Source organism: Pseudomonas palmensis, from assembly GCF_049942755.1.
Classification (GTDB): Bacteria; Pseudomonadota; Gammaproteobacteria; order Pseudomonadales; family Pseudomonadaceae; genus Aquipseudomonas; species Aquipseudomonas palmensis.
In genome coordinates, this window is record NZ_CP187958.1 from 2,826,032 (window position 1) to 2,881,084 (window position 55,053).

The window sequence follows — 55,053 nt, forward strand, 5'->3', positions numbered from 1 at the left end:
ATGGCTACCGTCAAAGTAACGCTGATCAAAAGCACCGCCGGCCGTCTCCCTAACCACAAACTGTGTGTTAAGGGTCTGGGTCTGCGCCGCATCGGTCACACTGTAGAAGTCCTGGATACTCCCGAGAATCGCGGGATGATCAACAAGGCTTACTACATGCTGCGCGTCGAGGGTTAATCGATGAAACTCAATGATCTGAGTCCAGCGCCGGGTTCCCGTCGCGAGAAGCATCGTCCGGGTCGTGGTATCGGTAGTGGTTTGGGCAAGACCGGTGGCCGCGGCCACAAAGGTCAGACCTCCCGCTCCGGTGGCACCATCGCTCCAGGCTTTGAAGGCGGTCAACAGCCGCTGCACCGTCGTCTGCCGAAATTCGGCTTCGTTTCCCTGAAAGCCATGGACCGCGCAGAAGTGCGTCTGTCCGAGTTGGCCAAAGTGGAAGGCGACGTTGTCACCGTGCAATCCTTGAAGGATGCCAACGTGATTAACCAAAACGTACAGCGTGTGAAAATCATGCTGTCCGGCGAAGTTACTCGCGCGGTCACCATCAAGGGTATCGCAGCCACCAAAGGTGCGCGTGCGGCTATCGAAGCAGCTGGCGGCAAGTTCGAGGAATAAATGGCTAAGCAAGGTGCTCTCTCTTCGCTCGGTAAAGGCGGGATGTCTGAACTTTGGGCTCGTCTGCGTTTTCTGTTTCTGGCGATCATCGTCTATCGGATAGGCGCACACATCCCAGTTCCAGGCATCAACCCGGACCGGCTGGCGGAACTGTTTCGACAGAATGAGGGGACCATTCTTAGCTTGTTCAACATGTTTTCCGGCGGCGCGCTGGAACGGATGAGCATCTTTGCACTGGGGATCATGCCGTACATTTCGGCATCGATCATCATGCAGCTGATGACCGCCGTCAGCCCGCAGCTGGAGCAGTTGAAGAAGGAAGGTGAAGCTGGCCGTCGCAAGATCAGCCAGTACACCCGCTACGGCACCGTTATCCTGGCGCTGGTCCAGGCTGTTGGCATGTCCATCGGCCTGGCCGGTCAGGGTGTAGCGTTTTCTGCTGACTTTGGCTTCCATTTCGTCGCTGTCTCCACGTTTGTGGCGGGTGCGATGTTCATGATGTGGCTGGGTGAGCAAATCACGGAGCGCGGTGTAGGCAACGGTATCTCGATGTTGATTTTCGCAGGTATCGTCGCCGGTCTTCCGAGAGCAATCGGGCAGTCTTTCGAGTCTGCACGTACGGGCGATATCAACATTTTCGCTCTGGTCGCTATCGGTTTGCTGGCAGTAGCGATTATCGGTTTTGTGGTGTTCATTGAGCGTGGTCAGCGTCGAATCGCCGTTCACTACGCCAAGCGTCAGCAGGGCCGCAAGGTCTTCGCTGCGCAGACTAGCCACTTGCCGCTGAAGGTGAACATGGCCGGGGTCATCCCAGCCATTTTCGCAAGCAGCATTTTGCTGTTCCCGGCTTCGCTGGGTGCCTGGTTTGGTCAGTCTGAAGGTATGGGCTGGCTGCAGGACATCTCGCAGTCGATCGCTCCTGGTCAGCCGTTGAATATTCTGCTGTTTAGTGCAGGGATTATTTTCTTCTGCTTCTTCTATACGGCGTTGATGTTCAATCCGAAAGACGTAGCGGAAAACCTGAAGAAGTCCGGTGCCTTTATTCCGGGCATCCGTCCAGGCGAGCAGTCGGCGCGCTACATTGATGGCGTTCTGACCCGCTTGACCATGTTCGGTGCTCTTTATATGACGGCCGTGTGTCTGTTGCCCCAGTTCCTGGTGGTAGCGGCAAACGTTCCGTTCTACCTTGGCGGGACCTCGTTGCTGATTGTGGTAGTGGTTGTGATGGACTTCATGTCCCAAGTACAATCGCACCTCGTTTCGCACCAGTACGAATCCCTGATGAAGAAAGCCAACCTGAAAGGCTACGGTGGCAGCGGAATGCTGCGCTGAGAGACCCTTAAGGTTCGAGGAGTTGGTGATGAAAGTTCGTGCATCGGTGAAAAAGCTGTGCCGTAACTGCAAAATTATTCGCCGCGAAGGTGTTGTGCGAGTGATTTGCAGCGCGGAACCACGTCACAAGCAGCGCCAAGGCTGAGTGTGATCTGTGCTTCAAACCCAGCAGCTAGTGCGCTGCTGGGTTGATTATTTGTTTCTACAGCGATATTATCTCGCGCCCTATTTCTTGGCTTCCGGGGCGTAGGTAGCTGTCAATTGGAGTCCCACTGAATGGCCCGTATTGCAGGCGTTAACATTCCAGATAACAAGCACACTGTTATCTCGCTGACCTACATCTATGGTGTCGGTCGCACAACTGCACAGAAAATCTGTGCAGACACTGGGGTCAACCCAGCCGTGAAGATCAAAGATCTGAGCGACGAGCAGATTGAACAGCTGCGTAGCGAAGTTGCGAAGTTCACCACTGAAGGTGACCTGCGTCGCGACATCAACATGAAAATCAAGCGGTTGATGGACCTGGGTTGCTACCGCGGCCTGCGTCATCGTCGGGGTCTGCCAGTACGCGGTCAGCGTACCAAGACCAACGCGCGTACCCGTAAAGGTCCGCGTAAGCCGATCCGCAAGTAATCGCACCAGCGAATCGACAGGAATATAGACATGGCAAAACCTGCTGCTCGTCCTCGTAAAAAAGTTAAAAAGACAGTGGTTGATGGCATCGCCCACATCCATGCGTCCTTTAACAACACCATCGTGACCATTACCGATCGTCAAGGTAACGCCCTGTCCTGGGCTACCTCCGGCGGTTCGGGTTTCCGCGGTTCCCGCAAGTCCACCCCGTTCGCTGCTCAAGTAGCTGCTGAGCGTGCTGGTCAAGCTGCGCTGGAATATGGTCTGAAGAACCTCGACGTCAACGTCAAGGGTCCAGGTCCAGGTCGTGAGTCCGCTGTTCGTGCTCTGAACGGCTGTGGCTACAAGATCGCCAGCATCACCGACGTGACGCCAATCCCGCATAACGGGTGCCGTCCGCCGAAGAAGCGCCGCGTGTAATCAGGAGACAGATAAATGGCACGTTACATTGGTCCAAAATGCAAACTGTCTCGTCGTGAAGGCACCGATCTGTTCCTGAAGAGCGGCGTTCGCGCTCTGGAATCGAAGTGCAACATCGAAGCAGCCCCAGGTATTCACGGTCAGCGCCGCGGTCGTCAGTCCGACTACGGCACCCAGCTGCGTGAAAAGCAAAAAGTCCGTCGTATCTACGGCGTGCTCGAGCGTCAGTTCAGCGGTTACTACAAGCAAGCGGCCTCCTCGAAGGGCGCTACTGGTGAGAACCTGCTGCAACTGCTCGAATGCCGTCTGGATAACGTCGTTTATCGTATGGGCTTTGGCGCTACTCGTGCCGAATCCCGTCAGCTGGTTTCGCACAAAGCGATCAGCGTTAACGGCAAGACTGTAAACGTTCCGTCCTACCAAGTTCGTCCGGGTGACGTGGTCGCGGTTCGCGAGAAGTCGCTGAACCAGCTGCGCATTGTTCAAGCCCTTGAACTGTGCGCCCAGCGTGGCCGCGTTGAGTGGGTAGATGTAGACACCGCGAAGAAGTCGGGCGTTTTCAAGAACGTTCCTGCTCGCAGTGATCTGTCTGCCGACATCAACGAAAGCCTGATTGTCGAGCTCTACTCCAAGTAAGGGCTAGAAAATAGGTGCATCCATGCAGATTTCGGTAAATGAGTTCCTGACGCCCCGCCACATCGATGTGCAGGTCGTCAGTCCAACCCGCGCTAAAATCACTCTCGAGCCTCTCGAGCGTGGTTTTGGCCATACCCTGGGCAACGCGCTGCGCCGCATCCTGTTGTCCTCCATGCCTGGCTGTGCAGTAGTCGAGGCCGAGATCGACGGTGTACTCCACGAGTACTCCGCCATCGAAGGTGTTCAGGAAGACGTCATTGAAATCCTGTTGAACCTGAAAGGCCTGGCTATCAAACTGCACGGTCGTGACGAAGTTACGCTGACCTTGTCGAAGAAGGGTTCGGGGGTGGTTACCGCTGCCGATATTCAGCTGGATCATGATGTCGAGATCGTTAACCCCGATCACGTAATCGCTAACCTGGCGTCCAATGGCGCCTTGAACATGAAGCTCACCGTAGCTCGTGGTCGTGGTTATGAACCGGCCGATTCGCGTCAGAGCGATGAAGACGAAAGCCGCAGCATTGGTCGCTTGCAGCTCGACTCTTCGTTCAGCCCGGTTCGCCGTATCGCATACGTGGTGGAAAACGCCCGTGTCGAGCAGCGTACTAACCTGGACAAGCTGGTTATTGATCTGGAAACCAACGGTACTCTGGATCCTGAAGAGGCAATCCGTCGTGCTGCAACCATCCTGCAACAGCAGTTGGCTGCATTCGTCGACCTCAAGGGTGACAGCGAACCAGTGGTAGTCGAACAGGAAGACGAGATCGATCCGATCCTGCTTCGTCCGGTTGACGATCTGGAATTGACCGTGCGTTCGGCCAACTGCCTTAAGGCGGAGAACATTTACTACATCGGCGACCTGATTCAGCGTACCGAAGTAGAACTGTTGAAGACTCCGAACCTGGGCAAGAAATCCTTGACCGAAATCAAGGACGTTCTGGCCTCCCGTGGTCTGTCCCTCGGCATGCGCCTCGACAACTGGCCGCCTGCAAGTCTTAAGAAGGACGACAAGGCGACTGCCTGATCGTCGTAATCACCGAACGTAGTGTTTGGTAAGGAATGAACCCATGCGTCATCGTAAAAGTGGACGTCACCTGAGCCGTACCAGCTCTCACCGTAAGGCCATGTTCCAGAACATGGCGGTGTCGCTGTTCGAGCACGAGCTGATCAAAACTACTCTGCCAAAAGCCAAGGAACTGCGCCGCGTTGCCGAGCCGCTGATCACTCTGGCCAAGGAAGACAGCGTTGCTAACCGTCGTCTGGCTTTCGACCGTACCCGTTCGAAAGAAATCGTCGGTAAGCTGTTCAACGATCTGGGCAAGCGCTATGCCACCCGTCAGGGCGGCTACCTGCGTATCCTCAAGTGCGGTTTCCGCGCTGGCGATAACGCACCTATGGCGTACGTCGAGCTGGTTGATCGTCCTGTTGGTGGCTCGGTTGAAGCTGCTGAGTAAGGCGAACAGTCTGTAACAAGGAACCGGGCCCAGTGCCCGGTTTTTTGTTTCTGTATGAATTGAAATAATCTATTGATCTCAGTCATGTAATGAATTTGATGGTGTCATGTTCCTGGTCGATACTTCTGCCTACGCCGATTAGCCGGCCGCAAAAGTCTGATTAAGGAGAGAGTGCATGAGCCAGAACAAAACGCTGACCACCGCCAGTGGCGCGCCGGTCGCCGACAACCAGAACTCGCGTTCGGCAGGCCCGCGGGGTCCGTTGTTGCTGGAAGACTTCCACCTGATTGAAAAGCTTGCGCACTTCAACCGCGAGAACATCCCTGAGCGCCGTGTACACGCCAAGGGGTCGGGTGCCTATGGCACGTTTACCGTCAGCCGCGATATCACCCAGTACACCTGCGCCAAGCTGTTCAGCAGCGTCGGCAAGCAGACCGAGACCTTCCTGCGTTTCTCCACCGTGGGTGGCGAGCGGGGTTCGGCCGATACCGAGCGTGACCCTCGGGGTTTTGCACTCAAGTTCTACACCGAGGAAGGCAACTGGGACATCGTGGGCAACAACACGCCGGTGTTCTTCATCCGTGATCCGTTGAAGTTCCCGGACTTCATCCACACCCAGAAGCGCCTGCCTCAAAGCAACCTGAAAAGCCCGCAGATGATGTGGGACTTCTGGTCGCATTCGCCCGAATCGCTGCACCAGGTCACCATCCTGTTTTCCGACCGCGGCATCCCGGACGGTTACCGTCACATGCACGGTTTCGGCAGCCACACCTACAGCCTGATCAACGCACAGGGCCAGCGTACCTGGGTCAAGTGGCACTTCAAGACCAAGCAGGGCATCAAGAACCTGGCGCCTGCCGAGGCGGCCCGCCTGGCTGGTACCGACCCGGATTACGCCCAGCGCGACCTGTTCGAAGCGATCGAGCGCGGTGACTTCCCGAAATGGAGCGTGTGCATCCAGGTTATGAGCGAAGCCGAGGCCGCCAGCCGTGCCGAGAACCCGTTCGACGTGACCAAGACCTGGTCGCAGAAGGACTATCCGCTGATCGAGGTGGGCGAACTGGAGCTCAACCGCAACCCGCTCAACTACTTTGCCGAAGTCGAGCAGGCCGCGTTCGGCCCCAGCAACATGATCCCCGGTGTGGGGCTGTCGCCAGACCGCATGCTGCAGGGCCGCGTATTCGCCTACGCAGACGCTCACCGTTACCGTGTGGGTACCAACCACCAGCAACTGCCGGTAAACGCCCCACGCAGCCCGGTGAACAGCTACCAGCGCGATGGTTCGATGGCTTTTGGCAGCAACGGCGGTGCGGCGCCCAACTACGAGCCCAACAGCTACGCCGACGCACCCAAGCAGGCCCCGCAGTACGCTGAGCCTGCACTGGCCCTCGGTGGCGCAGCAGACCGTTACGATCATCGTGAAGACACCGACTACTACAGCCACGCCGGTGCGCTGTTCCGCCTGATGAACGATGAGCAGAAGGCGCTGCTGATCGCCAATATCGCCGGCACCATGGCCAGCGTCTCGCGCGATGTGGTGGAGCGTCAGCTGCAGCACTTCTTCAAGGCCGATCCGGCCTACGGAGGGGGAATCGCAAAGGCATTGGGTCTCAATCTGGCCTAAGTCGAAGTGATAAGAAGAACCGCCCTCATCTGGGCGGTTTTTCAATGCAATTGACTACTGTTTACCCACTTTTTTAGCGGTTTTAGCGCAATTTGCAGTGACCTTACAGTCATCCTGGTTCAAACTATGGCTTTCACACAGGGAGAGTCAGGGCAATGCAAGGTCACCCGGACGTAATCGATTATCTCAACACGTTGCTGACGGGCGAACTGGCGGCACGTGACCAATACTTCATCCACTCGCGCATGTACGAAGACTGGGGCTTCAGCAAGCTCTACGAGCGTATCAACCACGAGATGGAAGAAGAGGCACAACACGCCGACGCCCTGATGCGCCGCATTCTCATGCTCGAAGGCACCCCGCGCATGCGCCCGGACGACCTGGACATCGGTACCACCGTGCCCGAGATGATCGCCGCCGACCTGCGCCTTGAGTACAAGGTGCGCGCTGCGCTGTGCAAAGGCATCGAGCTGTGCGAGCTGCACAAGGACTACGTCAGCCGTGACATCCTGCGTGTGCAGTTGGCCGACACCGAAGAAGATCACACCTACTGGCTGGAGAAGCAGCAGGGTCTGATCAAGTCGCTGGGCCTGGAGAACTACCTGCAATCGCAGATGTAATCCACCGCGCAACGAACAAGGCCATCGGGGTGTACCCGATGGCCTTTTTTTGTGCCCGCATGCCGCTGTGCAGGAGCCGGCAAGGCCGGCTCCTGCAGTTCAGGCCCGGTCGCGCGCCAGCAGCGGCTTGAGGTAATACCCCGTGTGCGACTGCTTCATCTCGGCCAGCTCCTCCGGCGTGCCGCAGGCGATGATCTGTCCGCCCTTGGAGCCGCCTTCCGGCCCAAGGTCCACCAGCCAGTCGGCGGTCTTGATCACGTCCAGGTTGTGCTCGATCACCACCACGGTGTTGCCGTGGTCACGCAGGCGATGCAGCACGTCCAGCAGTTGCTGGATATCGGCAAAGTGCAGGCCAGTGGTCGGCTCATCGAGGATGTACAGCGTCTTGCCAGTATCGCGCTTGGACAGCTCGCGTGACAGCTTGACCCGCTGCGCCTCACCACCGGACAGCGTGGTCGCCGACTGGCCCAGCTTGATGTACGACAGGCCCACGTCCATCAGCGTCTGCAGCTTGCGCGCCAGTGCCGGCACCGCATCGAAGAACTCGCGGGCTTCCTCGATGGTCATTTCCAGCACCTCGTGGATGTTCTTGCCCTTGTACTTGATCTCCAGCGTTTCGCGGTTGTAGCGCTTGCTCTTGCACACGTCGCACGGCACGTAGATGTCGGGCAGGAAGTGCATCTCGACCTTGATCAGGCCATCGCCCTGGCACGCCTCGCAGCGCCCGCCCTTGACGTTGAACGAGAAACGCCCCGGCCCGTAGCCGCGCGAGCGCGACTCCGGCACGCCGCTGAACAGCTCGCGGATCGGCGTGAACAGCCCGGTGTAGGTCGCCGGGTTGGAGCGCGGTGTACGCCCGATCGGGCTCTGGTCGATATCCACCACCTTGTCCAGGTGCTGCAGGCCATCGCAGCTGTCGTGGGCCGCAGCTTCCAGCGTGCTGGCACCGTTGAGCGCGGTAGCCGCCAGCGGGAACAGGGTGTTGTTGATCAGCGTCGACTTGCCCGAACCGGACACGCCGGTCACGCAGGTCAGCAGGCCGATCGGGATCTCCAGGTCGACGTTCTGCAGGTTGTTGCCGCGTGCGCCCTTGAGCTTGAGCGACAGCTTCTTGTTGCGCGGGGTGCGCTTGGCCGGCACGGCGATCTTCACGCGGCCCGACAGGTACTTGCCGGTCAGCGAGTCCGGGTGCGCCATCACCTCGGCCGGGGTGCCCTCGGCCACGATCTGGCCGCCATGCACGCCCGCGCCCGGGCCGATATCCACCACGTAGTCGGCCATGCGGATGGCGTCCTCGTCGTGCTCCACCACGATCACCGTGTTGCCGATGTCGCGCAGGTGATTGAGGGTGCCCAGCAGGCGATCGTTGTCGCGCTGGTGCAGGCCGATGGATGGCTCGTCGAGAATGTACATCACCCCCACCAGGCCGGCGCCGATCTGGCTGGCCAGGCGGATACGCTGGGCCTCGCCGCCCGACAGGGTATCGGCGCTGCGATCCAGCGTCAGGTAGTCCAGGCCCACGTTCACCAGAAACTGCAGGCGTTCGCAGATTTCCTTGAGGATCTTGTCGGCGATCTCGCCACGGCGCCCGGTCAGCTTGAGGCCGCCGAAGTAGTCGCTGGCATCGCCGATTGGCAGGTTGGTAACCGCCGGCAGGGTCTTCTCGCCCACCCACACATGGCGCGCCTCGCGGCGCAGGCGGGTGCCGCGGCAGTCGGGGCAGGGCTGGGTACTAAGGAACTTGGCCAGCTCTTCACGCACGGTGGCCGATTCGGTCTCGCGGTAGCGCCGCTCCAGGTTCGGCACGATGCCCTCGAAGGGGTGCGAGCGCTTGACGATATCGCCCCGGTCGTTGAGGTACTTGAAGTCGACGTTGTGCTTGCCACTGCCGTTCAGGATCACCTTCTGCTGGTCGGCCGGCAGCTCGTTGAACGGCACCTCCAGGCTGAACCCGTAATGCGCGGCCAGCGAGCCGAGCATCTGGAAGTAATACACATTGCGCCGGTCCCAGCCGCGAATCGCGCCCTCGGCCAGGGTCAGCTCGCCGTTGACCAGGCGCTTGATGTCGAAGAACTGCTTCACGCCCAGGCCGTCGCAGGTCGGGCAGGCGCCGGCCGGGTTGTTGAAGGAGAACAGCTTGGGCTCCAGCTCGCTGATCGCGTGGCCGCAGATCGGGCAGGCGAAGCGCGCCGAGAAGATCATCTCTTCACCCGGCTCGTCGTCCATCGGCGCCACCAGGGCGATGCCATCGGCCAGCTTAAGGGCCGTCTCGAACGATTCGGCCAGGCGCTGCTGCAGGTCGTCGCGCACCTTGAAGCGGTCGACCACCACATCGATGCTGTGCTTCTTCTGCTTGTCGAGCTTGGGCAACTCGTCCAGCTCGTACAGCTTGCCGTTGACCCGTGCGCGCACGAAGCCCTGGGCACGCAGCTCTTCGAACACCGCCAGGTGCTCGCCCTTGCGCTCGCGAATCACGGGAGCCAGCAGCATCAGCTTGCTGCCCTCGGGCTGGGCCAGCACCAGGTCGACCATCTGGCTGACAGTCTGGGCTTCGAGCGGGATGTCGTGGTCGGGGCAGCGTGGGGTGCCCACACGGGCATACAGCAGGCGCAGGTAATCGTAGATCTCGGTGATGGTGCCCACGGTCGAGCGCGGGTTGTGCGAGGTCGACTTCTGCTCGATCGAGATGGCCGGCGACAGCCCCTCGATGGTGTCGACGTCTGGCTTTTCCATCATCGACAGGAACTGGCGGGCATACGCCGACAGCGATTCCACGTAGCGACGCTGGCCTTCGGCGTACAGGGTGTCGAACGCCAGCGATGACTTGCCGGACCCGGACAGACCGGTGATGACGATCAGTTTGTCCCGGGGCAGGGTCAGGTCGATGTTCTTAAGGTTGTGGGTACGTGCCCCACGTATCAGGATCTTGTCCACTGCGGCCTCGCTTGGCGGGCATAAACGGAGGAGTATACGGCGCGCTGCCACCACGCGGCAAAGCGTCGCGTATATGCCGTTAACCGATCCGACTGGTAGAATCGCCGCCGGTTCACACGAGGTTTATCCATGCACGATCCCCACAGCGAACGCATGAGCGGCAGCGAGACCCGCGCCGCAGGCGGCCTGGCCATGGTGTTCGCCTTCCGTATGCTGGGCATGTTCATGGTGCTGCCGGTACTGGCCACCTATGGCATGGACCTGGCGGGCGCCACGCCGGCGCTTATCGGCCTGGCCATCGGTGCCTATGGCCTGACCCAGGCCGTATTGCAGATTCCGTTCGGGGTCATTTCCGACCGCATCGGCCGTCGGCCGGTGATCTACCTGGGGCTGGTGATCTTTGCCCTGGGCAGCGTGCTGGCAGCGCAGGCCGACTCGATCTGGGGCGTGATCGCCGGGCGTATCCTGCAGGGTGCGGGCGCCATCTCCGCCGCGGTCATGGCGTTACTCTCGGACCTCACCCGCGAACAGCACCGCACCAAGGCCATGGCCATGATCGGGATGAGCATCGGCCTGTCGTTCGCCGTGGCGATGGTCGTGGGGCCTCTGGTAACGCGGGCCTTCGGCCTGTCGGGGTTGTTCCTGGCCACCGCGGCGATGGCGGTGGTGGGCATCGGCCTGATCGCCTTCGTGGTGCCGGCCTCCAACGGCCCGCTGGCGCACCGCGAGTCGGGCGTGGCCAAGCAGGCCCTGGGGCCGACCCTGCGTCACCCCGACCTGCTGCGCCTGGACGTCGGCATCTTCGTGCTGCACGCCATCCTCATGGCCAGCTTCGTCGCCTTGCCGCTGGCGTTCGTGGAGCGTGGCGGGTTGCCGAAAGAGGAGCACTGGTGGGTCTACCTCACCGCCTTGCTGGTTTCATTCTTCGCAATGATTCCGTTCATCATCTACGGTGAAAAAAAGCGCAAGATGAAACGTGTCCTGCTGGGCGCGGTCAGTGTGCTCATGCTCACAGAGCTGTTTTTCTGGGAGCTGGGCAACAGCCTGCAGTCACTGGTGATCGGCACGGTGATCTTCTTCACCGCCTTCAACCTGCTCGAAGCCTCGTTGCCTTCGCTGATCAGCAAGGTGTCGCCGGCCGGTGGCAAGGGCACGGCGATGGGGGTGTATTCCACCAGCCAGTTCCTGGGGGCGGCGCTGGGCGGGATCATGGGTGGCTGGTTGTTCCAGCATGGCGGCTTGAGCGTGGTTTTCCTGGGGTGCGCAGGCCTCTGTGCCCTTTGGTTGGCCATAGCTGTTACTATGCGCGAACCACCTTACGTGACGAGCCTGCGCTTGCCGTTGTCGCCAGAAGCGATGCGCGAAGCGGGCTTGACCGAGCGCCTCAAGGCCGTGCCGGGTGTGACCGACGCAGTGGTGGTGGCAGAGGAAGCCGCCATCTATATCAAACTGGATACACAAATTTTGGATCGTACGGCCCTGGAGCTGCTGGTAAACCCGGCGCCCGCGGCGTGCCAAGCCTAGGAGAACGTTATGGCCCGTGGGGTTAACAAAGTCATTTTGGTCGGCACTTGCGGCCAGGACCCTGAAGTTCGCCACCTGCCCAACGGCAACGCGGTGACCAACCTCAGCCTGGCCACCAGCGAGCAGTGGACCGACAAGCAGACCGGCCAGAAGGTCGAGCGTACCGAGTGGCACCGTGTTTCGATGTTCGGCAAGGTTGCCGAGATTGCCGGCGAGTACCTGCGCAAGGGTTCGCAGGTGTACATCGAGGGCAAGCTGCAGACCCGCGAGTGGGAAAAGGACGGCATCAAGCGTTACACCACCGAGATCATCGTCGACATGCAGGGCACCATGCAGCTGCTGGGTGGTCGTCCGCAGAACCAGGACGGTTCGCAGCAGGGTGGCAACAACTACAACCAGGCCCCGCGTCAGCAGGCGCCTCAGCAGCGTCCACAGCAGGCCCCTCAGCAGCGCCCTGCGCCGCAACAGCCTGCGCCGCAGCCGGCTGCCGACTTCGACAGCTTCGATGACGACATCCCGTTCTGAGCCCTGGCCAACGCCGCGCTTCAAGACAAACGCCCGATGCGCAGCATCGGGCGTTTTGCGTTCTGGGGAAACCTCGGTGGGCGGTGGCCCTGACACGCTTGCGATGTTCAGCGCACGTGCGGGCCTCGCGGTACCTCTAGCGGGCCGCCAGGAGGTGAAGCGGCCCGTGAGCACTCACGCCGCGGCCACGCCTTGGCCCACCAGCCCGGCCAGTGCATTGAGCATCGGTGCGCGATACTCCACGTCCTTCTCGTTCCAGTACACATGACCGGCTGGCAGGTCGACATTGAAGAAGCTTTCGTAGTAGCTGCCTGGCGCCGAATCCGAACGGTCGTTGCCGAACACCTTCAGGCGCACCGCACCCGCTTCAAGCCCGGTGTCCGCCTGGTGCAGCGCAATCACGCTGAAGCGCTCGCCGACCGCCCCGGGGCCATCGACCAGCTCGATTTCATACAGCTGTGCCAGCGCCTCGATGAACCGCTCGGTCTCCAGGCCCAGCGACGAGATCTCGAGCCCGTCGCTGTAGAAGTGCGCCTGTATCACGTTCATCTCGCCATCGAACCCCGGCTGCACGTCGCGCCGCAGCCGCGCCCGCACACCCACCGAGTGCCCGGCGAACGCGGCACGCAGGTCAAAGTGGTAGTGCACGTCATCCTGCATCAGGTGCTGCACCTGAAACACGCAGTCCACAAAACCTTCTTCGCCAAACTGCTCCAGCAGCGGCAACCCGTTCTTGTCCAATTGCATCATGCAGTCCCTTGGCGATGGTGGTCAGGCTGGCGATTATGCACCCGTTGCGCGCATCGATAATCCGTTTTAATGGTGCTTGGCCCGATCTTGGCTAGAGTGAATATTGACGACCACCCAGTGGCCGCCACCGTGACTGTTCACGAGACGCCGGCAATGCTCCGCGCGTCCACCACCTGATCAGGAGTGCACGATGGATCTCAACCGTCGGCAATTTTTCAAGGTCGCCGCCATCGGCCTTGGAGGTTCGAGCCTGGCGGCGCTGGGCATGGCCCCCGCGCCGGCCTTCGCCGAACAGATACGCCACTTCAAGCTGGCCCGCACCAAGGAAACCCGCAACACCTGCCCCTACTGCTCGGTCGGCTGCGGCCTGATCCTGTACAGCCAGGGCGATGCGGGCAAGAACGTGGCGCAGAGCATCATCCACGTCGAAGGCGACGCCGATCACCCGGTCAACCGCGGCACCCTGTGCCCTAAAGGTGCAGGCCTGCTGGACTTTATCCACAGCCCCAGTCGCCTGCAGTACCCGCAGGTGCGCAAGCCGGGCAGCAACGAGTGGACGCGCGTCAGCTGGGATGAGGCCATGGACCGCGTGGCCGAGCTGGTCAAGGCCGACCGCGACGCCAACTTCATCGAGAAGAACGCCCAGGGCCAGACCGTCAACCGCTGGCTCAGCACCGGGTTCCTCGCGGCCTCGGCGGCTTCCAGCGAAGCCGGCTACCTGACCCACAAGGTCATTCGCAGTTTGGGCATGCTGGGGTTCGACAACCAGGCGCGTGTCTGACACGGCCCGACGGTGGCAAGTCTTGCCCCGACGTACGGCCGTGGTGCCATGACCAATCACTGGACCGATATCGCCAACGCGAACCTGATTCTGGTGATGGGCGGCAACGCAGCAGAAGCGCACCCGTGCGGTTTCAAATGGGTGACCGAAGCCAAGGCGCACAACCAGGCGCGGCTGATCGTGGTCGACCCACGGTTTACCCGTACCGCCTCGGTGGCCGATTACTACGCGCCGATTCGCACCGGCAGCGACATCGCCTTCATGGGCGGCCTGATCAACTATCTGCTCAGCACTGACCAGATCCAGCACGAGTACGTGCGCAACTACACCGACGTGTCGTTCATCGTCAAAGCCGGCTTCGGCTTCGAGGACGGGCTGTTCAGTGGCTACGATGCGGCCAAGCGTACCTATGCCGACAAGTCCGGTTGGGGCTACGAACTGGGTGAAGACGGTTTCGCCAAGGTCGACCCGACCCTGCAGGACCCGCGCTGCGTCTACCAGCTGATGAAGCAGCACTACAGCCGCTACACCCCGGAGCTCGCCAGCATGACCTGCGGCATGCCCCAGGCCAGCATGCAGAAGATCTGGGAAGAGATCGCCACCTGCTCCACACCCGGCAAGACCATGACCATCCTCTATGCCCTGGGCTGGACCCAGCATTCGATCGGCGCGCAGATCATCCGCAGCGCGGCGATGGTGCAACTGCTGCTGGGCAACGTAGGCATGCCGGGTGGCGGGGTCAACGCCCTGCGCGGGCACTCCAACATCCAGGGCCTGACCGACCTGGGCCTGCTATCCAACTCCTTGCCGGGCTACCTGACCCTGCCCGGTGATGCCGAGCAGGACTACGACGGCTATATCGCCAAGCGCGCCCTCAAGCCGCTGCGCCCAGGGCAGCTGTCGTACTGGCAGAACTACGGCAAGTTCCACGTCAGTCTGATGAAGGCCTGGTATGGCGCCAACGCCACTGCCGAGAACCACTGGGGCTACGACTGGCTGCCCAAGCTCGACATCCCAGGCTACGACGTGCTCAAGATGTTCGACATGATGGGCAGGGGCGAGGTGCACGGCTACATGTGCCAGGGCTTCAACCCGATTGCCGCGCTGCCCGACAAGAACCGCGTCACTGCCGCGCTCAGCAAGCTCAAGTGGCTGGTGGTGATGGACCCGCTGGCCACCGAAACCTCGGAGTTCTGGCGCAACGCAGGGCCGTACAACGACGTCAGCACGGCCGACATCGCCACCGAGGTCATCCGCCTGCCCACCACCTGCTTCGCCGAGGAGGACGGTTCGCTGGTCAACAGCAGCCGCTGGCTGCAGTGGCACTGGAAGGGCGCCGACGGCCCGGGCGAAACCCGTACCGACGTGCGCATCATGAGCGACCTGTTCCTGCGCCTGCGTGAACGCTACCGCGCCGAGGGTGGCGCGTTTGCCGAACCGCTGCTCAACCTCAGCTGGCCGTACAAGGTCGCCGATGAACCCTCCCCCGAAGAGCTGGCCAGGGAGCTCAACGGCGTGGCCGTGACCGATCAGGTCGATGCCACCGGCGCCGCGCTCAAGGGCGGCCAGCAACTGTCGGGGTTCGCCCAGCTCAAGGACGATGGCAGTACCGCGTCCGGCTGCTGGATCTTCTGCGGCAGCTGGACCGAGCAGGGCAACCAGATGGCTCGGCGCGACAACAGCGACCCGTATGGCATGAAGCAGAACCTGGGCTGGGCCTGGGCCTGGCCGATGAACCGGCGAATCCTCTACAACCGTGCCTCGGCCACTCCGCAAGGCCAGCCCTGGGACCCGAAAAAACGCCTGGTATGGTGGAACGGCAAGGCCTGGACCGGCACCGACACCCCGGACTACAAGGCCGACGTGCCCCCCGAGGCGGGCATGAACCCGTTCATCATGAACCCCGAAGGGGTGGCCCGGTTCTTCGCCGTCGACAAGATGGCCGAAGGCCCGTTCCCCGAGCACTACGAACCCTTCGAGACGCCGATCGGGATCAACCCGCTGCACCCCACCAACAAGAAGGCCACCAGCAACCCGGCCGGACGCATCTTCGACTCGGTGTGGGACACCCTCGGCCAGGCCAACGACTACCCCTACGCGGCCACCACCTACCGGCTGACCGAGCACTTTCACTTCTGGAGCAAGCATGCGCGCCTGAACGCCATCGCCCAGCCCGAGCAGTTCGTCGAGATCGGTGAAGTGCTGGCGCAGCAGAAGGGTATCCAGGCCGGCGACCGGGTGCGGGTGAGTTGCAAGCGTGGGCATATCGAGGCGGTGGCGGTCGTCACCAAGCGGATTCGTCCGCTGCAGGTCAACAACCAGACCGTGCACCAGGTCGGTATCCCGCTGCACTGGGGCTTCACCGGGCTGACGCGGCATGGCTACCTGACCAACACCCTGGTGCCGTTCCTCGGCGATGGCAATACACAGACCCCGGAATCGAAGTCGTTCCTGGTCAACGTGGAGAAAATCTGATGGCCAGCCAAGACATCATTGCCCGTTCGGCCACCACCACGCTGCCCCCCTCGGTGCGCCAGCAGGAGCAGGTCGCCAAGCTGATCGACACCACCAAGTGCATCGGCTGCAAGGCCTGCCAGGTGGCGTGTTCGGAATGGAACGAGCTGCGCGACGAGGTGGGTCACAACCACGGCACCTATGACAACCCGCAGGACCTCAGTGCTGAAAGCTGGACGCTGATGCGCTTCACCGAGCACGAGACCGCCGACGGCAACCTGGAGTGGCTGATCCGCAAGGACGGCTGCATGCACTGCGCCGACCCCGGCTGCCTCAAGGCCTGTCCCAGCCCGGGGGCGATCATCAAGCACGCCAACGGCATCGTCGACTTCAACCAGGACCACTGCATCGGCTGCGGCTACTGCATCACCGGCTGCCCGTTCAACATCCCGCGCATCTCGCAGAAGGACCACAAGGCCTACAAGTGCACCCTGTGTTCCGACCGCGTGGCCGTGGGGCTGGAGCCGGCCTGCGTGAAGACCTGTCCCACCGGCGCCATCGTGTTCGGCAGCAAGACCGACATGCAGGAGCACGCCGCCGAACGCATCGTCGACCTCAAGTCGCGGGGCTTCGAGCACGCCGGCCTGTACGACCCGGACGGCGTGGGTGGCACCCATGTGATGTACGTGCTGCACCACGCCGACACGCCGCGCGTGTACGCGGGGCTGCCCGACAACCCGGTGATCAGCCCGCTGGTCGGGCTGTGGAAGGGCGTGAGCAAACCGCTGGCGCTGCTGGCCATGGGTGCGGCGGTGCTGGCCGGGTTCTTCCACTACGTACGCATCGGCCCGCAGCGGGTCGAGGAAGAGGATGACGAGCATCCTGACACCAGCGTGCATCAGGTCGACCCGTCGGTGCATGTGTATGACCCGGGCAAGCCCACCGCACCAGGGGAGCAACGGCCATGAAGCACAAGCCGATACTGCGTTACACCGCCAACGAGCGCACCAACCACTGGCTGGTGGCGATTCTGTTCTTCATGGCGGCACTGTCGGGGCTGGCGCTGTTTCACCCGGCGGTGTTCTGGCTCAGCCACCTGTTCGGCGGCGGGCCGTGGACACGCATCCTGCACCCGTTCATGGGCGTGCTGATGTTCGTGCTGTTCCTGGGGCTGGTGCTGCGCTTCTGGCGAGCCAACTTCATCACCGCCACCGACCGGCAGTGGCTGCGCCGGGTCGACCGGGTGATCCGCAACGAGGAGGGCGTACCACCGGTGGGCAAGTACAACGCCGGGCAGAAGCTGCTGTTCTGGACCCTGCTGGCGTGCATGCTGGTGCTGCTGGTGAGTGGCGTGGTGATCTGGCGTGCCTACTTCAGCGCGTACTTCGGTATCGACACCATTCGCCTGGCCACCCTGCTGCATGCCCTGGCCGGCTTCGTGCTGGTGCTGAGCATCATCGTGCACATCTATGCCGGCATCTGGATCAAGGGCTCGGTCAGCGCCATGCTGCATGGCTGGGTCAGCCGCGCGTGGGCGCGCAAGCACCATGCGCTATGGTACCGGGAGGTCACTCGGGACGAGCGGCCCGACACGCACAAAGGAGCCAAGCCTTGAGTACCGTGATGGAACCCGATCAGATCCAGGCGTCGGCCAGTTCGCCGCCGTTTCTGCACCCGCCACCGCCCCAGCTGTTTGCGCTGCGTGCCGAACGCCTCGACCTGCTGGCCGAGGGGCATGCGCTGGGCGACTACCTGCGCTTCGTGGCCGGGTTGTGCCGCGTGCAGCAGGGGTTGCTGGACAACCCGCCGGCAGCGGCCATGCCCGACCCGCAGCGCCTGCAACTGTGCGTGACCCACGGCCTGGCGCCCCTGGCCGCCGACAGCCTGGTGCGCGAGGGCGCCTGGCAGGGCTGGCTGGATGCCCTGTTGCAACGCTACGAGGCGTCTTCGCCGCTGGCGCATCAGGCCCAGACGCAATTGCGCGAGGCCGGGGCAGGGCAGCGCATGGTGTGGGCGCTGGCACTGCTGGGCGGGCAGTACAGCGCGGTGCCGGCGGCGCTGGTGCCGTTTCTGGGGGCCGCGCTGCAGGCGGCGTGGAGCCATTGGCTGCTGGCCATGCCCGGCGTCGAACTCAAGCCCGGCGACAGCCTGGGGCAGTGCCCGGCATGTGGTTCGCCGGCGATGGCGGGGGTAATCCGCCACCGCGGCAAGTACAACGGCCTGCGCTACCTGGTGTGTGCGTTGTGTGCCTGTGAATGGCATGCGGTGCGGGTCAAGTGCGTGTATTGCGAGCAAAGCAAGGGCTTGCAGTACTTCAGCCTGGAGGATGACCGCCATGTCGCCGGGCAGGCGCCGTTGCGGGCCGAATGCTGCCTCGAATGCCACAGTTACCTGAAGCTGGTCTACCTTGAAAGCGATGCGCAATCGGAGGCCCTGTCGGCGGACCTGGCCAGCCTGGCACTGGACATGCGCCTGGATCAGGAGGGCTACCAGCGGCTGGCGCCGAACCTGTTGCTGGCCCCGGGCCTGTAGGGCGGCCTTGCGCGAAGGGCGCACTACACTGTGGGATCCGACCCTGCGCGGTGTTCCATTCGCCGGCAAGGCCGGCTCCTACATAGGCCGGAGCGTTTTTGCATGTCCTCCAACGTCACTCAGTGCACCCACCGTCTACCCTCCATCGACACCCTCCTGCGCAGCCCTGCCTGCGTTCCCCTGGTGGACCGCTACGGCCGCGACGCCGTGCTCGCCACCTTGCGCCAACTGCTCGATGACCTGCGCGAGCCCACCCGCCACGGCCAGCTCGGCGCTGCCGAACTGGCCCCCGAGGTGCTCGCCGGCCGCACCAACGAACGCCTCGCCGCCCGGCACCGCAGCCACATCCGCCGGGTGTTCAACCTCACCGGCACCGTGCTGCACACCAACCTGGGCCGCGCGCTGCTGCCCGAAGCCGCCATCGAGGCCGTCCAGCTTGCCGCGCGCCACCCCCTCAACCTCGAGTTCGACCTGGACAGCGGCAAGCGCGGCGACCGTGACGACCTGATCGAAGGCCTGATCCGCGAGCTCACCGGCGCCGAGGCCGTGACCGTGGTCAACAACAATGCCGCCGCCGTGCTGCTGGCGCTCAACAGCCTGGGCGCGCGCAAGGAGGGCATCATTTCGCGCGGTGAACTGATCGAGATCGGTGGTGCGTTCCGCATCCCCGACATCATGGCCCGCGCCGGGGTCAGGCTGCACGAGGTGGGCACCACCAATCGCACCCACGCCCGCGACTACGAAGCGGCAATCAACCCGCGCAGCGGCCTGCTGATGCGCGTGCATTGCAGCAACTACAGCATTGAAGGCTTCACCAGCCATGTGCCCACCGCCGAGCTGGCGCAACTGGCCCACCAGCACGGCCTGCCGCTGCTCGAAGACCTGGGCAGCGGCAGCCTGATCGACCTGACCCGCTGGGGCCTGCCCGCCGAACCCACGGTGCGTCAGGCCCTGGCCGATGGCGCCGATATCGTCACCTTCAGCGGCGACAAGCTGCTCGGCGGTCCGCAGGCCGGGATCATCGTGGGCAGCAAGGCGCTGATCGCGCGCATCAAGAAGAACCCGCTCAAGCGTGCCCTGCGGGTCGACAAGTTGACCCTCGCCGCGCTGGAAGCGGTGCTGGGCCTGTACCGCGACCCCGACCGCCTGGCCGAGCGCCTGCCCAGCCTGCGCCTGCTGACCCGGCCGCAAGCCGAGATCCTGGCCCAGGCCGAACGCCTGGCGCCGCGCATGGCACAGGCGTTGGGCGCGTCGTGGAGCGTTGCCGTGCTGCCTGCACTGGGCATGATCGGCAGCGGCAGCCAGCCGGTGGCACGCCTTCCCAGTGCTGCGCTGTGCATGCGCCCACAGGTGTCCAAGCGCCTGCGCGGGCGCAGCCTGCTGGCGCTGGAAGCGGCCTTGCGCGCGTTGCCCGTCCCGGTGCTCGGGCGCCTGGACGACGACGCGCTGTGGCTCGACCTGCGCCAGCTGGATGACGAACCCGCGTGGCTGGCGCAGCTGGCGCAATTGGCGGTACTGCCCACGTGATCGTCGGCACCGCCGGGCACATCGACCATGGCAAGACCGCGCTGCTCGAAGCCCTCACCGGCCAGGCTGGCGATCATCGGCGCGAAGAGCGTGAACGCGGCATCACCATCGACCTTGGCTACCGTTATGCAGCGCTGGCGGCGGATGCGCCGTTGACCGGCTTTGTCGACGTGCCGGGCCACGAGCGGTTTATCCACAACATGCTGGCCGGCGCCCAGGGTATCGACCTGGTGCTGCTGGTGGTGGCGGCCGACGACGGGGTGATGCCCCAGACCCGCGAGCACCTGGCCATTGTCGAACTGCTGGGCATCGCGCAGGCGCTGGTGGCCATCACCAAATGCGACCGGGTCGAGCCGGCGCGGGTGCAGGCGGTGCAGGCCCAGGTGCGCGGGCTGCTTGCGCCGGGACCGTATGCCGGGGCGGCGCAGTTCGCGGTGTCGAGTGCCAGCGGCCAGGGTATCGAGGCACTGCGTCAGGCATTGCTCGCCGCGCAGCACGCCCTGCAGCCGCGTAGCCAGGGTGGCGCTTTTCGCCTGGCCATCGACCGGGCCTTCAGCGTGGCCGGGGCCGGTATCGTGGTCACGGGCACTGCGTTGTCCGGGCAGGTTCAGGTGGGCGACAGCCTGTTGCTGGGCAAGGCGGGCAAACCGGTGCGGGTGCGCGGCCTGCACGCGCAGAACCAGGTCGCGACCCAGGCCTTCGCCGGGCAGCGCGTGGCCCTGAACATCAGCGCCGAGCGGCTGGCGCTGGAGCATATCCACCGCGGTGACTGGCTGCTGGCCGAGTGGCTGTATGCGCCTACTCAGCGGCTGGATATCGAACTGCACCTGCTGGCCGGGGAAGCCCGTGCACTCGAGCATTTCAGCCCGGTGCACCTGCACCTGGGCACCCAGGATGTCACCGCCCGCGTGGCATTGCTGGAGGGCGAGCGGCTGGCGCCCGGGGCGCGCATGTTCGCGCAGCTGCTGGTCAACGCGCCGGTGCAGGCGGTGCATGGCGACCCCGTGGTGCTGCGCGACCAGAGTGCCCAGCGCACCCTTGGCGGCGGGCGCGTACTCGATCCGTTTGCCCCGGCCCGCCAGCGCCGCAGCCCGCAGCGGCTGGCGCAGCTGCAGGCAATGGCGGCGGCCGACAGCCTGGAACAGGCCTTGCCGGCGCTGCTTGCGCAAGGCACGGGTGGGCTCGACCCGCAGCGCCTGGAGCGCCAGTTCAATCGCTTGCGCAGCCACTGGCGGCTGGATGCGCAGGTGCAGGTGGTGGCCACGCGGCAGGGGCCGCTGCTGTTCGACACGACGCAATGGCAGGCGCTCAAGGCCCGGGTGCTGGCGCAACTGGCGCGCTTTCACGAGCTCGAACCCGACCAGCTCGGCCCTGACCGCGACCGCCTGCGCCGTTTCGCCAGCCTGGCACTGGAGCGGCCGGCGTTCATCAGCCTGGTGGACGAGTTGCTGGGCGAGCAGGCGATTGCCAGCAGCGGCCCGTGGCTGCACCTGCCCACGCACCAGGCGCGCCTGAACGAGGCCGACACGGCGCTCTGGCAACAGGTGCAACCGTTGCTGCTGGCGGCGCGTTTCGATCCGCCCTGGGTGCGCGACCTGGCCCGCGCCACCGGCAGCGAAGAAGCCGAGGTACGGCTGCTGCTGCGCAAGATGGCGCGTCTGGGCCAGGTGCACCAGGTGGTGCGCGATCTGTTCTTTCCCGAGGCCACAGTGCGGCAAATGGCGGCTATGCTGTTGCGCATGGCGGGTGATGAGGTGCAGGTGACGGTTTTTCGTGATGCGCTGGGTATCGGGCGCAAGCGCAGCATCCAGGTGCTGGAGTACTTCGATCGCATCGGCCTGACCCGGCGCCTGGGCGACCAGCGTCGCATTCGCCGCGACAATGCCCTGGCTCAACCGGGCGACAACTGAATTCAAGGAAGGCAATCGCGCCCGGTGGCGCGGCCGGGCTTCAAACCCGGTTGGGGACGGCAGCCGTTCCCGGGCAGGTTCGACTCCGGCTGCCTTCCGCCATTTTTCGCAGTGCCTCAGGCCACCCGTTCACCGCACAGGTCCAGGGCGAACCAGTGCTCGGCGGTGTCGATGTCCAGCCCCGCGCCCAGCAGGGCGAACAGCTTGCCCAGCGCCGCCTCGCGGGTCATGCCGCCGCCCGATACCAGGCCGGTCTCGCGCAGGCGGCTGCCGGCGGCGTAGGTATCGAACAGCACACTGCCCTCGATGCACTGGCTGATGGCGGCAATCAGCACGCCACCCTGGCGCGCCTTCTGCAACGCCTGCATCAGTGCTGCATCTTCCGATGGGCCGGTGCCGCTGCCATAGCATTCAAGCAGCAGGCCGCGCACGCCGCTCACCACCAGTGCCTGCACCTGCTCGGCCTGCAAGCCGGGGTACACCGGCAGCACCGCCAGTTTCACCGGCACCCGCGGTTGGGCATAGCCGAGTACCGCGGGCAACGCGCTGGCGCGGCTGCCTTCGCGGTGGCGCGCCGGCGCGGCAAACGCATCGAAGGCCTCGCTGCGCAGTTTGCTGGCCCGTGCGCCGTGCAGCAGCTGGCCTGCGAAATACAGCTGCACGCCGCTTTGCAGGCCGCTTTCGAACAGGGCCAGGGCGCCGTGCAGGTTGTCCCAGGCGTCGCTGTGCGGTGCGCCGGCCGGCAGCATCGAGCCGGTGAGCACTACCGGCACATCCAGCCCCAGCAGCAGGAACGACAACGCTGCTGCGCTGTAGGCCAGGGTGTCGGTGCCGTGCAGCAGCAGGATGCCGTCGTGGCCATCACGCGTCACCGCCGTGACGATGGCCGCCTGCATGGCCAGCCAGTTGGCCTGCTGCATGTTGGCGCTGTCGAGCAGCGGTGACATCTCCTGCAGGCGCCAGTGCACCCGGGGTGGCGTCGGGTGCGTGTCCAGCCAGGCGCGCATGCGTGCCTCGAAGCCACCGGCCGGCGCCAGGCCATGGGGCGTTTGCAGCATGCCGATGGTGCCGCCGGTGTAGAGGACGAGAAGGTTCTTGACCGCGCGCATGGTGAGCATTCCAGGCAGGTGAGAAAGGGGCATCGCGAATCGGCTGCCGCCCGCGAACGGGGCGGCGGCACAGGGTTGCTCAGCGTTGCGCTTGAGCTTGAGCTTCGCCCACGCTGGCAGGGCGTACGCTTTCAGCGGGCTGGACAGCAGGCCAGGCCTGGGTGTCCAGGTCCAGGTCGGGGAACCTGGCCGAGTCGAATACCGGCTGCTTGATGCCTGCCTTGCGCTGGTCGTCGTAGTCGCGCATCACGCGCAGGCCGATCTTGAACAGCAGCGCCAGGGCGATCAGGTTGACGAAGGCCAGGCACGTCATGGTGATGTCGGCGAAGGCGAACACGGTCGACAGGTTCTGCACCGAGCCCCACACGATCAGCGCCAGCACCAGGGCACGGTAGACCATCAGCACCGCACGGTTGCGGGTCAGAAACTGCAGGCTGTTTTCGCCCAGGTAGTAGTTGTAGAGGATGCAGGTGAACACGAACAGCGACAGCGCCACGCTGACGAACAGGCGACCCCAGTCACCGACCACGGCAGCCAGCGAGTTCTGGGTCAGCACGATGCCGTCACCTTCGAAGCCCGGGGTGTAGAAGCCCGACAGCAGAATCAGCAGCGCGGTGCAGGTGCAGATCACGAAGGTATCGAGGAACACGCTGAATGCCTGCACCACGCCCTGGGCGCCCGGGTGTTTCACTGCCGCCACGGCGGCCACGTTGGGCGCACTGCCAAGGCCCGCTTCGTTGGCGAACACGCCACGCTTGACGCCCATCACGATGGCACTGCCCAGCAGGCCGCCGAATGCAGGGTCCAGGCCGAAGGCGCTCTTGAAGATGGTTTCGAGCATGGCCGGCACGTGTTCGATCTGGCTGCCGATCACGTACAGGGTAACGCCGATGTAGGCCAGGGTCTTGACCGGCACCAGCAGGTCGGACACCGAGGCGATGCGCTTGATCCCGCCCAGGAACACGATGGCCAGCAGCACGGCCAGGGCAATCCCGGTGTGCTCCGGGGCGAAGCCGAAGGCGTTCTGCAGCGAGTGGGTCACGGTGTACGACTGCAGGCCGTTGAAGGCGAAGCCATAGGTCACCAGCAGCAACACCGAGAACACCACTGCCATGGCGCGCAGGTTGAGGCCGTGCAGGATGTAGTAGGCCGGGCCGCCGCGGTATAGGCCATCACCGTCGGCGCGCTTGTAGACCTGCGCCAGGGTGCATTCGAAGAAGCTGCTGGACATGCCCACCAGCGCCGTCACCCACATCCAGAACACCGCGCCCGGGCCGCCCAGGGTCACGGCGATACCGACACCGGCGATGTTGCCGGCACCCACGCGCCCGGCCAGGCTCAGCATCAGTGCCTGGAACGAACTCAACTGGCCCGCCTGGCCGCGCAACGATTCCTTGAATACGCCGAACATATGGATGAAATGGCGAAACTGCACAAATCGCGAGCGCAGGGTGAAATAGCTTCCCAGTCCGACGATAAGCACGATAAGGAGCTTCCCCGAAAGGAAATCGTTGAGCACTTCGAGCATGGCGTGACCTCGGTTCTTGTTCTGAATGACAGTGGCTGACGGCGTGCGCCGTTTGCCTGGGGGCGCATGGTTGGTCATGACAAACGTCGTTACAATTTCGCGGGTTGCTCTGAATTGATGCGACCTGATGCTAAACTGGCGCCTATCGCATCAATCGGTACCTGATCAATGAGTCAACACCTGGGCCCCAACCTCAAGCTGGCGTGCAGCCATTACCGCTCTATTTCCGAGGTTTGCCGGCAGCTGTCGATCAACCGGGCGCAGTTCAACAAGTACCTGAGCGGGCAGAGCCAGCCGACGGCGTACAACCTCAAGCGCATCGGCGACTTCTTCGGCGTCGAGGACTACGAACTGGGCCTGCCGCCAGAACAGTTCGCGCGCCTGATCGGTGCGCGCAGCTCGGCGCTTGCCAGCCCGGCCCAGGCCGACCCGTTGCTGGAACTGCTGCGCCCGCTGCGCGAGCACGAGGGCAATCTGTCGCGCTACTGCGGCTACTACTTCGAATATTCCAACTGCATGTCGGTGCCGGGCAGCATCCTGCTGTCGCTGGTGCACCTGCGCGAAGAACGCGGCACGTTCCTGTTCGAGCGCCAGGAACGCCAGGAGCGCTCCAGCAGCACCGACGTGCAGGCCGAAGACTGGGTGCGCTGCCGCTATCTGGGCGCGGCCTTTCAGTTGCAGGACCGGGTGTTTCTGATCGACTACGAATCGCTGACGGTCAACGAGATGAGCCAGACCATCCTGATTCCCAGCTTCAAGAGCCGCATCACCCGGCTCAACGGCCTCAAGACCGGCGTCTCCAGCGGTGACCGGCGCACTCCGGCGTGTACCCGCGTGGTGTGGGAATACCTGGGCCCGGAAATCAACCGCATCAATGCCTACCGCCAGGTCCGGCTGTACCGCCCGGATGACCCGCGCATCGATGACGATGTGCGCGCACGGCTCAACGTCGGGCCGATTCGCAACGGCCTGTTCGAGATCGAGTGAAGGGCGCCGTGCTCAGCGGCGAATGAATGCCGCCACCTGCTGCGCCAGGGCCCCGGCCTGTGGGGGATGGGCGCGCAGGTGTGCGGCGATGCCGTGGTCGCAGTCGGGCAGGGTCAGCTGTTCGAAATGCCCGGGGGGTAGGGTGTCGCTCAGCGCCTGGATGACTTCGGCCGGGATCGGGCTGTAGCGCAGCATGCCGTCGATTTCCACATGGCCTGCCGACGTGCCCGGGGTTCGCCCGTGGTGGGCGGCCAGCAGGCCATCGTACTGTCCCAGCACCAGCAGCACCTGGCCGCGATAGCTGCGCAGGAATTTGTAGCTGTCGCTGTCGAGAAACCCGTGCGGGGTGCTGATGGCGCGGGTGAAGGCCGGGCCGAACGGGGCATCGTAGGCGCTGTCGGCATAGACCGCCGGGCACAGCAGCACCAGCTTGTTCACCTGGCGTGCATGGTGCGCTGCCACTTTCAGCGCCAGCGCTGCGCCCAGGCTGTGGCCGATCACGGTGTTGCAGCGATGCTCGACGTGGCGAAAGAAGCGCAGCGCCTCGGCCAGGTTGGTGTGCAGCGACGGCGCCCGGGCCCCCGGCAGGCTGGCCAGGCTGTGCCCCGACAGGTTGCCGGTCAGCGAGCCGATGCCCAGGGCCTGCAGGCGGTACAGCAGCGGGTTGAGGTGGGTGAAGTCGCTGCGTGCGCCGCCGAGCATGAACAGCGGCGGCGCGTGCTCGATATCGGGGATCAGCAGGCGACCTTCCTGGCTGTAGCCGTCGAACGTTTCGACCACCAGGCACTCGCGGCCCGGGCTGGGTTCGTCGAATTGCCAACGCTCACGTCCGTGTGCGGCCGTCTTGATCGGCATGAAGCGGTCCTCTTGCCCGGGGTGAAGGGTCGACAAGTCGACATGAACCAGCGAGGCTGACGCTTTTACAGTAGATGCAGTCGGGCATTTCTGGTGGGCGCGCAGGTTATTTCTTGAACTACGTTGAACCCGTCACACTTTGCGCTGACACACTCTAGACTTTGGCGCCAGTCGGCCCCGCGTTGGACTTCGCCTGCTGGAAGCCGCAAAATATCCGCTTTCCCTCAATTTATCTGACCGGACCTGCTGACTCTATGCGAATGCGCCTGATGCTGTTGGGTGGTGGAAATGCCCTTGGGCAAGCGCTGATTCGCCTCGGGGCCGAGGAAGATATCGGCTTTCTGGCGCCGCGCCCACCTGACCAGGGCTGGGATGCCGCGAGCCTGACCCAGCTGCTCGATGACACCCGCCCCGATGCGCTTATCAATCTGGCCTACTACTTCGACTGGTTCCAGGCCGAATCGGTGAGCGAGCAGCGCCTGGCTTCGCAGGAGCGTGCGGTCGAGCGCCTGGCCGAACTGTGCCAGCACCACAACATCATCTTGCTGCAACCCTCCAGCTACCGGGTATTCGACGGTTCGCGGGCCACGGCCTACAGCGAAAAGGACGAGCCGGTACCGCTCGGCCAACGTGGCCAGGCGTTGTGGCGCATCGAACAGAGCGTGCGCGCGACCTGCCCGCAGCACGTGCTGCTGCGCTTTGGCTGGGTGCTCGACGACAGCGTCGACGGCGTGCTGGGGCGTTTTCTGACCCGCGCCGAGCACTCGCAGGAACTGCTGCTGGCCGACGACCGGCGTGGCAACCCGACCCCGGTCGACGATGCAGCGCGGGTGATCCTGGCGGTGCTCAAGCAACTGGACTGTGGCGCGCCACTGTGGGGCACCTACCATTACGCCGGCAACGAGGCGACCACGCCGCTGGCGCTGGGTCAGGCGATCCTCAGCGAAGCCGGGCAACTGCGTCAGCTGGCCGTCGAAGCGCCCACTGCGCAGGCCCACGCCGCCCGCCCGGATGCTGCCGAAGAACCCCAGCACGCGGTGCTGGCCTGCAAGAAAATCCTCCACACCTTCGGCATCAAGCCGCGTGCCTGGCGCGCCGGCCTGCCGACCCTACTGGACCGGTTCTATCGTCATGGCTGATGCTCCTATCCTGATTACCGGGGGGGCCGGCTTCATCGGCTCCCACCTGAGCGACGCGCTGCTGGCCAAGGGGTACGCGGTGCGCGTGCTCGACGACCTGTCTACCGGTCGGCGTCTGAACCTGCAGCTGGACAACCCGCGTCTGCAACTGATCGAGGGCGACGTGGCCGATGCCGCCCTGGTGGCCCGGGCCGCCGAGGGCTGCCAGGCCGTGGTGCACCTGGCGGCGGTGGCCTCGGTGCAGGCCTCTGTGGAAGACCCGGTCAGGACCCACCAGAGCAACTTCATCGGCACGCTGAACGTGTGCGAGGCGATGCGTGTGGCCGGCATCAAGCGCGTGCTGTTCGCCTCCAGCGCTGCGGTGTACGGCAACAACGGTGAAGGCCAGGCCATCGACGAGGACACGCCCAAGGCGCCGCTGACACCCTATGCGGTGGACAAGCTGGCCAGCGAGCAGTACCTGGACTTCTATCGCCGCCAGCATGGGCTGGAGCCGGTGGTGTTCCGCTTCTTCAATATCTTCGGCCCGCGCCAGGACCCGTCGTCGCCGTATTCGGGAGTGATCAGCATTTTCTGCGAGCGCGCCCTCAACGGCACGCCGATCAACCTGTTTGGCGATGGCGAGCAGACCCGTGACTTCCTGTATGTGGCCGACCTGGTGGCGGTGCTGGTGCAGGCGCTGGAACAGGCGCAGGTGCAGGAGGGCGCGGTGAACGTGGGGCTGAACCGCGCCACCACGCTGAACCAGTTGCTCGAGGCACTGCGCAAGGTGGTAGGGCCGTTGCCCGAGGTCAATCACGGGCCGGCGCGCGCGGGTGATATCCGTCATTCGCGGGCCGACAATGCGCGGCTGCTGGCGCGCTTCGACCTGCCCGAGCCGACGCCACTGGCCGATGGGCTGGCGCACCTGCTGGGGCGCTGAACGTAAAAAGCTTCGCCGGCAACGCCGGCTCCTGCAGGCGGTATCTCCCTGACGGGAATCGCAGCCAAAAAAAAGCCCCGAATGATCGGGGCTTTTTCATGGTCAGAACTTGTAACCCACACCCACCATGTAGACCCATGGGTCCACATCCACGCTCACCTTGGTCTTGCCCACGCCCAGCGCGCTTGGGCCGTCGATGGTGGCCTTGGTGTCGATGTCCACGTACCAGACCGCGGCGTTGACCAGCAGGTTGTCGGTCAGCATGTAGTCCATGCCCAGTTGGCCGGCCAGGCCGACCGAGTCCTTGAGCTTCATGTTGCTGAAGCCCTGGGCCTTGCGGCTGCTGCTCAGGTCTTCATCGAAGAACAGGGTGTAGTTAAGACCGATACCGGCGTAAGGCTGGAACTTGGAGGTCGGCTCCATCGGGTAGTACTGCAGCGACAGGGTCGGTGGCAGTTGCTTGATGTTCGCCAGCTTGCCGTCCAGGCCCGCGCCCAGGCCCTTGACGCCCACTTCGTGCTGGAACGGGGTGGCTGCCAGCAGTTCCAGGCCGATGTGGTCGGTCAGCATGTAGGCAAAGGCCAGGCCCAGCTGGGTGTCGCTGTCCAGGGTGGCCTTGGTGCCGCCAACCTTGGTGCCGTCGAGCTTGATATCGCCGCTGTCTTCGTTCGGTGCGGTGGTGATCGCACCGGCACGCAGAATGAAATCGCCCGCCTGGTGGGCGTGGGCAACAGGGGCTGCAAGCGCGAGGGCAATGAGCGAGGCGCTGAGCAAGGACTTGTTCATGGAAGCTCCCAAAGGACGTTTAGAATTTAATGTGTCCAATGGTAAGGAGCTGACAGGCGGTGATTCTTGACGCAGCTCAATGAAACCGCAAACGCCCTGGCGCGGGGCTTCTATTGTAGTTCATAGGCGTAGATCTTCTCGGCTTCCATCTGGTAGCCGGCCTCGGCCAGCTCGCTGCTGGAAGCCTTGACCTGCATCGGCCCCTCGATCCAGTAGGGCTGGTACAGCTCCTCGACCTTGATGCCGATTTCGCTGAACACGTGCACGATCTGGTTCGACGGTGGGGGCGGCACGTGAATGCACGCGCCGTAGTACGGCACCAGCAGGAACTCGGTGGTACGGCCTTCCTCGCTGACTTCCAGTGGCACGATGTAGCCCGGCAGCTTCACCTGCTGGCCATCCAGTGCCTTCACCACCGGCGCGTCGGGCGCCTGCTGCTGCGCCGCCGGGCCGCTTTCGCCGGCCAGCGCGTTGCTCAACTGCGAAAGGTCGTGCAGTGGGGTCATCTGCGGCACGATCACCGGTGCGCCCTCGGGGATCAATTGCGGCCATTCCAGCGTGCGCGGCTCACCTGCCCACAGGGGCGGGGCAATCAACAGCAACAACAGCAGGGCACGACGTATCACGGGCGTTCTCACAGGTGAATGGACAAACCGTCGGCCAGCGACTGGCGGTAGGCCCGCCAGGCCGGAATGCTGCCCATCAGCACGGCGGCGCCGAGGATGATCCCCAGCAGGTTCCACTCGTGGGCGCTGGGCAGCGCCAGCGGCAGGTACAGGCCGTAGTTGGCCTGCACCGTGCCCTGGGCCAGGGCGATGCCAAGGTAGAGCAGGCCCAGCCCGGCGGCAATCCCCGCCAGCGCCAGGGTGAACGCCTCCATCACCAGCAGCCCTGCAATATGCCAGGGGCGTGCACCCACCGAGCGCAGGATGGCCATTTCGCGGCGGCGCTCGTTGAGGCTGGTGAGGATCGCCGTGAGCATGCCGATCAGGCCGGTCAGCACCACGAACAGAGACACCACGAACAGCGCCTGTTCGGCGGTGCCCATCAGGCTCCACAGCTCCTGCAGGGCCACGCCGGGCAGAATCGCCAACAGCGGCTCGCCGCGAAACTCGTTGATCTCGCGTTGCAGGGTGAAGGTGCTGATCTTGTTGTTCAGGCCCAGCATGAACGCGGTGATGGCCTTGGGTGTGAGGTCCATGCCACGGGCCTGTTCGGCGCTGACGCGGCCGGCGCCGCGGGCGGGCACGCCGTTGTGCCAGTCGACGTGGATCGCCTCCATGCCGCCAAGGCTGATGTGCAGGGTGCGGTCCACCGGGGTGCCGGTGCGTTGCAGCACGCCCACCACGGTGAACGGCTTGTCGTCATGCTTGACCAGGCTGATGGCGGCCACGCCATGGGCCAGCACCAGCTTGTCGCCGAGTTTGTAATGCAGCGCGTCGGCCACCTCGGCGCCCAGCACCACCTCGAACGGGTCGCTGGCGAAGGCACGCCCGCTGGCCAGCTGCAGGTGCTGCTTGCGCCCGTACTGGTAATGCTCGAAGTAGGCTCCGGTGGTGCCCATCACCCGGTAACCGCGGTGCGAGTCGCCCAGCGAGATCGGGATGGCCCACTTCACCCGCGGGTTGCTGGCGTAGTGCTCGAAGCTGTCCCAGCGGATGTTGTTGGTGGCGTTGCCGATGCGAAACACCGAGTACAGCAGCAGGTTCACCGAGCCCGAGCGCGCACCGACAATCAGGTCGGTGCCACTGATGGTGCTGGCAAAACTGGCGCGGGCCTCGGTGCGTACCCGCTCCACCGCCAGCAGCAGGCACACCGACAGGGCGATGGCGAAGGCGGTGAGCAGGGCAGTGAAGCGGCGGTTGGCGAGACTCGCCAGGGCAAGGCGGAGCAGGTACATCAGGCCTCCAGGTCGCTGGCAGGGCGCGCGGCGCGGTTGAGTTCGGCAAGCGACAGCTGGCGATCGAACAGCGGTGCCAGGCTCTGGTCGTGGCTGACGAACAACAGGCTGGAGCCGGCTGCGCGGCATTCGGCGAACAGCAGGCGGATGAAGGCTTCACGGGTGTCGGCATCGAGCGCCGAAGTCGGCTCGTCGGCAATCACCAGCTCGGGTTGGCCGATCAGCGCGCGGGCGGCGGCCACCCGTTGCTGCTGACCGATCGACAGGCTGTCGGCGCGCCGTGCCAGCAGTGCCGGGTCCTTCAGGCCCAGATGGGCGAGCAGGCTGGCGGCGGCCTTGTCCACACTGCCGTAGCGCTGGCCGGCGCGTTGCGCCCGGCTGCGCGAGAAACGGCACGGCAGCTCGACGTTTTCGCGTACCGACAGAAACGGCAGCAGGTTGAACTGCTGGAAGATGTAGCCGGTATGATCGACGCGAAAACGGTCGCGCTGGCCCTGGCTGAGCGCGCCCAGCTCCTGGCCGAGCAGGCGGATGCTGCCGCGGTCGGCCTTCTGCACCCCGCCCAGCAGGCCCAGCAGGGTGGTCTTGCCACTGCCGCTGGGGCCCTTGAGGAACAGCGACTCGCCGGCCTGCAGGCGCAACGCCGGGATGTCCAGCAGCTCAGGCTGGCCGGGCCAGGCGAAACCCAGCCGGGACAGTTCGATCAGTGCCTGGCCCATGTCAGAAGTCGATCGCGCTGCGGGTCGGGGTCAGGTCCACGCCCTTCTGGCCATTGGGGCCCACCAGTTGCAGCTGGATCTTCTGGGTGGCGGGGAAGGCCTTGAACAGTGGCGCCAGGTCCAGGCGGGTGAGCTGTGCCGGGGTGGTGCATTCGAGTTTGTAATGGGCGTTGATGTCGCTGTGTTCGTGATCGTGGGCGTCGCCATCCTCGTCATGCACCGGCTTGTCGCCGAACAGCGGGCTTTGCAGGTCCTGGTCGGTTTCGCTGCAACCGGCTGCCTTGTTCAGGCCGAACAGCGCCAGGGGTGTTTCGAGCTGGGCGCGCACGGCCGCGACCTTGGCCTTGTCGGTGGCAGAAGTGGCGGCATGTTCGAAGCCCACCAGGTTCATCGCCGGGCTGTCGAATTCCAGCTCCAGGGCATTGCCGTCGAGTGCGACGTTCAGGTGCGCCACGCCATGTTCATGGGCGCCCAGGCTGCCATGTTCATGGTCATGGTCGTCATGGGCGTAAACCAGACTCAGGGGCAGCAGGGCAAACGGCAAGGCAAGCAGCAGACGACGCATGGGCGGAACTCCGGAAGGCGCTGAAAGAGTTTCGAAATGTTATAACAACTTGTCGACTGCGTACCAGTGTCGCTGGATGAAACTTCGTGGGAGCATGGGCGCCTGATCGAGTGGAGGGTGCGAACGTGCGTATTCGTGGACACATCGGCGAATGGCCGGTGGATTTGAGCGTGGAGCTGGAGCCCCATGAGTGGGCGCAGTTGGGCGGGCAGTTGCAGGCGGCCGGGGTGCCGCCGGTTGCCGCTGCTGTACCGACGGCGCCGGTTCGACCGGACGATGCAGTGTGGCAGGCGGCGCGCGAGGTGTTGCGCAAGGCCGGTCAGTTGAACGGGCCCCAGTTGCTGGAGGCGCTGGAGGGGCTGGCGGGCAATACGGCGGCCGGCAAGCGCCTGCTGGTGCGTTTGCGCCATAGCAGCGAGGTGAGGGTGGAAAGCGGGGCGGATGCGCCGGTCTATCACTGGGTCGGCTGAACACCGCGTTGATCCCATCGCGGGTCAAGCCCGCTCCCACAGCGCGGGTAGGTAACCTTGTGGGAGCGGGCGGTTGACCTCAGTACAACGCAGCAAACAGCTTGCGGCGGTAATCCAGCACCAGCGGGTGCTCGTTGCCCAGCAGGTCGAACACCTGCAGCAGGGTCTTGTGCGGCAGGCCGCCTTCATACCCGCGGTTGCGCTTGAACAGTTTCAGCAGCCCGTCCAGCGCCGCCTCGTACTGCTGGCGCGAGAGCTGCTGCACTGCCAGCTGATACGCCGCCTCGTCATCCTCGGCGTTCTGTGCCAGGCGTGACTTCAGGTCTGCCACGTCCGGCAGGCTGGCGGCCTGCTTGAGGAACGTCAGCTGCGCCTTGGCACCGGCCAGTGCAGCCTTGTGCTCATCGCTCTTGACCGCATCGAGCACGGTCTGCGCTTCGCCCAGCTCGCCACGCTCGGCCAGGCAACGGGCATACAGGATCAGTGCCGCGGCATTGCTGTTGTCTTCGGTCAGCAGGGCCCGGAGCAGCGCCTCGGCCTCGCTGAAGCGTCCCTCGGCAAACAGCCCCTGGGCCACTACCAGCGGGTCGGCCGCCGCCGGTGGCGGTAGTTGCACATGCGGTTCGAGCATTGCGCGGATTTCCGACTCCGGGCGTGCCTCGGCAAAGCCGTCGACCGGCTGGCCATCCTTGAACAGCACCACCGTCGGCAGGCTGCGGATACCGAAGCGCGCGACAATGTCCTGTTCCACATCGCAGTTGACCTTGGCCAGCAGCAGCTCACCCCGGTATTCGGCGGTGATTTTCTCCAGCAGCGGCATCAGCACCTTGCACGGCGCGCACCAGTCGGCCCAGAAGTCGACGAGCACGGGTTTGACGTGGGAGTTCTGGATCACCGACTGGTCGAAGTCGGCGCTGGTGGCATTGAAGATGTACGGGGTTTCCTGGCTCATCGCGACTCTCGCAAATCCTTGAATGGCAACACTATAAAGCGCTGCGGCTGGCGTGGTACAGGCTCACCTGGCGGAATTCGTGGGGTTCGGCCAGGTCTGGCAGGGTCAGGGCATGCAGGGTGTCGAGCTGGCGGTACAGGGGGTGACGGAAGTCGCGCACCCGCGAGTCGGCCACCAGCGCCTGGTGCCCGCGGCTGAGAAACGCATCGAGCAGCGGCAGGTTGGCGCGGTCGTAGAGCACATCGGCCACCAGCACCAGGTCGAAGCGGTCGGCTTCGGCGAAGAAATCGCTGGAGTAGCCCAACTGCACCTGGTTGAGCGCGGCATTCGCGCGGCTTGCCTGCAGCGCCAGCGGGTCGAGGTCGCAGGCCACCACTTCAAGCGCCCCGGCGCGGGCGGCGGCGATGCCGGCAATGCCCGAGCCTGCGCCGAAGTCCAGCACGCGTTTGCCGGCCACCCACTCGGGGCGGGCGGCCAGGTAGCGCGCCATGGCCAGACCGCTGGCCCAGCAGAAGGCCCAGTAGGGCGGCTCGTGCAGGATGCGCCGGGTTTCCTCGGGGCTGAACGCGCGGTCCATGTTGTGCGCATCGATCAGCCACAGCTTGAGGTCGCAGGCCGGCAGCTCGCTGACCACCAGCCGTGCGTCCCCCAGCAGCCCGCTCAACGCCTGTTGCAGGTGGATCGGCGCGGTCACGGCGCTTTTTCGAGGCGCAGCGGGCCGGTGGCCTGGGTTTGCGGGCTGCTGACCGCCACAGGTTGCAGGTGCAGGATCAACTGCCCGGACTGGCTGGCGCGCCCGCGCAGCTCCACCCGCGCACCGGCAGGGAACGCCTCGGGGTTGAAACGCAGCTGGAACGGCAGGTCCTGGCCGTTGGCGTCCAGGTTGCTGCTGGCCAGCAGGCGTTGCGGGCGGCCGCGCGGGTCGACCACCAGCAGCGCCAGCTCGACCTCGGCGCCCGACGGGATGCCGAGCAGGGTGCCGCTGATTTCACGCTGGTAGGCCGGCAGCGGGCCCAGGGCCACAGGTTGCTTGGCCGCTACCGGGGCCTTGGGGGCCAGCACCGGCTTGGGTTCATCGCTGCTGCAGGCGGCCAGCAGGGCGGCAAAACTGAGCACAACGAGCGCTCTAAAGGGCATGATCAATTCCTTCGGGGGGATATTTCCTCACTGGATGGTAACTGCTTTGGCTTGTCTTGCCAGTGGGATGCGCTACCATGACCCTCCCTTTTTTTGTTGCCTGCCACCATGCACTGTCCCTTCTGCGGTGCCAACGACACCAAGGTCATCGACTCGCGACTGGTTGCCGAGGGCGAACAAGTGCGCCGTCGCCGCGAATGCGTGGCCTGCGGTGAGCGCTTCACCACCTTCGAAACCGCCGAACTGGTGCTGCCGCGCCTGATCAAGACCGACGGCAGCCGCCAGCCCTTCGACGAAGAAAAACTGCGCGCCGGCATGCAGCGGGCGCTGGAAAAGCGCCCGGTGAGCGTCGAGCGCCTCGAAGCGGCGCTGGCCCACATCAAGCACAAGCTGCGCGCCACCGGCGAGCGCGAGGTCAAGTCGCTGGTCGTCGGCGAACTGGTGATGGCCGAGCTGCAAAAGCTCGACGAAGTGGCCTACATCCGCTTCGCCTCGGTGTACCGCCGCTTCCAGGACCTGGACGAATTTCGTGAAGAAATCGACCGCCTGGCGCGCGAGCCTTCCAAGCAATGAGCCTGCCCAGCGAACGCGACGTGCTCGACGCCCACTACATGGCCCGTGCGCTGGAACTGGCGCGCAAGGGTCTCTATTCCACCCATCCCAACCCGCGGGTCGGTTGCGTGATCGTGCGTGACGGGCAGGTGGTCGGCGAAGGCTGGCACGTACGCGCCGGCGAACCGCATGCCGAGGTGCACGCGCTGCGCCAGGCCGGCGAGCTGGCCCGTGGCGCCTGTGCCTATGTGACCCTGGAGCCGTGCAGCCACCACGGGCGCACGCCGCCGTGTGCCGAGGCGCTGGTCAAGGCCGGTGTGGCGCGGGTGGTGGCGGCCATGCAGGACCCCAACCCGCAAGTGGCGGGGCAGGGGCTCAAGCGCCTGGCCGACGTCGGTATCGAGGTTGCCAGCGGTGTGCTGGAGGCCGAGGCCCGCGCACTCAACCCGGGCTTTCTGAAACGCATGGAACACGGCCTGCCCTTTGTGCGGGTCAAGCTGGCGATGAGCCTGGACGGGCGCACCGCCATGGCCAGTGGCGAGAGCCAGTGGATCACCGGCCCGGCCGCACGCTCGGCGGTGCAGCGTCTGCGCGCGCGCTCCAGCGTGGTGCTGACCAGCGCCCAGAGCGTGCTGGCCGACAACGCGCGCATGACCGTGCGCGCCGACGAGCTTGGGCTGGACGCCGACAGCACCGCCCTGGCGATGGCCCGCCCACCGTTGCGCGTGCTCATCGACGGGCGCCTGCGCCTGCCGCTGACGGCGCCGTTCTTCCAGGCCGGCCCGGTGCTGGTGGTGACGGCCGCCGCGCCAGTTGCGCAGTACGCCCAGGCCGGCCATGACCTGCTGAGCCTGCCCGGCACCGACGGGCACGTCGACCTGCCCGCGCTGCTGCGCGAACTGGCCCGGCGTGGTGCCAGCGAGGTGCTGGTGGAGGCCGGCCCGGGCCTGGCCGGTGCCTTCGCGCAACAGGGCCTGGTGGACGAATACCAGCTCTTCATCGCTGCCAAGTTTCTCGGCTCCAGTGCCCGCCCATTGCTCGATTGGCCCCTGGCCAGAATGAGCGAAGCGCAGGCCCTCAACATCACCGACATGCGCGCCGTAGGCGATGACTGGCGAGTCACTGCCATTCCTGTGCCTGCGCCCGGCGTATAATTCGCGGCCTGCGCCTTGCGCGACCCGTTCTGAAGGAGGACTCATGTTCACCGGCATCATCGAATCCATCGGCAGCATCCGTTCACTCACCCCCAAAGGCGGCGACGTGCGCGTGTATGTCGAAACCGGCAAGCTCGACCTGGGCGACGTGAAACTGGGCGACAGCATCGCCGTCAACGGCGTGTGCCTGACCGCCGTCGAACTGCCTGGCGACGGTTTCTGGGCTGACGTCAGCCGCGAAACCCTCGACTGCACCGCCTTTGCCGACTTCAAGGTAGGCAGCCGGGTCAACCTGGAAAAGGCCCTGACCCCCAGCAGCCGCCTGGGCGGCCACCTGGTCAGCGGCCACGTCGACGGTGTCGGCGAGGTCATCTCGCGCAGCGATAACGCCCGCGCCATCCAGTTCCGCCTGCGCGCGCCGGCCGAGCTGGCCAAGTACATCGCCCACAAGGGCTCGATCACCGTCGATGGCACCAGCCTCACGGTCAACCAGGTCGATGGCGCCGAGTTCGAGCTGACCATCGTGCCGCACACCCTCGCTGAAACCATCATGGCCGACTACCGCACCGGGCGTCGGGTTAACCTTGAGGTCGACCTGCTGGCCCGTTACCTGGAGCGTCTGCTGCTGGGCGACAAGGCCGCCGAGCCGGGCAAGGGTGGCATCACCGAAAGTTTCCTGGCCGCCAACGGCTACCTGAAATCCTGATTTAGAAGGGGGTGCCGCGTGGCGCTCAACAGCATCGAAGAACTGGTCGAAGACATTCGCCAGGGCAAAATGGTCATCCTGATGGATGACGAAGACCGCGAGAACGAAGGCGACCTGATCATGGCCGCCGAGTGCTGCAAGGCCGAACACATCAACTTCATGGCCAAGCACGCCCGTGGCCTGATCTGCATGCCGATGTCGCGCGAGCGCTGCGAGCTGCTCAAGCTGCCGCTGATGGCCCCGCGCAACGGCTCGGGCTTCGGCACCAAGTTCACCGTTTCGATCGAAGCTGCCGAAGGCGTCACCACCGGCATCTCCGCCGCCGACCGCGCGCGCACCGTGCAGGCCGCCGCCGCCCGGGACGCCAAGGCCGAAGACATCGTCAGCCCGGGCCACATCTTCCCGCTGATGGCCCAGCCCGGCGGTACCCTGGCCCGTGCCGGCCACACCGAGGCGGCCTGCGACCTGGCGCGCATGGCCGGTTTCGAGCCGAGCGGGGTGATCTGCGAGGTGATGAACGACGATGGCACCATGTCGCGTCGCGCCGAGCTGGAAGTGTTCGCCGCCGAGCACAACATCAAGATCGGCACCATCGCCGACCTGATCCACTACCGCATGATCCACGAACGTACCATTCAGCGGATTTCCGAGCAGCCGCTGGACAGCGAACTGGGTCAGTTCAACCTGGTGACCTACCGCGATTCGGTCGAAGGCGACGTGCACATGGCCCTGACCCTGGGCAAGATCTGCGCCGAGGAACCGACCCTGGTGCGGGTGCACAACATGGACCCGCTGCGCGACCTGCTGCTGGTCAAGCAGCCCGGCCGCTGGAGCCTGCGCGCCGCCATGAGCGCCGTGGCAGAGGCCGGCAGCGGCGTGGTGCTGCTGCTCGGACACCCGCTGGACGGCGACGTGCTGCTGGCGCATATCCGCGAAAGCGCCGACAGCAGCCAGGTCAAGACACCCACCACCTACAGCACCGTGGGTGCCGGTTCGCAGATTCTGCGCGACCTGGGCGTACGCAAGATGCGCCTGATGAGTTCGCCAATGAAGTTCAATGCGATATCCGGATTCGATCTGGAAGTTGTAGAATACGTGCCCTCCGAATAAAGCAGGGGCTGGTTTCCCGCTGTTGATCCGGAACAAAACTCCCACAGGCCGCACCGTTGCGGCCTGGCTCTTTAAGATGAGAACCCCGCAATGTCCCTGAAGACCATCGAAGGTACCTTCATTGCCCCCAAAGGTCGCTATGCTTTGGTGGTTGGCCGCTTCAACAGCTTCGTCGTCGAAAGCCTGGTAAGCGGTGCCGTTGATGCCCTGGTTCGCCACGGCGTGAGCGAAAGCGACATCACCATCATCCGTGCACCGGGTGCGTTCGAGATTCCGCTGGTGGCACAGAAGGTCGCCCAGCAGAGCGAATACGCCGCGATCATCGCCCTGGGCGCCGTGATCCGTGGTGGCACCCCGCACTTCGAATACGTGGCGGGCGAATGCACCAAGGGCCTGGCCCAGGTGTCCATGGAGTTCGGCGTGCCGGTTGCCTTCGGTGTCCTGACCGTCGATTCGATCGAACAGGCCATCGAGCGTTCCGGCACCAAGGCCGGCAACAAGGGCGCCGAAGCGGCCCTGTCCGCCCTGGAAATGGTCAGCCTGCTGGCGCAGTTGGAGGCCAAGTGATTAGCGACGAAAGCGATCGTTTCAACCCGCGCGATCCAAAACCTGCGGATGCTGGCAAGCCCTCCAAGAGCGCCAAGCGTCGCGAAGCCCGCAAGCTCGCGACCCAGGCGCTGTACCAGTGGCACATGGCCAAGCACTCGCTGAACGAGATCGAAGCGCAGTTCCGGGTCGATAACGATTTCACCGATGTCGACGGTGCCTACTTCCGCGAGATCCTGCACGGCGTGCCGGCGATCAAGGAAGAAATCGACAAGGCCCTCGCGCCTTGCCTGGACACCGTGCTCGAAGAGCTCGATCCGGTCGAGCTGTCGGTGCTGCGCCTGTCCACCTGGGAGCTTATCAAGCGGGTCGACGTGCCTTATCGCGTGGTCATCAACGAAGGTATCGAGCTGGCCAAGGTGTACGGCGCCACTGACGGGCACAAGTTCGTCAACGGTGTGCTCGACAAGCTCGCACCGCGGCTGCGCGAAGCCGAAGTGAAGGCGTTCAAGCGCTGATTGCGGCGCTGCCTGCCCATGGGTGAATTCGAGCTGATCCGCCACTACTTCGCCGCCGCGCCCTGTGCGCAGGCCGGCGACGGGGTCGCCCTGGGGATCGGCGACGATTGCGCCCTGCTGGCGCTGCCGGCCGGCGAGCAACTGGCCGTGTCCACCGACACGCTGGTGGCCGGGGTGCATTTCCCGGCTGTGTGCGAACCGTTCCTGCTCGGCCAGCGCTCGCTGGCGGTGGCTGCCAGTGACCTGGCAGCCATGGGCGCCACCCCCGTGGCCTTTACCCTTGCCCTGACCCTGCCGACGGTTCACGCCGATTGGTTGAAGGCCTATGCCCAGGGTCTGAACCTGATGGCCCGACAATGCGGCCTGAGCCTGGTAGGCGGGGACACCACCCATGGGCCGCTGAGCCTGACCATGACCGTGTTCGGCCGCGTGCCTGCCGGCCAGGCCCTGACGCGCAGCGGTGCGCGGCCTGGTGACCTGGTGTGTGTCGGCGGTGAGCTGGGCAACGCTGCCGGGGCCTTGCCGCTGGTGCTTGGCGAACGCGAGGCGGCGGTGGCGCTGGCCGAGCCGCTGCTGGCGCACTACTGGTCGCCGCCACCGCAACTGGCGCTGGGTCAGGCGCTGCGAGGCAAGGCCAGCGCGGCGCTGGATATCTCCGATGGCCTGCTGGCCGATTGCGGACACATTGCCACGGCCTCGGGCGTGTCGATTGTGCTGTCGCTCGAACAGCTGCCGCTGGGTGCGGCGCTGCAGGGCCTGCTGGGCCTGGAAGGTGCGCGACAGGCCGCGCTCACCGGTGGCGACGACTACGTGATTGCCTTCACCTTGCCCCCCGCGCACCTGGCCGGCCTGCAGGCTGCCGGCTGGCCGGTGCACGTGGTCGGTCGGGTGGAGGCGGGCAGCGGCGTCAGCCTGCGTGACCACGCCGGGGCGGACATCACCCCGCGCACGCGGGGTTATCAACATTTTTAGGGAGACACCGTGACCGATCACCCCAATCAGGTGCCGGCAGAAAACGTGCCGCCTTCAGTCTGGCGCAACCCCTGGCATTTTCTGGCCTTCGGCTTCGGCTCCGGCACCCTGCCCAAGGCGCCGGGCACCTGGGGTTCGCTGGTGGCCGTGCCGTTCATCCCGCTGTGGCAGATGCTGCCCGACTGGGGCTACTGGCTGATGCTGGGGCTGACCATGCTGTTCGGCGTATGGTTGTGCGGCAAGGTCGCCGACGACCTGGGCGTGCATGACCACGAGGGCATCGTCTGGGACGAGATGGTCGGCATGTGGATAACCCTCTGGCTGGTACCGGAAGGTTGGCTATGGTTGTTGGCAGGCTTTCTGATGTTCCGCTTCTTCGACATACTCAAGCCGTGGCCGATCCGCTGGATCGACCGGCATGTGCATGGCGGTTTCGGCATCATGTTCGATGACGTGCTGGCCGGCGTGTTCGCCTGGTTGGGCATGCAGGCGCTGGTGTGGAGTTTCACCTGAAGGGAGTGGCCTGATGCGCGCATGGCGAGTGTTGCTGCTGGTGTTGGCGCTGGGTGGCGGCATCGCCTGGGCTGGCGAGCCGACCGCGTTGCCGCAGGAGGTGCGCCTGGCCAGCGAGATCTGGCCGGACTACACCGACGTCGAAGGGCGCGGTATGGCCTGGGACGTGCTGCGCAAGGTGTTCGAGCCGGCGGGGGTCAAGGTGCTCGCCATCAGCGTGCCCTACAGCCGCGCCGTGGGCCTGGTCAAGCGCGCCGAGGCCGATGCCTGGGTCGGCTCCTACGAGCAGGAAAGCAACGACTACCTCTACCCGCGCAACGCCTTCGACCAGGACCATATCTACGCCCTGGGCCTGGCCAGCCTGCCGGTGCCGAGCGCCGCCACCATCGGCCGCTACAAGCTCTCCTGGGTGCGTGGCTACGAGTACCAGCGCTACCTGCCCGATGTGAAGGAGTTTCGCGAGGTGCAGCGGCGCGACGGCATCCTGCCGATGCTCGAACTCAAGCGCGTGGACTTCTACATCGATGCCCAGACCGAGGTGGACTACGTGTACAACCAGGCCCGTGACAAGGCCCGGTTCCGCCGCACCCACATCGCCGAGTTACCGTTGTACCTGGCCTTTGCCAGGACCGAGCAGGCCTGTGCGCTCCGGGCGCTGTTCGATCGGCGCATGGACGAACTGATCGCCAGCGGCGAATTGCGCGAGATCTTCGAGCGCTGGCAGCAGCCGTATCCGTTCCCGATTCCGGGCAGGGCGCACGTGCCAGCATCTAACTTCTCGATCTGTTTGCCCAAGAATTCAGCCTAAGCACCTGCCTTACGCTGCTGTTACAATCGGCGCACATCAAATTTCACGTTATTGATCAGGAGCACAAGGTGCCCGTCGTCTTTGTTGCCGCTTCCAAGCTGCCCACCCCCTTTGCCACGTTCACCATGCATGGTTTTCTCGACGAAGCCACCGGCCGCGAGCACGTTGTGCTCAGCCTGGGTGATGTAGCCGATGGCGAGCCGGTACTGGGGCGCCTGCATTCCGAATGCCTGACCGGCGATGCGCTGTTCAGCCAGCGCTGCGACTGTGGTTCGCAGCTGGAGGCCGCTCTGCAGGCCATCGCCCGCGAAGGCCGTGGCGTGCTGCTGTATCTGCGTCAGGAGGGTCGTGGCATCGGCCTGCTGAACAAGATTCGCGCCTACGAACTGCAGGACGGCGGCGCCGACACCGTCGAGGCCAACGAGCGCCTGGGCTTTGCCGCCGACCAGCGTGACTACGCCATGTGCCAGCCGATGCTCGAGCACCTGGGTGTCACGTCATTGCGCCTGATGACCAACAACCCGCGCAAGGTAAAAGCCCTCACCGCCATGGGCATTGCGGTAGCCGAGCGCGTGCCGCTGCACACCGGGCACAATCCGCACAACAAGCACTACCTGGCCACCAAGGCCGGCAAGCTCGGCCACATGATGGGCAACGAGCACCAGGGCGAGGCCGGTCGGGCGTGACCCGCGGCCAGGTCAAGCGGCGGCTGGCGTTCGCCTGGTGGCAGTTCTTCGCGATTGCCCTGGCGCCGCTGCTGGTGTTCGGCTGGGCGTTCGGAGGCAGTGTGGCGCGTGTCCCGCTGCTGGTGATGCCGGTGTTTCTGGCCGGGCTGGCCTCGATGTTCTTCAGCCTGCCGCGTTTCAGCGCCTACAAGCGTGCATTGATTGCCACTGAAAAGGCGCTGAACAGCGCTGAAGAGCCGGCGGCCTGGATAGAGCTGGCGCGGGTTCGCCGTGTGTCGATGCTGTTTGCCTGCCTGCCGGCGTGGGTGGCCGCACTGTCGGTGTTCGTGGGCCTGGAGGGAGTGCCGCAGATTCTGCTGGCCATCGCCAGCGTTGTGATCCTTTACCTGTACCGGGTACCGCGTCAGCTGGGCTGATGCGCCCTTCGCCAGCCAGGCTGGCTCCTGCAGGCAGGAGCAAGCCTGGCTGGCGAAAGGGTCTAAAGACCCAGCAGTTGCATCCGCTGACGCACCGAAGCCTCGATCCCGGCAGCATCCAGCCCGCATTCGGCCAGCATCTGCGCCGGCTTGGCATGCTCGACGTACACATCCGGCAAGCCCAGGTGCAGCATCGGCTTGAGCACGCCTTCAGCGCTCAGGAACTCGCTGACCGCAGAGCCGGCGCCGCCCATGATGGCATTCTCTTCGATGGTCACCAGCAGCTCATGGCTGCCAGCCAGCTCGCGCACCAGCGCTTCATCCAGCGGCTTGACGAAACGCATGTCGACCACGGTTGCATCCAGGTTTTCGGCCACCTTCAGCGCTTCGGCCAGTTGCACACCGAACACCAGCAGGGCGACCTTGCTGCCCTGGCGGCGAATCACGCCCTTGCCGATCTCCAGCGGCTCAAGGTCGCCGTCGATCGTCGCGTTCGGCCCGCTGCCACGCGGGTAGCGCACGGCGGCAGGGCCGTTGTACAGGTGCCCGGTGCTGAGCATCTTGCGCAGTTCGTTCTCGTCGCTGGGGGTCATCACCAGCATGCCGGGGATGCAGCGCAGGAACGACAGGTCGAAGCTGCCGGCGTGGGTCGGGCCGTCTTCGCCCACCAGGCCGGCGCGGTCGATGGCGAACAGCACGTCGAGGTTCTGCACCGCCACGTCATGGATCAACTGGTCGTAGGCGCGCTGCAGGAAGGTCGAATAGATCGCCACCACCGGCTTGGCGCCCTCGCAGGCCATGCCCGCCGCCAGCGTCACCGCGTGCTGCTCGGCAATCGCCACGTCGAAGTAGCGCTCGGGGTAGCGTTCGCTGAACGCCACCAGGTCCGAGCCTTCCTTCATGGCAGGGGTGATGCCCACCAGGCGCTGGTCGGCGGCGGCCATGTCGCACAGCCACTGGCCGAACACCGCCGAGTACTTCGGCCCGGCGGCCTTTTTCGGCGCGGTGGCCGGGGCGTCCAGCGGTTCGAGCTTGGTGATCGCGTGGTAGCCGATCGGGTCGACCTCGGCCGGGGCGAAACCCTTGCCCTTCTTGGTCACCACGTGCAGGAACTGCGGCCCCTTGAGGTCGCGCATGTTGCGCAGGGTGGCGATCAGGGTAGGCAGGTCGTGGCCGTCGATCGGGCCGATGTAGTTCCAGCCCAGCTCTTCGAACAGGGTGCCGGGCACCAGCATGCCCTTGGCATACTCCTCGGTGCGGCGGGCGATCTCCCAGGCGCCGGGCAGGCGCGACAGCACCTTCTTGCTGCCCTCGCGCATGCTTGCATAGGTGCGGCTGGAGAGGATCTTGGCCAGGTAGTTGGACAGGCCGCCGACATTGCGCGAAATCGACATGTCGTTGTCGTTGAGGATCACCAGCATGTCGGCGTTGACTTCCTGGGCGTGGTTCAACGCCTCGAAGGCCATGCCGGCGGTGAGCGCGCCGTCACCGATCACTGCAATCGACTTGCGTGCCTGGTTCTGCAGGCGGGCGGCGATGGCCATGCCCAGCGCGGCGCTGATCGAGGTGCTGGAGTGCCCGACGCCAAAGGTGTCGTACTCGCTCTCGACGCGGCGCGGGAAGGCGGCCAGGCCGTCCTTCTGACGCAGGCTGTGCATGCGTTCGCGCCGACCCGTGAGGATCTTGTGCGGATACGCCTGGTGGCCCACATCCCACACCAGCCGGTCGTCCGGCGTGTCGAAGACGTAGTGCAGGGCGATCGTCAGTTCGATGACGCCCAGGCCGGCACCGAAGTGCCCGCCGGTCTGGCCGACGCTATAGAGCAGCTCCTGGCGCAGTTCGTCGGCCAGTTTCTCCAGGTCGGCTTCGGCCAGACGACGCAGGCCGGCTGGCGTATCGGCACGGTCAAGCAGCGGCGTGACCGGGCGTTCGCGGGGGATCTCTTGAAACGTCGTGGGCATCAGGCGAATCGTTATAGGTGTGATGAGGCGGCAGTTTACCTTATTGCGGTGAAGGCTGCCCATTGAGGTATGTGGTGTGCGTTTCGCCGGCAATGCCGGCTCCTACAGGGTTCGATGCAGGAGCCGGCATTGCCGGCGAAGGGCCGCTGCCGTCAACTGCGGCGTTCGACGATGTACCGCGCCAACGCCCGCAGCGGCTCGGCCTTGTCATCGAACCCAGCCAGCGCTGCCAGCGCCTGGTCGCGCAGTTCCAGCGCGTAGGCCTTGGCGGCTTCGAGCCCCAGCAATGCCGGGTAGGTCGGCTTGTCGCGGGCGATATCTGCGCCCTGGCGCTTGCCCAGGGTCGCGGTATCGCTCTCGACATCCAGGATGTCGTCCTGCACCTGGAACGCCAGGCCGATGGCCTGGGCATACTGCTGCAAGGCCGCAAGCGTCTGGGCATCGGCCCGCGCGCTGGCCAGGGCGCCGACCTTGACGCTGGTTTCGATCAGCGCGCCGGTCTTGTGCCGGTGCATGTATTCCAGCGCGGTCTGATCGAGCTTGAGCCCCACCGAGCCCAGGTCGATGGCCTGGCCACCGACCATGCCGGCGGGGCCGGCGCCCTGGGCCACGGCCTGCACCATGGCCAGGCGAATGGCATCGCCCTGCGGGCTCAGGCGCGGGTCGAGCAGGGCGCTGAAGGCCAGGCTCTGCAAGCCGTCGCCGGCCAGGATCGCACAGGCCTCGTCGAATTTCTTGTGGGTGGTGGGCTGGCCGCGACGCAGGTCGTCGTCGTCCATTGCCGGCAGGTCGTCATGCACCAGCGAATAGGCGTGGATCAGCTCGACTGCGCAGGCGGCGCCGTCGGCATCGCTGCTGGCGCCACCCAGCGCCTCGCAGGCGGCATAGGCCAGCAGCGGGCGTACCCGCTTGCCGCCGTTCATCACGCTGTAGCGCATGGCGGCATACAGGCGCTCGAGTTCGCTCGAGGGGGCGTGGAACAGGGTTTCCAGCGCGGCATCCACCTGGGCCTGGCAACGGGCCTGGTAGGCGGCAATCATTCTGGCTGTTCCGCGTCGAACGGCTCGGCGCGCAACTCGCCGTCGCGCTCCAGCAGCACCTGGACCTTCTGCTCGGCCTGGGTCAGGGCGCTCTGGCAATCGCGGGTCAGGCCGATGCCTTGCTCGAAGGCGGTCAGCGAATCTTCCAGCGACAGTTCGCCGTTCTCCAGGCGTTCGACCAGCGCTTGCAGGTCGGCAAGGGATTGCTCGAAGTCAATGGCAGCTTTTTTTCGGGCCATGGCGGCTGTCTCTGGTGGCGGTTTGAACGGCGCGACACTAGCAGAGCAGGGCAGGGGGAGCAAATCAGCGCCTGTGATCTTTCGTCGCATTCTGTTGCATAAATGCCGTGGGAACAGGCTTGATTTTCCTGCACCGCTTGCATTGTGGGGGCTCACTGCTGTCTGCCATAATCGCGCCCGCTCTGCGCCGCGGGTTGTATCCGGGTCAGGGTCCCCCCTTCCATGTCGCGTAATGGACTACGTTGTGAGCTTTCTTTCGATCGAGTTCGGCCTCTGCTTCACTCTGTTTTTCGCGGTCTACTGGAGCCTTTGCTGGAGCGTTCGCCTGCAGAACGTCCTGCTGCTGGCGGGCAGCTATGCGCTGGTCGCAAGCTTCAGCCTCGATTCGCTGTACATCCTGCTCGGCTACACCCTGCTGGTCTACCTGCTGGGGCTGTTCAGCGCGCGATATCCCGGACGGCGCTTCACCTACCTGATGGTGTTGCTGCTGGTGCTGGGCTGCTTCTATGTCTTCAAGTACCAGGAATTCTTCGTGGGGGGCGTGCAGGCCGCGCTGGCCGACCTGGGCCTGGACGTCTCGCTGCCGGTGCTGGAGGTGCTGCTGCCGATCGGGCTGTCGTTCTACACCTTCCATTCGGTCAGCTACCTGGTGTCGATCAACCGCGGTGAAATGGCCCCGGCCGCGCCGCTGGACCTGGCCCTGTACCTGGCCTTCTTCCCCAGCCTGGTGGCCGGCCCGGTCAACCGCGCCGCGCACATGCTGCCGCAGATTCGCCCGGCGCAGATCCGCCAGGTGCTGGAGCCGCAACGGGCGCTGGGGCTGATTGCGCTGGCGGTGGTCAAGCTGTTCTTCTTCAGTGCCTGGCTGGGCAGCGAGTGGGTCGACCCGGTGTTCGAGACCCCAAGCGGCTTCAGCGCCGAGCAACTGCTGCTGAGCGTGTACGGCTACAGCCTGCTGATCTACCTGAACTTCAGCGGCTACACCAACCTGGTGACCGGTGTGGCGCTGCTGCTGGGCTTTCGCCTGCCGGCCAACTTCAATGCGCCCTACGCGGCCCGCAACCTCAAGGAGTTCTGGGGGCGCTGGCACATCAGCCTGTCGACCTTCATTCGCGACTACGTGTACATCCCGCTGGGCGGCAACCGCCAGGGCGTATGGCGCGGCAACCTGAACATGCTGCTGGCGATGCTGGTTTCCGGGCTGTGGCACGGCGCGAGCCTCAACTTCATCATCTGGGGTGCGCTGCACGGCGTGGGGCTGGCGCTGTACAAGGCCTCAACCTATGTGCTGCCACAACCGATGCGCTGGCCGGGCGCGGATGTGCTGGCGCGCCTGCTGACCTTCCACTACGTCGCCTTCGCCTGGATCTTCTTTCGCTGCGCGAGCCTGGATGATGCGCTGGACATGCTCGGCGGCATCGCCGGCCTGAGCCTGGGCGGGCTGTTGAGCACCACCGGCCTGCTGTTGCTGGGCTGCGTGCTGTACATCGCGGTGTACCCGCAGGTGCTGGCGCTGCTGCGCCAGGGTTTTGCCGCCAGCAGCCGGCTGCCCTGGCAGCTCTACCCGATCCCGCTGGGGCTGTTCGTGTCGTTGGTCATCTTCGCTTCGCAATCGGGCGTGCCGGGGTTCATCTATGCAAGCTTCTAGTACCGGTCAGCTGTTCAAGACGCAAATGGGCGCGGCCAAGGTGCTGTACGCGATCCTGGTCACCACCTTGCTGCTGTTCTGGCTGAACCAGAACTCCATCAGCCTGTACTGCCAGCAGAAGTACCACCAGAGCTGCGAGCTGCCCTGGGTAGGGCAGAGCCAGGCGTGGCGCCTGGGCGGCAACCTGACCCAGGCCCTGGGGGATGCGCGCAGCAGCTTCATCGACAGCCTGGAGCGCCAGACCCTGCTGGCCCAGGCCGAGGGCGTGCCGACGGTCGAGCTGCCGCCCAGTATGCCGGTGGTGCTGGTCGACCTGGCGCAGCCGCATGCCAAGGCGCCGGCGCCTGCCAAGGTACCGGTGGTGGCGCCGACACCTGCGGCCAGGCCCCCTGCAGTGCAGCCAGCGACAGTGCAGCCGGTTGTGGCGCAGGCGCCCGCCGCGCAGCCCGCCGCGCAACCGGTCAAGGTGGCGGCGCAACCGCTGGTGCCGGGGCAGCCGCCCAAGGCCGTGAGCCTGGCGGCTGGCGACGAAGTGTTCCTGGTGGGCGACTCGCTGATGCAGGGCGTGGCGCCGCACCTGGCCAACACCTTGCTCAAGCGCTACCAGATCAAGAGCGTCAACCTCAGCCGCCAGAGCACGGGCCTGGCGTACCCCGGTTTTTTCAACTGGCCGCAGACGGTGTCCGACACGCTGCAGAATCACCCCAACATCCGCCTGATGGTGGTGTTCCTGGGCCCGAATGACCCGTGGGACATGCCCGAATCCAAGGGCAAGCCGTTCCTGCGTTTCAAATCGCCTGAGTGGGAGGCGCTGTACCGCAAGCGCATCGACCGGATCCTGGACGAGGCCCGCGCGCACAATGTGCAGGTGATCTGGGTCGGCCCGCCCAACATGCAAAAGCCCAAGTTGTCGACGGCCATGGCCTATCTCAGCGGGCTGTATGAAAGCCAGGCGCAGCTGTACCAGCAGCATTACGTGTCGGCCAACGGCGTGCTCGGTTACCAGGCCGACGAGTTCTCCTATACCCTGCAGAACAGCCAGGGCAAACGGGTCAAGACCCGTGTCGACGACGGCATCCACTTCACCACCACGGGCCAGAAGCTGATCGCCGAGCAGGTACTGTCGATGATCGCCTTCCCGGGCCTGACCGTAACGGGACACTGAGCATGCGCCGAGCGCACAACATCCTGGTGCTGGCGGCGCTTATCTGCGCGCTGCCGGGCTGCAGCCCGGTGGCGGCGGTCAACGCGCCGGCCGCGCGCCCCCTCGCCGTGCAGCAGAAGGCGACCGGCAGCCGTGACGGCAACCTTGCGGTGCTGGCCGGCAAGCTGCGCACCTCCAGTCGCACACCGGTCAATATCGTGCAATTCGGAGATTCGCACACTGCCGCCGACCTGTTCAGCGGCGAGATGCGTCGCCTGCTGCAGTCGCAGTACGGCGATGGCGGCATAGGCTTTGTGGCGGCGACACCGGTACCTGGCACGCGCTACGACAACCTGATCCTCAAGACGGCCAGGCGCCAGTGGGAGCTGGTGTCGGCGCGCAACCAGCAAAGCACCCAGTTCCCGCTGGGGGGCTACCTGTCGGTACCGCTGGCGGCGAACCCGAGCGTGCGCCTGGAGGCGCGCGAGCCCAGTGCCCAGCGCTACCGTATCTCGGCCCTGTACCAGGCGCGGGAGAACAGCAGCCTTACCGCCCGTGGCGGGCAGAACGCGGCGCGCCGCGTGATGCTGGCCGCAAGCAACGGGCAGTGGCGCTTCAGCCCGCCGCTCAACAGCATCAGCCTGCCGGTGGACATGAGCCTGAATGCCCACCCGGGCACGGTGCTGGGTGGCTGGTACATCCAGGGCCAGAAGAACGCCGGGGTGACCTATTCGGCCCTGGGCATCAACGGTGCGCGGCTGGAGGTGCAGGACAAATGGCAGGCTGGCTGGCAGGAAAACCTCAAGGCCCTGCGCCCGGACCTGATCATTCTGGCCTATGGCACCAACGAGGCGTTCGACAACACCCTGGACATGGCCAAGTACCGTGACCAGTTGCGCCGTACCGTGGCCCAGCTCAAGCGGGTGCAGCCACGGGCGGTGATCCTGCTGGTGGGGCCTTCGGACTCGATCAAGCAGCGTGGCGCGCGCACCTGCGCGACGCGGCGCCCGCAGTCGTTGCCGCAGGTGGTGCAGATCCAGCGCCAGGTGGCACGCCAGGCCAACGTGCTGTTCTGGGACTGGCAGGCCTACATGGGCGGGGAGTGCTCGATTGCGCGGTGGCAGGCAGAGGGGCTGGCGCGAGGCGACCTGGTGCACCTGACGGCTGATGGCTATCGCAAGAGTGCGTCGGGGCTGTATGACTACCTGCGGGGGCAGTTGGGGCTGCGCTGAGGCAAAAAAAAGAGGGGCTGTATCGGTGTCGGGATTGGCTTGCGGCGCCCCGGTGCATCGATAACAGCCCCCCAGCTTCGAGCCACAGGGGCGTCGAACTCAGGTGCAAGCATAGAATGGTTTTTTGGGGCCTGCTGTAGGACTTTTGGACAGATCTCGAAGGGTTCTTCGTCAGCAAGGCTGACTCCTGCCGTTTATCCCAACCCTGCAGGAGCCAGCCTTGCTGGCGAAAGCCGCGCTGTAGTCAGCCCGCCGGGGTCAGCCCCAACGCGTAATCGAGGTACCCGCGATACGCCGTTTCCCAGTCATCCTGGAAGGTGTGCCCGGCCGGGTGTTCGTGGCTTTGCACCGGGTTGCTGCCTTCGAACGCCTTCTGCGTGGTTGCGGTCAGTTCCAGGTTGCTCGAATGCTCCTTGGCGCCGTGCACGATCACGATGCGCTTGTCCTTGGCCTTCTGCACGGCGAATGGAATGCGAAAGCCGCCCGGCGACAGCAGTACTGCGCCGCTGTAATGCTGCGGGTATTCGGCGATCAGGTGCGCCGCATGTTCGGCGCCCTGGGAAAAGCCGATCAGCGCCACGTTCGAGCGGTCGATGCGGGTCTGCTTTTCCAGGGCCTTGAGCGCGGCCGCCACGGCTTTCTCGGTCGGCTCGACCGAGTGTTGCTGCCACATGAACTGGCCCTCGTCGCGCTTGAGCGTGCCGTTCACGCCCACCAGTACGGCGCGTTCGCCCACCAGCTCTTCACGCATGCGAATGCCCTTGCTGCCTTCGGTGCCGTAGCCGGACAACCACACCACTACCGGCCAGCCGCCGGCCGGGGCCTTGCCTTCGGGGATGCTGAACGCCGCCGCACCGGCATCCTTGGCCTGTTTGGCGTAGTTGGCCTCGGCGCTCTGCAGCAGTTTCTTGTAGGCCGGTGCGTCCTTCATGCTCTCCAGCTCGTCGTCGTCACGCAGGATCACGGCCTGCCAGAAACCGCGCTCGCGGGCCTGGTCGAGCAGGTCGCCAGCCAGATCGAACTTCTCCATCGAGGCCAGGGCGGCGCCGGCCTGGTAGGACGCATAGGCGTTCTTCGGGTCCAGGCGTGCGGCCGTCAGGTAATAGGCCAGGGCGCCAGCCATGTTGTCGTGCTCGCTTTTCTCCTTGTCGCCGGCATCGATGAATTCCTGTGCGTCGGCATCGTTCAGGTAGAGGTTGGCCATGCCGGCCAGGCCCTGCCAGCGGCCCTTGGCAACGGCCTCGTCTTCGTCGGCGAAGCTGGCGGTGGCGGTAAGGCTCAGGGCGGTGAACAGGCTGAGGGTGGCAAAGTGCAGACGAGGAGATGTCATGAACGACAAGACCGAGAGTCCTTTTTCGGTGGAAGGGAAAGTGTGCCGGCCAATACGGCCGGGGCGCGGATTCTAGCATGGCAGCTCAGCTGCGCAGCTGGTTCCAGTCCAGTTCGAAGCGCGCCAGGTATTTGCGCAGGCGGTCGGCATCGTTGGGTTTTTCCTTGTCCTGGCGCGACACCGCAAACAGCTGGCGCCCTGCGTCGGACAGCGAGCGGGCATCGCGACACACCCGCAGCACGGCCTCCAGTTGCAGGCGGTCGAACAGGTCCAGCTCACGCCCTTCAAGCAACGGCTCGGTGGGCGCGGCAACCCCCCAGGCCCGTTGCAGCCGGGTGATCTCTTCGCTGACCAGGGGCTCGTCGATGCGTCCGCTGTCGGCCAGGGTCGCCATGCGCGTGATCGAGGCCGACAGCTCGCGAAAGTTGCCGGCCCAGCGTGCTTGCGGTGAATGGGCGAACGCCAGGTACTGGCGCTTGGCTTCAAGGTTGAAGCGCACGTTGCGGCCCTGTTCGCGGGCGTGGCGCTGCAGTTCGAAATCGATGTTCGGCTCGATGTCTTCGCGCCGCCCGGCCAGCCCCGGCAGTTCGAAGGTCCACAGGTTGATGCGCGCATACAGGTCTTCGCGAAACAGCCCTTCGGCCACCTGCTTGCGCAGGTCACGGTGGGTGCCGGCGATCAGCTGGAAGTCGCTTTGCACCTCGTTGTCTGCGCCCATCGGGAAGAAGCGCTTCTCTTCGATGGCCTTGAGCAGCATGGCCTGTTCGTCGGCGCCCAGTTCGCCGATTTCGTCGAGAAACAGCATGCCGCCGTCGGCGGCGCGCAGCAGGCCGTCGCGGGCGTTCTGTGCACCCGTGAAGGCGCCCTTGATATGCCCGAACAGGCTCGACATGGCGCCGTCGCCGCGCAGCGTGGCGCAGTTCACTTCGACGAAGCGGCCCTCCAGCTGGTGGCGCGTGCGCTTGAGTTCATGGATGCGCCGAGCCAGGAACGACTTGCCGGCACCGGTCGGCCCCACCAGCAGCATCGGGGCGGTGGAGCGCAGGGCGACGCGCTCGATCTGCTCGATGGAGTGGTTGAACGCCACGTTGCGCGTGGCGATGCCGGCCTTGAGAAACGCCAGGCTGTGCGCCTGCTCGCGCTGAAAGCGCGAAGCGATGTGGTCATAGCGCGACAGGTCGAGGTCGATCAGCGTGCTGGTGCCGGCCGGGTCACGCTCTTCTTCCTTGCCGCGCGCCGGCGAGGTCTGCACCAGCCGCGCCGGCAGGTAGCGCGCCTCGGTCAGCAGAAACCAGCAGATCTGCGCAACGTGGGTGCCGGTGGTGATGTGCACCAGGTAGTCCTCGTGCTCGGTGTCGAAGTGGTAGCTGCTGGCGAAGTCATGCAGCGCGCCGTACATCTCTTCGAAATCCCACGGGTTGTGCAGTGCCAGGCGGTGCAGGCGCACCTCGGTGTGGGGCGACACGCTGAGTACATCCTCGCGCAGGCGCTCGGCCAGGCCCAGATCACGTTCGCTCTTGCCGTGAATCAGCTCCAGGCGGTCGATCGAAAGATCAGGCTGCTGGCACAGCGCGACGGTGGGCCGCCACTTGTTCCAGCGCGCGGCACCCTTTCCGTTGCGGTCGAGGGTGGTACCGATGAAGCCGATGGCAACGCTGCGCTTGTGCATGCTGTTTATCTTTTTGGATAAATGAAGAGATAAAAGTATACATAAAAGCCCTCAAGCATTTGCCCGGTGCGCAGGTTGATTTAACGAAGATGAAAATAAAACACTTATAAATCAATTAGTTGAAAATAAATTCTAGCGCTTTTACGAAACCTGGCACGCCCCTCGCAATAACGCTTTCGACCGCATCGCCAAGCAGGCCAACGGGTCGGGGTTCACAACCCCACCGGTGCACGAGCCCACCCCTGGTGTTGGTGTCGTGCATGCCGCCGCCGCAACGACCGGTCGCTGGCGCAACCCCGGATGGGGCCGCCAACGAGCCTAGAACTCGTTACATACCCTCCACGGTAGCTGTACCCGTAACACCCGCCGGTGAGGCGAGGGCAACGCACTTGCAGCCAGGATGGCTGACTGTCGCGAAGGACGCCCCCGCCACCGCTGGTACGCCCGGCCTGCTGGCCGGGCCCGGGGCAAGGCGCAACGTCGGACCGAAGGACTCGGTCGGCAAAGGACTCTGATGTCCCGGCGCGTGCACCTCCCCCCGGGCCCCACCTGCAGCGCTCGGCGTACCGGCAGCACCGGCACCACGGAATTCATTGAAAGGGAAATACAGAATGAAACTGCTCAAGCGCTTCATCGTGAAAAAGAACGAACGCGGCCTGCTGTTCTGCGAGGGTGACTTCGTGTCGATCCTGGAACCGGGCGTGCATCAGCGCTTTGACCTGCATAACCGGCTGACGGTGGAAACCTTCAGTCTCAACACCCCGCGCTTCGAGCACCGCCTGGCCGGCTACCTGCGCCAGAGCGAGCCGGCGGTGGTGGATCAGTACTTCGAGCGCATGGACCTGGCCGAACACGAAGTGGGCCTGCGTTTCGAGGATGGCGCACTGGCGGAACTGCTGCCACCGGGCAGCCGCCAGTTGTACTGGAAGGGCCAGAGCGCGCAGACCCTGCAGCGCATCGACCTGACCCACAGCTATCGCCTGGAGCCGACCCTGCTCGGCCAGCTCGGCCAGCCCAAGCTGCGCGGTCGCACCCTGGCCGGGCTGGATGCGGTGCTGCTGGCGCCGGTGCCGGCCTTCCATGTGGGCGTGCTCAAGGTCGATGGCGCGGTGGTCGAGCTGCTGCCGGCCGGTCAGTACGGCTTCTGGCGCTTCAACCGCCAGGTGAGCGTCGACATGGTCGACATGCGCATCCAGTCGCTGGAGGTCAGCGGCCAGGAGATCCTCACCCGCGACAAGGTCAGCCTGCGCCTGAACCTGGCGGCCAACTGGCGCTACAGCGACGTGCTGATGGCCTTCGCCAGCCTCAGCAAACCGCTGGAGCACCTGTACCGCGAGGTGCAGTTCGGCCTGCGTGCGGCCGTGGGCACGCGTACCCTCGACGAGCTGCTGGAGAACAAGCAGCTGATCGACGACACCGTCAGCCAGTACCTGGCCGAGAAACTGGTGGGCAGCGGCATCGAGGTCAGC

Annotated in this window: 56 protein-coding genes and 1 tRNA gene (1 of these 57 running past the window's edge); 39 read left to right on the top strand and 18 right to left on the bottom strand. The window is 64.9% G+C overall.

The window, feature by feature from the left end:
• The 11 genes from rpmD (at nt 1) to bfr (ending at nt 7,334) form a co-directional block, all read left to right on the top strand.
• The gene (rpmD, locus tag ACPRTJ_RS13005; protein ID WP_010220317.1) at nt 1–177 is read left to right on the top strand and encodes a 50S ribosomal protein L30; all 177 of its coding nucleotides are present in this window, start codon (nt 1–3) and stop codon (nt 175–177) included.
• Between the two features lie 3 nt (nt 178–180).
• A complete protein-coding gene (gene rplO / locus ACPRTJ_RS13010; protein WP_010220318.1) occupies nt 181–615 on the top strand; it encodes a 50S ribosomal protein L15 in 435 nt (144 codons plus the stop codon).
• Nucleotides 616–1,947 carry a preprotein translocase subunit SecY gene (secY, locus tag ACPRTJ_RS13015; RefSeq protein WP_043861925.1) on the top strand — a complete coding sequence of 444 codons (1,332 nt, stop codon included), beginning with the start codon at nt 616–618 and terminating at the stop codon, nt 1,945–1,947.
• A 28-nt stretch (nt 1,948–1,975) separates the two neighbouring features.
• Nucleotides 1,976–2,092, top strand: coding sequence for a 50S ribosomal protein L36 (gene rpmJ / locus ACPRTJ_RS13020; RefSeq protein ID WP_002555468.1), 117 nt, complete (start codon nt 1,976–1,978; stop codon nt 2,090–2,092).
• Between the two features lie 131 nt (nt 2,093–2,223).
• A complete protein-coding gene (rpsM, locus tag ACPRTJ_RS13025; RefSeq protein ID WP_043861924.1) occupies nt 2,224–2,580 on the top strand; it encodes a 30S ribosomal protein S13 in 357 nt (118 codons plus the stop codon).
• A gap of 30 nt (nt 2,581–2,610) precedes the next feature.
• Complete coding sequence (gene rpsK / locus ACPRTJ_RS13030; protein ID WP_002555466.1) at nt 2,611–3,000, top strand: 30S ribosomal protein S11; 390 nt, start codon at nt 2,611–2,613, stop codon at nt 2,998–3,000.
• Between the two features lie 15 nt (nt 3,001–3,015).
• Nucleotides 3,016–3,636, top strand: coding sequence for a 30S ribosomal protein S4 (gene rpsD / locus ACPRTJ_RS13035; protein ID WP_043861923.1), 621 nt, complete (start codon nt 3,016–3,018; stop codon nt 3,634–3,636).
• Between the two features lie 22 nt (nt 3,637–3,658).
• Nucleotides 3,659–4,660, top strand: coding sequence for a DNA-directed RNA polymerase subunit alpha (locus ACPRTJ_RS13040; protein WP_003186012.1), 1,002 nt, complete (start codon nt 3,659–3,661; stop codon nt 4,658–4,660).
• A gap of 43 nt (nt 4,661–4,703) precedes the next feature.
• Nucleotides 4,704–5,090 (top strand): 50S ribosomal protein L17, encoded by a 387-nt coding sequence (gene rplQ / locus ACPRTJ_RS13045; RefSeq protein ID WP_002555463.1) that lies wholly within the window; start codon nt 4,704–4,706, stop codon nt 5,088–5,090.
• Between the two features lie 175 nt (nt 5,091–5,265).
• Nucleotides 5,266–6,714: a catalase gene (locus ACPRTJ_RS13050; RefSeq protein ID WP_043861922.1), complete on the top strand. Its 1,449-nt coding sequence runs from the start codon at nt 5,266–5,268 to the stop codon at nt 6,712–6,714.
• 155 nt (nt 6,715–6,869) lie between these two features.
• Nucleotides 6,870–7,334, top strand: coding sequence for a bacterioferritin (gene bfr, locus ACPRTJ_RS13055; RefSeq protein WP_043861921.1), 465 nt, complete (start codon nt 6,870–6,872; stop codon nt 7,332–7,334).
• 99 nt (nt 7,335–7,433) lie between these two features.
• On the opposite strand, the gene uvrA is transcribed toward bfr, so the two are convergent.
• A complete protein-coding gene (uvrA, locus tag ACPRTJ_RS13060) occupies nt 7,434–10,268 on the bottom strand; it encodes an excinuclease ABC subunit UvrA (protein ID WP_043861920.1) in 2,835 nt (944 codons plus the stop codon).
• Nucleotides 10,269–10,397: 129 nt separating this feature from the next.
• Between uvrA and ACPRTJ_RS13065 the strand changes: the two genes are divergently transcribed.
• Together ACPRTJ_RS13065 and ACPRTJ_RS13070 are read left to right on the top strand one after the other, a co-directional pair.
• A complete protein-coding gene (locus ACPRTJ_RS13065; protein WP_043861919.1) occupies nt 10,398–11,792 on the top strand; it encodes an MFS transporter in 1,395 nt (464 codons plus the stop codon).
• Nucleotides 11,793–11,801: 9 nt separating this feature from the next.
• Entirely contained in the window at nt 11,802–12,317 is a 516-nt protein-coding gene (locus tag ACPRTJ_RS13070) for a single-stranded DNA-binding protein (protein ID WP_043861918.1), read from the top strand.
• A 174-nt stretch (nt 12,318–12,491) separates the two neighbouring features.
• On the opposite strand, the gene ACPRTJ_RS13075 is transcribed toward ACPRTJ_RS13070, so the two are convergent.
• Nucleotides 12,492–13,064 (bottom strand): hypothetical protein, encoded by a 573-nt coding sequence (locus ACPRTJ_RS13075; protein WP_052504272.1) that lies wholly within the window; start codon nt 13,062–13,064, stop codon nt 12,492–12,494.
• A 193-nt stretch (nt 13,065–13,257) separates the two neighbouring features.
• On the opposite strand from ACPRTJ_RS13075, the gene fdnG reads away from it, so the two are divergent.
• The 7 genes from fdnG (at nt 13,258) to ACPRTJ_RS13110 (ending at nt 22,373) form a co-directional block, all read left to right on the top strand.
• A complete protein-coding gene (fdnG, locus tag ACPRTJ_RS13080; RefSeq protein ID WP_426429009.1) occupies nt 13,258–16,323 on the top strand; it encodes a formate dehydrogenase-N subunit alpha in 3,066 nt (1,021 codons plus the stop codon).
• Nucleotides 16,323–17,270, top strand: coding sequence for a formate dehydrogenase subunit beta (gene fdxH, locus ACPRTJ_RS13085; protein WP_043861915.1), 948 nt, complete (start codon nt 16,323–16,325; stop codon nt 17,268–17,270). The genes fdnG and fdxH overlap by 1 nt, the downstream gene beginning before the upstream one ends.
• Nucleotides 17,267–17,917, top strand: coding sequence for a formate dehydrogenase subunit gamma (locus ACPRTJ_RS13090; protein WP_426429010.1), 651 nt, complete (start codon nt 17,267–17,269; stop codon nt 17,915–17,917). Before fdxH ends, ACPRTJ_RS13090 begins: the two co-directional genes overlap by 4 nt.
• Nucleotides 17,914–18,834 carry a formate dehydrogenase accessory protein FdhE gene (gene fdhE / locus ACPRTJ_RS13095; protein ID WP_088514372.1) on the top strand — a complete coding sequence of 307 codons (921 nt, stop codon included), beginning with the start codon at nt 17,914–17,916 and terminating at the stop codon, nt 18,832–18,834. Before ACPRTJ_RS13090 ends, fdhE begins: the two co-directional genes overlap by 4 nt.
• A 102-nt stretch (nt 18,835–18,936) precedes the next feature.
• A complete protein-coding gene (gene selA / locus ACPRTJ_RS13100; RefSeq protein ID WP_426429012.1) occupies nt 18,937–20,361 on the top strand; it encodes an L-seryl-tRNA(Sec) selenium transferase in 1,425 nt (474 codons plus the stop codon).
• Nucleotides 20,358–22,271: a selenocysteine-specific translation elongation factor gene (gene selB / locus ACPRTJ_RS13105; protein WP_426429119.1), complete on the top strand. Its 1,914-nt coding sequence runs from the start codon at nt 20,358–20,360 to the stop codon at nt 22,269–22,271. The genes selA and selB overlap by 4 nt, the downstream gene beginning before the upstream one ends.
• Nucleotides 22,272–22,277: 6 nt before the next feature.
• Nucleotides 22,278–22,373, top strand: a tRNA-Sec gene (locus tag ACPRTJ_RS13110).
• 14 nt (nt 22,374–22,387) lie between these two features.
• On the opposite strand, the gene ACPRTJ_RS13115 is transcribed toward ACPRTJ_RS13110, so the two are convergent.
• The gene (locus ACPRTJ_RS13115; protein ID WP_078481652.1) at nt 22,388–23,380 is read right to left on the bottom strand and encodes an asparaginase; all 993 of its coding nucleotides are present in this window, start codon (nt 23,378–23,380) and stop codon (nt 22,388–22,390) included.
• A 79-nt stretch (nt 23,381–23,459) separates the two neighbouring features.
• Nucleotides 23,460–24,908, bottom strand: a complete 1,449-nt coding sequence (locus ACPRTJ_RS13120; RefSeq protein ID WP_327781826.1) for an alanine/glycine:cation symporter family protein — start codon at nt 24,906–24,908, stop codon at nt 23,460–23,462.
• 168 nt (nt 24,909–25,076) lie between these two features.
• Between ACPRTJ_RS13120 and ACPRTJ_RS13125 the strand changes: the two genes are divergently transcribed.
• Entirely contained in the window at nt 25,077–25,895 is an 819-nt protein-coding gene (locus tag ACPRTJ_RS13125) for a helix-turn-helix domain-containing protein (RefSeq protein ID WP_043861908.1), read from the top strand.
• 12 nt (nt 25,896–25,907) lie between these two features.
• Here ACPRTJ_RS13125 and ACPRTJ_RS13130 read toward each other — a convergent pair whose 3' ends face one another.
• Complete coding sequence (locus tag ACPRTJ_RS13130) at nt 25,908–26,750, bottom strand: alpha/beta hydrolase (RefSeq protein ID WP_054916428.1); 843 nt, start codon at nt 26,748–26,750, stop codon at nt 25,908–25,910.
• Between the two features lie 254 nt (nt 26,751–27,004).
• Between ACPRTJ_RS13130 and ACPRTJ_RS13135 the strand changes: the two genes are divergently transcribed.
• A complete protein-coding gene (locus ACPRTJ_RS13135) occupies nt 27,005–27,889 on the top strand; it encodes a sugar nucleotide-binding protein (protein WP_043861906.1) in 885 nt (294 codons plus the stop codon).
• On the top strand, nt 27,882–28,811 hold the full coding sequence (locus tag ACPRTJ_RS13140; protein ID WP_058541922.1) for an NAD-dependent epimerase/dehydratase family protein: 930 nt from the start codon (nt 27,882–27,884) through the stop codon (nt 28,809–28,811). Before ACPRTJ_RS13135 ends, ACPRTJ_RS13140 begins: the two co-directional genes overlap by 8 nt.
• Before the next feature lie 102 nt (nt 28,812–28,913).
• Here ACPRTJ_RS13140 and ACPRTJ_RS13145 read toward each other — a convergent pair whose 3' ends face one another.
• From ACPRTJ_RS13145 to ACPRTJ_RS13165, 5 genes are all read right to left on the bottom strand, one after another.
• Nucleotides 28,914–29,597 carry an OmpW/AlkL family protein gene (locus ACPRTJ_RS13145; protein ID WP_043861904.1) on the bottom strand — a complete coding sequence of 228 codons (684 nt, stop codon included), beginning with the start codon at nt 29,595–29,597 and terminating at the stop codon, nt 28,914–28,916.
• 110 nt (nt 29,598–29,707) lie between these two features.
• A complete protein-coding gene (locus tag ACPRTJ_RS13150) occupies nt 29,708–30,220 on the bottom strand; it encodes a DUF3299 domain-containing protein (protein ID WP_043861948.1) in 513 nt (170 codons plus the stop codon).
• Nucleotides 30,221–30,231: 11 nt separating this feature from the next.
• Nucleotides 30,232–31,497, bottom strand: a complete 1,266-nt coding sequence (locus tag ACPRTJ_RS13155) for an ABC transporter permease (RefSeq protein WP_426429015.1) — start codon at nt 31,495–31,497, stop codon at nt 30,232–30,234.
• Nucleotides 31,497–32,216 carry an ABC transporter ATP-binding protein gene (locus ACPRTJ_RS13160; protein ID WP_043861902.1) on the bottom strand — a complete coding sequence of 240 codons (720 nt, stop codon included), beginning with the start codon at nt 32,214–32,216 and terminating at the stop codon, nt 31,497–31,499. The genes ACPRTJ_RS13155 and ACPRTJ_RS13160 overlap by 1 nt, the downstream gene beginning before the upstream one ends.
• A 1-nt stretch (nt 32,217) precedes the next feature.
• A complete protein-coding gene (locus tag ACPRTJ_RS13165) occupies nt 32,218–32,781 on the bottom strand; it encodes a DUF2796 domain-containing protein (protein WP_088514366.1) in 564 nt (187 codons plus the stop codon).
• Nucleotides 32,782–32,906: 125 nt separating this feature from the next.
• On the opposite strand from ACPRTJ_RS13165, the gene ACPRTJ_RS13170 reads away from it, so the two are divergent.
• Nucleotides 32,907–33,251, top strand: coding sequence for a hypothetical protein (locus ACPRTJ_RS13170; protein ID WP_123753534.1), 345 nt, complete (start codon nt 32,907–32,909; stop codon nt 33,249–33,251).
• A gap of 79 nt (nt 33,252–33,330) precedes the next feature.
• Here the strand turns inward: ACPRTJ_RS13170 and trxA are convergent, their stop codons facing one another.
• Genes trxA through ACPRTJ_RS13185 form a run of 3 tightly spaced genes read right to left on the bottom strand, consistent with a single transcriptional unit; the run spans nt 33,331 to nt 35,340 of the window.
• The gene (trxA, locus tag ACPRTJ_RS13175; protein WP_278929371.1) at nt 33,331–34,203 is read right to left on the bottom strand and encodes a thioredoxin; all 873 of its coding nucleotides are present in this window, start codon (nt 34,201–34,203) and stop codon (nt 33,331–33,333) included.
• A 31-nt stretch (nt 34,204–34,234) separates the two neighbouring features.
• Nucleotides 34,235–34,897: a class I SAM-dependent methyltransferase gene (locus tag ACPRTJ_RS13180; protein WP_054916423.1), complete on the bottom strand. Its 663-nt coding sequence runs from the start codon at nt 34,895–34,897 to the stop codon at nt 34,235–34,237.
• Nucleotides 34,894–35,340 carry a YbaY family lipoprotein gene (locus ACPRTJ_RS13185; RefSeq protein WP_043861898.1) on the bottom strand — a complete coding sequence of 149 codons (447 nt, stop codon included), beginning with the start codon at nt 35,338–35,340 and terminating at the stop codon, nt 34,894–34,896. Before ACPRTJ_RS13185 ends, ACPRTJ_RS13180 begins: the two co-directional genes overlap by 4 nt.
• 108 nt (nt 35,341–35,448) lie before the next feature.
• Between ACPRTJ_RS13185 and nrdR the strand changes: the two genes are divergently transcribed.
• The 11 genes from nrdR (at nt 35,449) to ACPRTJ_RS13240 (ending at nt 43,321) form a co-directional block, all read left to right on the top strand.
• Entirely contained in the window at nt 35,449–35,913 is a 465-nt protein-coding gene (gene nrdR / locus ACPRTJ_RS13190; RefSeq protein ID WP_043861897.1) for a transcriptional regulator NrdR, read from the top strand.
• Entirely contained in the window at nt 35,910–37,046 is a 1,137-nt protein-coding gene (ribD, locus tag ACPRTJ_RS13195) for a bifunctional diaminohydroxyphosphoribosylaminopyrimidine deaminase/5-amino-6-(5-phosphoribosylamino)uracil reductase RibD (protein ID WP_058541919.1), read from the top strand. The genes nrdR and ribD overlap by 4 nt, the downstream gene beginning before the upstream one ends.
• A 43-nt stretch (nt 37,047–37,089) precedes the next feature.
• A complete protein-coding gene (locus tag ACPRTJ_RS13200; RefSeq protein ID WP_043861895.1) occupies nt 37,090–37,752 on the top strand; it encodes a riboflavin synthase in 663 nt (220 codons plus the stop codon).
• 18 nt (nt 37,753–37,770) lie between these two features.
• Nucleotides 37,771–38,862: a bifunctional 3,4-dihydroxy-2-butanone-4-phosphate synthase/GTP cyclohydrolase II gene (gene ribBA, locus ACPRTJ_RS13205; RefSeq protein ID WP_043861894.1), complete on the top strand. Its 1,092-nt coding sequence runs from the start codon at nt 37,771–37,773 to the stop codon at nt 38,860–38,862.
• A 90-nt stretch (nt 38,863–38,952) separates the two neighbouring features.
• Nucleotides 38,953–39,429 (top strand): 6,7-dimethyl-8-ribityllumazine synthase, encoded by a 477-nt coding sequence (gene ribH / locus ACPRTJ_RS13210; RefSeq protein ID WP_043861893.1) that lies wholly within the window; start codon nt 38,953–38,955, stop codon nt 39,427–39,429.
• Nucleotides 39,426–39,926 carry a transcription antitermination factor NusB gene (gene nusB, locus ACPRTJ_RS13215; RefSeq protein ID WP_043861892.1) on the top strand — a complete coding sequence of 167 codons (501 nt, stop codon included), beginning with the start codon at nt 39,426–39,428 and terminating at the stop codon, nt 39,924–39,926. The genes ribH and nusB overlap by 4 nt, the downstream gene beginning before the upstream one ends.
• Nucleotides 39,927–39,944: 18 nt before the next feature.
• A complete protein-coding gene (gene thiL, locus ACPRTJ_RS13220) occupies nt 39,945–40,898 on the top strand; it encodes a thiamine-phosphate kinase (protein WP_100634157.1) in 954 nt (317 codons plus the stop codon).
• A gap of 9 nt (nt 40,899–40,907) precedes the next feature.
• A complete protein-coding gene (locus tag ACPRTJ_RS13225) occupies nt 40,908–41,411 on the top strand; it encodes a phosphatidylglycerophosphatase A family protein (RefSeq protein WP_043861890.1) in 504 nt (167 codons plus the stop codon).
• Nucleotides 41,412–41,424: 13 nt separating this feature from the next.
• Nucleotides 41,425–42,219 (top strand): substrate-binding periplasmic protein, encoded by a 795-nt coding sequence (locus ACPRTJ_RS13230; protein ID WP_078481663.1) that lies wholly within the window; start codon nt 41,425–41,427, stop codon nt 42,217–42,219.
• Nucleotides 42,220–42,287: 68 nt separating this feature from the next.
• The gene (gene ribA, locus ACPRTJ_RS13235) at nt 42,288–42,905 is read left to right on the top strand and encodes a GTP cyclohydrolase II (RefSeq protein ID WP_043861888.1); all 618 of its coding nucleotides are present in this window, start codon (nt 42,288–42,290) and stop codon (nt 42,903–42,905) included.
• Entirely contained in the window at nt 42,902–43,321 is a 420-nt protein-coding gene (locus ACPRTJ_RS13240; protein WP_043861887.1) for a hypothetical protein, read from the top strand. The genes ribA and ACPRTJ_RS13240 overlap by 4 nt, the downstream gene beginning before the upstream one ends.
• Before the next feature lie 62 nt (nt 43,322–43,383).
• Here the strand turns inward: ACPRTJ_RS13240 and dxs are convergent, their stop codons facing one another.
• The 3 genes from dxs to ACPRTJ_RS13255 all read right to left on the bottom strand — a co-directional run bounded on the left by dxs (nt 43,384) and on the right by ACPRTJ_RS13255 (nt 46,561).
• Complete coding sequence (dxs, locus tag ACPRTJ_RS13245; RefSeq protein ID WP_054916420.1) at nt 43,384–45,282, bottom strand: 1-deoxy-D-xylulose-5-phosphate synthase; 1,899 nt, start codon at nt 45,280–45,282, stop codon at nt 43,384–43,386.
• Between the two features lie 152 nt (nt 45,283–45,434).
• Nucleotides 45,435–46,322, bottom strand: coding sequence for a polyprenyl synthetase family protein (locus ACPRTJ_RS13250; protein ID WP_210014646.1), 888 nt, complete (start codon nt 46,320–46,322; stop codon nt 45,435–45,437).
• A complete protein-coding gene (locus ACPRTJ_RS13255; RefSeq protein ID WP_043861884.1) occupies nt 46,319–46,561 on the bottom strand; it encodes an exodeoxyribonuclease VII small subunit in 243 nt (80 codons plus the stop codon). Before ACPRTJ_RS13255 ends, ACPRTJ_RS13250 begins: the two co-directional genes overlap by 4 nt.
• Nucleotides 46,562–46,805: 244 nt before the next feature.
• Here ACPRTJ_RS13255 and ACPRTJ_RS13260 point away from each other — a divergent pair, with 244 nt between their 5' ends.
• Genes ACPRTJ_RS13260 through ACPRTJ_RS13270 form a run of 3 tightly spaced genes read left to right on the top strand, consistent with a single transcriptional unit; the run spans nt 46,806 to nt 50,585 of the window.
• Nucleotides 46,806–48,209: an MBOAT family O-acyltransferase gene (locus ACPRTJ_RS13260; protein WP_240619922.1), complete on the top strand. Its 1,404-nt coding sequence runs from the start codon at nt 46,806–46,808 to the stop codon at nt 48,207–48,209.
• A complete protein-coding gene (locus ACPRTJ_RS13265) occupies nt 48,196–49,374 on the top strand; it encodes a DUF459 domain-containing protein (RefSeq protein WP_426429023.1) in 1,179 nt (392 codons plus the stop codon). The genes ACPRTJ_RS13260 and ACPRTJ_RS13265 overlap by 14 nt, the downstream gene beginning before the upstream one ends.
• Before the next feature lie 2 nt (nt 49,375–49,376).
• Complete coding sequence (locus ACPRTJ_RS13270; protein WP_043861881.1) at nt 49,377–50,585, top strand: SGNH/GDSL hydrolase family protein; 1,209 nt, start codon at nt 49,377–49,379, stop codon at nt 50,583–50,585.
• A 244-nt stretch (nt 50,586–50,829) separates the two neighbouring features.
• Here the strand turns inward: ACPRTJ_RS13270 and ACPRTJ_RS13275 are convergent, their stop codons facing one another.
• Both ACPRTJ_RS13275 and rtcR read right to left on the bottom strand, forming a co-directional pair.
• Nucleotides 50,830–51,915 (bottom strand): alpha/beta hydrolase, encoded by a 1,086-nt coding sequence (locus ACPRTJ_RS13275; RefSeq protein WP_177333013.1) that lies wholly within the window; start codon nt 51,913–51,915, stop codon nt 50,830–50,832.
• Nucleotides 51,916–52,000: 85 nt separating this feature from the next.
• The gene (gene rtcR / locus ACPRTJ_RS13280; RefSeq protein ID WP_043861879.1) at nt 52,001–53,584 is read right to left on the bottom strand and encodes an RNA repair transcriptional activator RtcR; all 1,584 of its coding nucleotides are present in this window, start codon (nt 53,582–53,584) and stop codon (nt 52,001–52,003) included.
• A gap of 611 nt (nt 53,585–54,195) precedes the next feature.
• On the opposite strand from rtcR, the gene ACPRTJ_RS13285 reads away from it, so the two are divergent.
• Nucleotides 54,196–55,053: the 5' portion of a slipin family protein gene (locus ACPRTJ_RS13285; RefSeq protein WP_054916416.1), read on the top strand. It continues 288 nt past the right edge of the window; the window shows 858 of its 1,146 coding nt (coding positions 1–858); it begins with the start codon at nt 54,196–54,198; its stop codon lies beyond the right edge, outside the window.

Excerpts from the sequence above, each read along its gene's own strand:
- rpmD (WP_010220317.1), top strand. The coding sequence starts at position 1 with ATGGCTACCGTCAAAGTAACGCTGATCAAAAGCACCGCCGGCCGTCTC.
- rplO (WP_010220318.1), top strand. The coding sequence starts at position 181 with ATGAAACTCAATGATCTGAGTCCAGCGCCGGGTTCCCGTCGCGAGAAG.
- secY (WP_043861925.1), top strand. The coding sequence starts at position 616 with ATGGCTAAGCAAGGTGCTCTCTCTTCGCTCGGTAAAGGCGGGATGTCT.
- rpmJ (WP_002555468.1), top strand. The coding sequence starts at position 1,976 with ATGAAAGTTCGTGCATCGGTGAAAAAGCTGTGCCGTAACTGCAAAATT.
- rpsM (WP_043861924.1), top strand. The coding sequence starts at position 2,224 with ATGGCCCGTATTGCAGGCGTTAACATTCCAGATAACAAGCACACTGTT.
- rpsK (WP_002555466.1), top strand. The coding sequence starts at position 2,611 with ATGGCAAAACCTGCTGCTCGTCCTCGTAAAAAAGTTAAAAAGACAGTG.
- rpsD (WP_043861923.1), top strand. The coding sequence starts at position 3,016 with ATGGCACGTTACATTGGTCCAAAATGCAAACTGTCTCGTCGTGAAGGC.
- ACPRTJ_RS13040 (WP_003186012.1), top strand. The coding sequence starts at position 3,659 with ATGCAGATTTCGGTAAATGAGTTCCTGACGCCCCGCCACATCGATGTG.
- rplQ (WP_002555463.1), top strand. The coding sequence starts at position 4,704 with ATGCGTCATCGTAAAAGTGGACGTCACCTGAGCCGTACCAGCTCTCAC.
- ACPRTJ_RS13050 (WP_043861922.1), top strand. The coding sequence starts at position 5,266 with ATGAGCCAGAACAAAACGCTGACCACCGCCAGTGGCGCGCCGGTCGCC.
- bfr (WP_043861921.1), top strand. The coding sequence starts at position 6,870 with ATGCAAGGTCACCCGGACGTAATCGATTATCTCAACACGTTGCTGACG.
- ACPRTJ_RS13065 (WP_043861919.1), top strand. The coding sequence starts at position 10,398 with ATGCACGATCCCCACAGCGAACGCATGAGCGGCAGCGAGACCCGCGCC.
- ACPRTJ_RS13070 (WP_043861918.1), top strand. The coding sequence starts at position 11,802 with ATGGCCCGTGGGGTTAACAAAGTCATTTTGGTCGGCACTTGCGGCCAG.
- ACPRTJ_RS13075 (WP_052504272.1), bottom strand. The coding sequence starts at position 13,064 with ATGCAATTGGACAAGAACGGGTTGCCGCTGCTGGAGCAGTTTGGCGAA.
- fdxH (WP_043861915.1), top strand. The coding sequence starts at position 16,323 with ATGGCCAGCCAAGACATCATTGCCCGTTCGGCCACCACCACGCTGCCC.
- ACPRTJ_RS13090 (WP_426429010.1), top strand. The coding sequence starts at position 17,267 with ATGAAGCACAAGCCGATACTGCGTTACACCGCCAACGAGCGCACCAAC.
- selA (WP_426429012.1), top strand. The coding sequence starts at position 18,937 with ATGTCCTCCAACGTCACTCAGTGCACCCACCGTCTACCCTCCATCGAC.
- ACPRTJ_RS13115 (WP_078481652.1), bottom strand. The coding sequence starts at position 23,380 with ATGCGCGCGGTCAAGAACCTTCTCGTCCTCTACACCGGCGGCACCATC.
- ACPRTJ_RS13120 (WP_327781826.1), bottom strand. The coding sequence starts at position 24,908 with ATGCTCGAAGTGCTCAACGATTTCCTTTCGGGGAAGCTCCTTATCGTG.
- ACPRTJ_RS13125 (WP_043861908.1), top strand. The coding sequence starts at position 25,077 with ATGAGTCAACACCTGGGCCCCAACCTCAAGCTGGCGTGCAGCCATTAC.
- ACPRTJ_RS13130 (WP_054916428.1), bottom strand. The coding sequence starts at position 26,750 with ATGCCGATCAAGACGGCCGCACACGGACGTGAGCGTTGGCAATTCGAC.
- ACPRTJ_RS13135 (WP_043861906.1), top strand. The coding sequence starts at position 27,005 with ATGCGAATGCGCCTGATGCTGTTGGGTGGTGGAAATGCCCTTGGGCAA.
- ACPRTJ_RS13140 (WP_058541922.1), top strand. The coding sequence starts at position 27,882 with ATGGCTGATGCTCCTATCCTGATTACCGGGGGGGCCGGCTTCATCGGC.
- ACPRTJ_RS13145 (WP_043861904.1), bottom strand. The coding sequence starts at position 29,597 with ATGAACAAGTCCTTGCTCAGCGCCTCGCTCATTGCCCTCGCGCTTGCA.
- ACPRTJ_RS13155 (WP_426429015.1), bottom strand. The coding sequence starts at position 31,497 with ATGTACCTGCTCCGCCTTGCCCTGGCGAGTCTCGCCAACCGCCGCTTC.
- ACPRTJ_RS13160 (WP_043861902.1), bottom strand. The coding sequence starts at position 32,216 with ATGGGCCAGGCACTGATCGAACTGTCCCGGCTGGGTTTCGCCTGGCCC.
- ACPRTJ_RS13165 (WP_088514366.1), bottom strand. The coding sequence starts at position 32,781 with ATGCGTCGTCTGCTGCTTGCCTTGCCGTTTGCCCTGCTGCCCCTGAGT.
- trxA (WP_278929371.1), bottom strand. The coding sequence starts at position 34,203 with ATGAGCCAGGAAACCCCGTACATCTTCAATGCCACCAGCGCCGACTTC.
- ACPRTJ_RS13185 (WP_043861898.1), bottom strand. The coding sequence starts at position 35,340 with ATGCCCTTTAGAGCGCTCGTTGTGCTCAGTTTTGCCGCCCTGCTGGCC.
- nrdR (WP_043861897.1), top strand. The coding sequence starts at position 35,449 with ATGCACTGTCCCTTCTGCGGTGCCAACGACACCAAGGTCATCGACTCG.
- ribD (WP_058541919.1), top strand. The coding sequence starts at position 35,910 with ATGAGCCTGCCCAGCGAACGCGACGTGCTCGACGCCCACTACATGGCC.
- ACPRTJ_RS13200 (WP_043861895.1), top strand. The coding sequence starts at position 37,090 with ATGTTCACCGGCATCATCGAATCCATCGGCAGCATCCGTTCACTCACC.
- ribH (WP_043861893.1), top strand. The coding sequence starts at position 38,953 with ATGTCCCTGAAGACCATCGAAGGTACCTTCATTGCCCCCAAAGGTCGC.
- thiL (WP_100634157.1), top strand. The coding sequence starts at position 39,945 with ATGGGTGAATTCGAGCTGATCCGCCACTACTTCGCCGCCGCGCCCTGT.
- ACPRTJ_RS13230 (WP_078481663.1), top strand. The coding sequence starts at position 41,425 with ATGCGCGCATGGCGAGTGTTGCTGCTGGTGTTGGCGCTGGGTGGCGGC.
- dxs (WP_054916420.1), bottom strand. The coding sequence starts at position 45,282 with ATGCCCACGACGTTTCAAGAGATCCCCCGCGAACGCCCGGTCACGCCG.
- ACPRTJ_RS13250 (WP_210014646.1), bottom strand. The coding sequence starts at position 46,322 with ATGATTGCCGCCTACCAGGCCCGTTGCCAGGCCCAGGTGGATGCCGCG.
- ACPRTJ_RS13255 (WP_043861884.1), bottom strand. The coding sequence starts at position 46,561 with ATGGCCCGAAAAAAAGCTGCCATTGACTTCGAGCAATCCCTTGCCGAC.
- ACPRTJ_RS13265 (WP_426429023.1), top strand. The coding sequence starts at position 48,196 with ATGCAAGCTTCTAGTACCGGTCAGCTGTTCAAGACGCAAATGGGCGCG.
- ACPRTJ_RS13270 (WP_043861881.1), top strand. The coding sequence starts at position 49,377 with ATGCGCCGAGCGCACAACATCCTGGTGCTGGCGGCGCTTATCTGCGCG.
- ACPRTJ_RS13275 (WP_177333013.1), bottom strand. The coding sequence starts at position 51,915 with ATGACATCTCCTCGTCTGCACTTTGCCACCCTCAGCCTGTTCACCGCC.
- rtcR (WP_043861879.1), bottom strand. The coding sequence starts at position 53,584 with ATGCACAAGCGCAGCGTTGCCATCGGCTTCATCGGTACCACCCTCGAC.